Origin of the sequence: Micromonospora sp. NPDC048868 (assembly GCF_043198195.1) — a bacterium.
Taxonomy (GTDB): domain Bacteria; phylum Actinomycetota; class Actinomycetes; order Mycobacteriales; family Micromonosporaceae; genus Micromonospora; species Micromonospora reichwaldensis.
Window position 1 is genome coordinate 284,691 of record NZ_JBICUN010000006.1, and the last position, 54,229, is coordinate 338,919.

The 54,229-nt window shown below is 75.0% G+C and carries 57 protein-coding genes (2 of these 57 only partly in view); 35 read left to right on the forward strand and 22 right to left on the reverse strand.

Annotated elements, in window-relative coordinates; translation table 11 throughout:
• The 3 genes from ACGFNF_RS12560 to ACGFNF_RS12570 form a co-directional block, all read left to right on the forward strand.
• Positions 1–103, forward strand: the 3' end of a protein-coding gene (locus ACGFNF_RS12560) for an AAA family ATPase (RefSeq protein WP_357576529.1). The gene continues 1,223 nt to the left of window position 1, outside the view; 103 of the gene's 1,326 nt are visible here — the last part of the coding sequence; the start codon falls outside the window, past its left edge; it ends in the stop codon at positions 101–103.
• A gap of 123 nt (positions 104–226) precedes the next feature.
• Positions 227–1,603, forward strand: coding sequence for a M23 family metallopeptidase (locus tag ACGFNF_RS12565; protein ID WP_393167634.1), 1,377 nt, complete (start codon positions 227–229; stop codon positions 1,601–1,603).
• 230 nt (positions 1,604–1,833) lie between these two features.
• Positions 1,834–2,739, forward strand: a complete 906-nt coding sequence (locus tag ACGFNF_RS12570; RefSeq protein ID WP_393167636.1) for a hypothetical protein — start codon at positions 1,834–1,836, stop codon at positions 2,737–2,739.
• Between the two features lie 61 nt (positions 2,740–2,800).
• On the opposite strand, the gene ACGFNF_RS12575 is transcribed toward ACGFNF_RS12570, so the two are convergent.
• Complete coding sequence (locus ACGFNF_RS12575) at positions 2,801–3,700, reverse strand: cellulose binding domain-containing protein (protein ID WP_393167638.1); 900 nt, start codon at positions 3,698–3,700, stop codon at positions 2,801–2,803.
• Positions 3,701–3,902: 202 nt separating this feature from the next.
• Here ACGFNF_RS12575 and ACGFNF_RS12580 point away from each other — a divergent pair, with 202 nt between their 5' ends.
• The 6 genes from ACGFNF_RS12580 (at position 3,903) to ACGFNF_RS12605 (ending at position 10,740) form a co-directional block, all read left to right on the forward strand.
• On the forward strand, positions 3,903–4,589 hold the full coding sequence (locus ACGFNF_RS12580; RefSeq protein ID WP_393167640.1) for a hypothetical protein: 687 nt from the start codon (positions 3,903–3,905) through the stop codon (positions 4,587–4,589).
• A 16-nt stretch (positions 4,590–4,605) separates the two neighbouring features.
• Entirely contained in the window at positions 4,606–4,866 is a 261-nt protein-coding gene (locus ACGFNF_RS12585; protein WP_132233740.1) for a hypothetical protein, read from the forward strand.
• Complete coding sequence (locus ACGFNF_RS12590; protein WP_225852145.1) at positions 4,863–5,264, forward strand: hypothetical protein; 402 nt, start codon at positions 4,863–4,865, stop codon at positions 5,262–5,264. The genes ACGFNF_RS12585 and ACGFNF_RS12590 overlap by 4 nt, the downstream gene beginning before the upstream one ends.
• 130 nt (positions 5,265–5,394) lie before the next feature.
• Complete coding sequence (locus tag ACGFNF_RS12595) at positions 5,395–8,814, forward strand: AAA family ATPase (protein WP_393167643.1); 3,420 nt, start codon at positions 5,395–5,397, stop codon at positions 8,812–8,814.
• A 94-nt stretch (positions 8,815–8,908) separates the two neighbouring features.
• Positions 8,909–9,433 (forward strand): SigE family RNA polymerase sigma factor, encoded by a 525-nt coding sequence (locus ACGFNF_RS12600; protein ID WP_132233744.1) that lies wholly within the window; start codon positions 8,909–8,911, stop codon positions 9,431–9,433.
• Positions 9,430–10,740 carry a hypothetical protein gene (locus ACGFNF_RS12605; protein WP_393167645.1) on the forward strand — a complete coding sequence of 437 codons (1,311 nt, stop codon included), beginning with the start codon at positions 9,430–9,432 and terminating at the stop codon, positions 10,738–10,740. Before ACGFNF_RS12600 ends, ACGFNF_RS12605 begins: the two co-directional genes overlap by 4 nt.
• 60 nt (positions 10,741–10,800) lie before the next feature.
• Here ACGFNF_RS12605 and ACGFNF_RS12610 read toward each other — a convergent pair whose 3' ends face one another.
• The 4 genes from ACGFNF_RS12610 to ACGFNF_RS12625 form a co-directional block, all read right to left on the reverse strand.
• Positions 10,801–11,652: an ABC transporter permease gene (locus tag ACGFNF_RS12610; RefSeq protein WP_393167647.1), complete on the reverse strand. Its 852-nt coding sequence runs from the start codon at positions 11,650–11,652 to the stop codon at positions 10,801–10,803.
• A complete protein-coding gene (locus tag ACGFNF_RS12615; protein ID WP_393167649.1) occupies positions 11,649–12,659 on the reverse strand; it encodes an ATP-binding cassette domain-containing protein in 1,011 nt (336 codons plus the stop codon). The genes ACGFNF_RS12610 and ACGFNF_RS12615 overlap by 4 nt, the downstream gene beginning before the upstream one ends.
• A gap of 29 nt (positions 12,660–12,688) precedes the next feature.
• Positions 12,689–13,243 (reverse strand): NADPH-dependent FMN reductase, encoded by a 555-nt coding sequence (locus tag ACGFNF_RS12620; RefSeq protein ID WP_393167651.1) that lies wholly within the window; start codon positions 13,241–13,243, stop codon positions 12,689–12,691.
• Between the two features lie 304 nt (positions 13,244–13,547).
• On the reverse strand, positions 13,548–14,504 hold the full coding sequence (locus ACGFNF_RS12625) for a LysR family transcriptional regulator (protein ID WP_357576538.1): 957 nt from the start codon (positions 14,502–14,504) through the stop codon (positions 13,548–13,550).
• 413 nt (positions 14,505–14,917) lie between these two features.
• On the opposite strand from ACGFNF_RS12625, the gene ACGFNF_RS12630 reads away from it, so the two are divergent.
• On the forward strand, positions 14,918–15,832 hold the full coding sequence (locus ACGFNF_RS12630; protein ID WP_393167653.1) for a serine hydrolase: 915 nt from the start codon (positions 14,918–14,920) through the stop codon (positions 15,830–15,832).
• Between the two features lie 154 nt (positions 15,833–15,986).
• Entirely contained in the window at positions 15,987–16,991 is a 1,005-nt protein-coding gene (locus ACGFNF_RS12635) for an MBL fold metallo-hydrolase (protein WP_393167655.1), read from the forward strand.
• Positions 16,992–17,077: 86 nt separating this feature from the next.
• Here the strand turns inward: ACGFNF_RS12635 and ACGFNF_RS12640 are convergent, their stop codons facing one another.
• Complete coding sequence (locus ACGFNF_RS12640; RefSeq protein WP_393167657.1) at positions 17,078–17,620, reverse strand: DUF1697 domain-containing protein; 543 nt, start codon at positions 17,618–17,620, stop codon at positions 17,078–17,080.
• Between the two features lie 292 nt (positions 17,621–17,912).
• Between ACGFNF_RS12640 and ACGFNF_RS12645 the strand changes: the two genes are divergently transcribed.
• The gene (locus ACGFNF_RS12645) at positions 17,913–19,952 is read left to right on the forward strand and encodes an endo-1,4-beta-xylanase (RefSeq protein ID WP_393167659.1); all 2,040 of its coding nucleotides are present in this window, start codon (positions 17,913–17,915) and stop codon (positions 19,950–19,952) included.
• Between the two features lie 260 nt (positions 19,953–20,212).
• On the opposite strand, the gene ACGFNF_RS12650 is transcribed toward ACGFNF_RS12645, so the two are convergent.
• Positions 20,213–20,740 carry a hypothetical protein gene (locus tag ACGFNF_RS12650; RefSeq protein ID WP_393167661.1) on the reverse strand — a complete coding sequence of 176 codons (528 nt, stop codon included), beginning with the start codon at positions 20,738–20,740 and terminating at the stop codon, positions 20,213–20,215.
• Complete coding sequence (locus tag ACGFNF_RS12655; RefSeq protein ID WP_393167663.1) at positions 20,737–21,669, reverse strand: ParA family protein; 933 nt, start codon at positions 21,667–21,669, stop codon at positions 20,737–20,739. The genes ACGFNF_RS12650 and ACGFNF_RS12655 overlap by 4 nt, the downstream gene beginning before the upstream one ends.
• A 212-nt stretch (positions 21,670–21,881) precedes the next feature.
• Between ACGFNF_RS12655 and ACGFNF_RS12660 the strand changes: the two genes are divergently transcribed.
• From ACGFNF_RS12660 to ACGFNF_RS12680, 5 genes are read left to right on the forward strand one after another with little or no spacing between them, the layout of a single operon-like run.
• The gene (locus ACGFNF_RS12660) at positions 21,882–23,519 is read left to right on the forward strand and encodes an AAA family ATPase (protein ID WP_393167665.1); all 1,638 of its coding nucleotides are present in this window, start codon (positions 21,882–21,884) and stop codon (positions 23,517–23,519) included.
• Between the two features lie 32 nt (positions 23,520–23,551).
• The gene (locus ACGFNF_RS12665; protein WP_357580821.1) at positions 23,552–24,004 is read left to right on the forward strand and encodes a hypothetical protein; all 453 of its coding nucleotides are present in this window, start codon (positions 23,552–23,554) and stop codon (positions 24,002–24,004) included.
• Positions 24,004–24,216, forward strand: coding sequence for a DUF2997 domain-containing protein (locus ACGFNF_RS12670; protein ID WP_393167668.1), 213 nt, complete (start codon positions 24,004–24,006; stop codon positions 24,214–24,216). The genes ACGFNF_RS12665 and ACGFNF_RS12670 overlap by 1 nt, the downstream gene beginning before the upstream one ends.
• Positions 24,200–25,294 (forward strand): helix-hairpin-helix domain-containing protein, encoded by a 1,095-nt coding sequence (locus ACGFNF_RS12675; RefSeq protein WP_393167670.1) that lies wholly within the window; start codon positions 24,200–24,202, stop codon positions 25,292–25,294. The genes ACGFNF_RS12670 and ACGFNF_RS12675 overlap by 17 nt, the downstream gene beginning before the upstream one ends.
• Positions 25,287–25,970 carry a 4Fe-4S cluster-binding domain-containing protein gene (locus ACGFNF_RS12680; RefSeq protein WP_393167672.1) on the forward strand — a complete coding sequence of 228 codons (684 nt, stop codon included), beginning with the start codon at positions 25,287–25,289 and terminating at the stop codon, positions 25,968–25,970. The genes ACGFNF_RS12675 and ACGFNF_RS12680 overlap by 8 nt, the downstream gene beginning before the upstream one ends.
• A 49-nt stretch (positions 25,971–26,019) precedes the next feature.
• On the opposite strand, the gene ACGFNF_RS12685 is transcribed toward ACGFNF_RS12680, so the two are convergent.
• From ACGFNF_RS12685 to ACGFNF_RS12700, 4 genes are read right to left on the reverse strand one after another with little or no spacing between them, the layout of a single operon-like run.
• Positions 26,020–26,562, reverse strand: a complete 543-nt coding sequence (locus ACGFNF_RS12685; protein ID WP_357580817.1) for a heme-binding protein — start codon at positions 26,560–26,562, stop codon at positions 26,020–26,022.
• A gap of 39 nt (positions 26,563–26,601) precedes the next feature.
• Positions 26,602–27,345 (reverse strand): hypothetical protein, encoded by a 744-nt coding sequence (locus tag ACGFNF_RS12690; protein WP_357580816.1) that lies wholly within the window; start codon positions 27,343–27,345, stop codon positions 26,602–26,604.
• 2 nt (positions 27,346–27,347) lie between these two features.
• Positions 27,348–28,145 (reverse strand): ABC transporter permease, encoded by a 798-nt coding sequence (locus ACGFNF_RS12695; RefSeq protein WP_393167674.1) that lies wholly within the window; start codon positions 28,143–28,145, stop codon positions 27,348–27,350.
• Positions 28,142–29,038 (reverse strand): ATP-binding cassette domain-containing protein, encoded by an 897-nt coding sequence (locus ACGFNF_RS12700; protein ID WP_311412422.1) that lies wholly within the window; start codon positions 29,036–29,038, stop codon positions 28,142–28,144. Before ACGFNF_RS12700 ends, ACGFNF_RS12695 begins: the two co-directional genes overlap by 4 nt.
• 133 nt (positions 29,039–29,171) lie before the next feature.
• On the opposite strand from ACGFNF_RS12700, the gene ACGFNF_RS12705 reads away from it, so the two are divergent.
• From ACGFNF_RS12705 to ACGFNF_RS12715, 3 genes are all read left to right on the forward strand, one after another.
• Positions 29,172–30,425 (forward strand): histidine kinase, encoded by a 1,254-nt coding sequence (locus ACGFNF_RS12705; RefSeq protein WP_357580814.1) that lies wholly within the window; start codon positions 29,172–29,174, stop codon positions 30,423–30,425.
• The gene (locus ACGFNF_RS12710) at positions 30,404–31,114 is read left to right on the forward strand and encodes a response regulator transcription factor (protein ID WP_357580824.1); all 711 of its coding nucleotides are present in this window, start codon (positions 30,404–30,406) and stop codon (positions 31,112–31,114) included. The genes ACGFNF_RS12705 and ACGFNF_RS12710 overlap by 22 nt, the downstream gene beginning before the upstream one ends.
• Positions 31,115–31,213: 99 nt before the next feature.
• Positions 31,214–31,657 carry a hypothetical protein gene (locus ACGFNF_RS12715; RefSeq protein WP_393167677.1) on the forward strand — a complete coding sequence of 148 codons (444 nt, stop codon included), beginning with the start codon at positions 31,214–31,216 and terminating at the stop codon, positions 31,655–31,657.
• 71 nt (positions 31,658–31,728) lie between these two features.
• Here the strand turns inward: ACGFNF_RS12715 and ACGFNF_RS12720 are convergent, their stop codons facing one another.
• Positions 31,729–32,517 carry a D-Ala-D-Ala carboxypeptidase family metallohydrolase gene (locus tag ACGFNF_RS12720; RefSeq protein WP_357579702.1) on the reverse strand — a complete coding sequence of 263 codons (789 nt, stop codon included), beginning with the start codon at positions 32,515–32,517 and terminating at the stop codon, positions 31,729–31,731.
• 304 nt (positions 32,518–32,821) lie between these two features.
• Between ACGFNF_RS12720 and ACGFNF_RS12725 the strand changes: the two genes are divergently transcribed.
• Both ACGFNF_RS12725 and ACGFNF_RS12730 read left to right on the forward strand, forming a co-directional pair.
• Positions 32,822–33,463, forward strand: a complete 642-nt coding sequence (locus ACGFNF_RS12725; RefSeq protein WP_311412426.1) for a DUF6642 family protein — start codon at positions 32,822–32,824, stop codon at positions 33,461–33,463.
• Positions 33,464–33,567: 104 nt separating this feature from the next.
• Entirely contained in the window at positions 33,568–34,032 is a 465-nt protein-coding gene (locus tag ACGFNF_RS12730) for a PPOX class F420-dependent oxidoreductase (protein WP_393167679.1), read from the forward strand.
• Between the two features lie 37 nt (positions 34,033–34,069).
• Here ACGFNF_RS12730 and ACGFNF_RS12735 read toward each other — a convergent pair whose 3' ends face one another.
• Positions 34,070–34,711, reverse strand: a complete 642-nt coding sequence (locus ACGFNF_RS12735; protein ID WP_393167681.1) for an NAD(P)-dependent oxidoreductase — start codon at positions 34,709–34,711, stop codon at positions 34,070–34,072.
• Positions 34,712–34,891: 180 nt separating this feature from the next.
• On the opposite strand from ACGFNF_RS12735, the gene ACGFNF_RS12740 reads away from it, so the two are divergent.
• On the forward strand, positions 34,892–35,770 hold the full coding sequence (locus ACGFNF_RS12740) for a hypothetical protein (protein ID WP_393167683.1): 879 nt from the start codon (positions 34,892–34,894) through the stop codon (positions 35,768–35,770).
• 66 nt (positions 35,771–35,836) lie between these two features.
• On the opposite strand, the gene ACGFNF_RS12745 is transcribed toward ACGFNF_RS12740, so the two are convergent.
• Positions 35,837–37,069, reverse strand: coding sequence for a serine hydrolase domain-containing protein (locus ACGFNF_RS12745; protein ID WP_393167685.1), 1,233 nt, complete (start codon positions 37,067–37,069; stop codon positions 35,837–35,839).
• 79 nt (positions 37,070–37,148) lie between these two features.
• On the opposite strand from ACGFNF_RS12745, the gene ACGFNF_RS12750 reads away from it, so the two are divergent.
• From ACGFNF_RS12750 to ACGFNF_RS12770, 5 genes are all read left to right on the forward strand, one after another.
• Positions 37,149–37,742: a pentapeptide repeat-containing protein gene (locus ACGFNF_RS12750; protein ID WP_357579706.1), complete on the forward strand. Its 594-nt coding sequence runs from the start codon at positions 37,149–37,151 to the stop codon at positions 37,740–37,742.
• A 201-nt stretch (positions 37,743–37,943) separates the two neighbouring features.
• On the forward strand, positions 37,944–38,894 hold the full coding sequence (locus tag ACGFNF_RS12755; RefSeq protein WP_357579707.1) for a hypothetical protein: 951 nt from the start codon (positions 37,944–37,946) through the stop codon (positions 38,892–38,894).
• A 97-nt stretch (positions 38,895–38,991) separates the two neighbouring features.
• Positions 38,992–39,423, forward strand: a complete 432-nt coding sequence (locus ACGFNF_RS12760) for a nitroreductase family deazaflavin-dependent oxidoreductase (RefSeq protein WP_132233802.1) — start codon at positions 38,992–38,994, stop codon at positions 39,421–39,423.
• Positions 39,424–39,542: 119 nt separating this feature from the next.
• Positions 39,543–39,887 (forward strand): DUF1330 domain-containing protein, encoded by a 345-nt coding sequence (locus tag ACGFNF_RS12765; protein ID WP_357579708.1) that lies wholly within the window; start codon positions 39,543–39,545, stop codon positions 39,885–39,887.
• Between the two features lie 161 nt (positions 39,888–40,048).
• Positions 40,049–40,375, forward strand: a complete 327-nt coding sequence (locus ACGFNF_RS12770) for a hypothetical protein (protein ID WP_393167688.1) — start codon at positions 40,049–40,051, stop codon at positions 40,373–40,375.
• Positions 40,376–40,413: 38 nt separating this feature from the next.
• Here ACGFNF_RS12770 and dacB read toward each other — a convergent pair whose 3' ends face one another.
• The gene (gene dacB, locus ACGFNF_RS12775; RefSeq protein WP_393167690.1) at positions 40,414–41,997 is read right to left on the reverse strand and encodes a D-alanyl-D-alanine carboxypeptidase/D-alanyl-D-alanine-endopeptidase; all 1,584 of its coding nucleotides are present in this window, start codon (positions 41,995–41,997) and stop codon (positions 40,414–40,416) included.
• A 134-nt stretch (positions 41,998–42,131) separates the two neighbouring features.
• Here dacB and ACGFNF_RS12780 point away from each other — a divergent pair, with 134 nt between their 5' ends.
• Together ACGFNF_RS12780 and ACGFNF_RS12785 are read left to right on the forward strand one after the other, a co-directional pair.
• Positions 42,132–43,205, forward strand: coding sequence for an NAD(P)-binding domain-containing protein (locus ACGFNF_RS12780; protein WP_393167692.1), 1,074 nt, complete (start codon positions 42,132–42,134; stop codon positions 43,203–43,205).
• 181 nt (positions 43,206–43,386) lie between these two features.
• Complete coding sequence (locus ACGFNF_RS12785; protein ID WP_357579712.1) at positions 43,387–43,668, forward strand: adhesin; 282 nt, start codon at positions 43,387–43,389, stop codon at positions 43,666–43,668.
• Between the two features lie 43 nt (positions 43,669–43,711).
• On the opposite strand, the gene ACGFNF_RS12790 is transcribed toward ACGFNF_RS12785, so the two are convergent.
• From ACGFNF_RS12790 to ACGFNF_RS12805, 4 genes are all read right to left on the reverse strand, one after another.
• Positions 43,712–44,809 carry a hypothetical protein gene (locus tag ACGFNF_RS12790; RefSeq protein ID WP_393167694.1) on the reverse strand — a complete coding sequence of 366 codons (1,098 nt, stop codon included), beginning with the start codon at positions 44,807–44,809 and terminating at the stop codon, positions 43,712–43,714.
• 243 nt (positions 44,810–45,052) lie between these two features.
• Positions 45,053–45,616, reverse strand: coding sequence for a PepSY domain-containing protein (locus ACGFNF_RS12795; RefSeq protein WP_393167696.1), 564 nt, complete (start codon positions 45,614–45,616; stop codon positions 45,053–45,055).
• Positions 45,617–45,729: 113 nt separating this feature from the next.
• A complete protein-coding gene (locus ACGFNF_RS12800) occupies positions 45,730–47,007 on the reverse strand; it encodes an ATP-binding protein (RefSeq protein WP_393167698.1) in 1,278 nt (425 codons plus the stop codon).
• Positions 47,004–47,699 carry a response regulator transcription factor gene (locus ACGFNF_RS12805; RefSeq protein ID WP_151453606.1) on the reverse strand — a complete coding sequence of 232 codons (696 nt, stop codon included), beginning with the start codon at positions 47,697–47,699 and terminating at the stop codon, positions 47,004–47,006. Before ACGFNF_RS12805 ends, ACGFNF_RS12800 begins: the two co-directional genes overlap by 4 nt.
• 102 nt (positions 47,700–47,801) lie before the next feature.
• Between ACGFNF_RS12805 and ACGFNF_RS12810 the strand changes: the two genes are divergently transcribed.
• From ACGFNF_RS12810 to ACGFNF_RS12820, 3 genes are all read left to right on the forward strand, one after another.
• Entirely contained in the window at positions 47,802–48,287 is a 486-nt protein-coding gene (locus ACGFNF_RS12810) for a septum formation initiator (protein WP_357579716.1), read from the forward strand.
• Positions 48,288–48,530: 243 nt separating this feature from the next.
• A complete protein-coding gene (locus ACGFNF_RS12815) occupies positions 48,531–48,923 on the forward strand; it encodes a cupin domain-containing protein (protein ID WP_357579717.1) in 393 nt (130 codons plus the stop codon).
• Between the two features lie 45 nt (positions 48,924–48,968).
• Complete coding sequence (locus ACGFNF_RS12820; protein WP_393167701.1) at positions 48,969–50,765, forward strand: glycoside hydrolase family 15 protein; 1,797 nt, start codon at positions 48,969–48,971, stop codon at positions 50,763–50,765.
• 49 nt (positions 50,766–50,814) lie between these two features.
• Here the strand turns inward: ACGFNF_RS12820 and ACGFNF_RS12825 are convergent, their stop codons facing one another.
• Both ACGFNF_RS12825 and ACGFNF_RS12830 read right to left on the reverse strand, forming a co-directional pair.
• Positions 50,815–52,008 carry a threonine synthase gene (locus tag ACGFNF_RS12825; protein ID WP_151453609.1) on the reverse strand — a complete coding sequence of 398 codons (1,194 nt, stop codon included), beginning with the start codon at positions 52,006–52,008 and terminating at the stop codon, positions 50,815–50,817.
• A gap of 16 nt (positions 52,009–52,024) precedes the next feature.
• Positions 52,025–53,086: a DNA polymerase ligase N-terminal domain-containing protein gene (locus tag ACGFNF_RS12830; protein WP_393167703.1), complete on the reverse strand. Its 1,062-nt coding sequence runs from the start codon at positions 53,084–53,086 to the stop codon at positions 52,025–52,027.
• A 93-nt stretch (positions 53,087–53,179) separates the two neighbouring features.
• Here ACGFNF_RS12830 and ACGFNF_RS12835 point away from each other — a divergent pair, with 93 nt between their 5' ends.
• Positions 53,180–53,968 (forward strand): aldo/keto reductase, encoded by a 789-nt coding sequence (locus ACGFNF_RS12835; RefSeq protein WP_393167705.1) that lies wholly within the window; start codon positions 53,180–53,182, stop codon positions 53,966–53,968.
• A 189-nt stretch (positions 53,969–54,157) separates the two neighbouring features.
• Positions 54,158–54,229 carry the start of a hypothetical protein gene (locus ACGFNF_RS12840; RefSeq protein WP_165947736.1) on the forward strand. 93 nt of this gene lie beyond the right edge of the window, so the window shows 72 of its 165 coding nt (coding positions 1–72); it begins with the start codon at positions 54,158–54,160; the stop codon falls past the right edge of the window.

Sequence of the window (54,229 nt, forward strand, 5' to 3'; positions counted from 1 at the left end):
GACGGAGACCGTGCACCTCGACGTGCCGGTCAAGTTCCCGGACGGCTGGGAGGCGAACCAGACGATCCTCGCCCTGCTCGCCGGCACGACGGTGGCCGTCTGACCCGGCGCCCCGTCGCCGTCGGTACCGCCCGCCGGACGGAACCGTCCGCCCCCTCTCGCCGGATGGTGATGGCTGCCCTAACATCCATCAACATCAAATCCGGCTCCGGAGGGAACTTCCCCTATGACGGGTCTACCCGCCCGCGTCCTCACCTCGGCCCGCCTGGCACTCGCCGGCGTCGGCGCCGTGCTGCTCGCCATGGTGGGCGCCATCGCTGTCGTGGCCGCACCGGCCCAGGCCGCGGGCCCACGGCCGAACTTCCAGCTGCCGTTCCCCTGCGGCGAGACCTGGCGGATGGCCACCTACTACGGGCATGACGACTACGACATCGACATGACCTTCACCGGCGGCGCCAGCAACGGCCGGCCGATCCTCGCCTCGTACGCCGGCGCCGTCACGTTCGCCGGCTGGACCAGCGGCGGCGGCTGGTACGTGGTGATCGACCACGGCGGCGGCTGGCGGAGCAGCTACGCGCACATGATCGAGTCCCCGCCGGTGCGCGCCGGGCAGTGGGTGTCGACCGGCCAGCAGATCGGCCGGGTCGGCAGCACCGGGAACTCGACCGGCCCGCACCTGCACTACGAGCAGACGCGCGACGGCGTCAAGAGCGAGGCGTACTTCAACGGCGTGCCCTCCGGCATCACCTCCGACGGCAGCCCGAACACGGGACCGCTCTACATCTCCGGCGCCGTCTCGCCGGCCCGGAACATGACCAGCCAGAACTGCGGGCAGGTCAGCTCCAACCGCCAGGTGTACGAGTCCGGCAGCCACAGCGGCTGGCAGATGCTGCCGGTCAACAGCATCACCGGCTCGACCACCGCGTCGATGGTCATGGGCACCAACAAGCTGCTCTACACGGTCAACGACGGCCGGGTGTACGAGGCGGCCAGCGACACGGGCTGGCGCAACCTGTGGACCGGCATCTCGGGGGTCAGCAACAACGCGCTCGCCGTGATCCACGTCGACGGCGTCAAGTACATCTACACCGTGATCGGGGGCATGGTCCACGAGGCGGCGAGCAACAACGGCTGGCGCAACCTGAACACCGGCATCTCGGGGGTCAGCCCGAACGCGTTGGCCGCGATCAACTTCAACGGCGTGAAGATCATCTACACGGTGGCCGGGGGCACGGTCCACGAGGCGGCCAGCAACAACGGCTGGCGCAACCTCAACTCGGGCATCGCCGGGGTCAGCCCGAACGCGCTGGCCGCGATCAGTCACAACGGTGTGAAGATCGTCTACACGGTGGCCGGCGGCACGGTCCACGAGGCGGCCAGCAACAGCGGGTGGCGCAACCTGAACTCGGGCATCTCCGGGATCAGCCCCGACGCGCTGGCGGCGATGGACGTCAACGGCGTCAAGCACGTCTACACCGTGGCCGGGGGCATGGTCCACGAGGCGGCGAGCAACAACGGCTGGCGCAACCTCAACTCCGGCGTCCGCGGCACGACCGTCTCGGCGACGAGCCTCAACGGGGTGAAGATCCTCTACACCGCCTGACGGCGCGACCGGACCACGGCTCCGCCCGCCCGCCCGCCGGCGATCCCAGAAAGCCGGCGGGCGCGGCGGCCCGAGCGAGGGCGATCAGTCGACTACTTGACGTAGTCAGTTTCGGGATAATGCCTGGTCGTGCGACTACATAGCGTGAGCGCGTCAATCGCAGCGCCTCGTCGCGGTCGCACCCGACACCTGCGGGAGGTCACCGCCGAGGCGACAGACAGGAGAATTCCATGTCAGCTCAGGCAGCAGCCCGCCGACTCCGACCCCACGCGTTCACCCTCATCCTCAGCATCGCCGTGGCGGCCGGGGTGGTCGTCCCCGCAGCCCCCGCCTCGGCCGCAGTCCCCGGCCTCGTGCGGATCGCCGCGACGAGCGCCAACGACTCGACCGACTTCCGCAGCGTCACGGCGACCTGCCCGGTGGGCAAGGTTCTGACCGGGACGGGCTACGAGCTCAACGGGGCGACCGGCGAGGCGGTGGTCGACGACCTGCGCCCCAACGGCGGCCCGGCCGCCGCGCCGACCGCCGTCACCGTCGGGGCGTACGAGGCGGAGGCGTTCGCGGGCAACTGGTCCCTCACCGCGTACGCGATCTGCGCCAACCCCGTCGCCGGTCTGGTGCGGATCGCCGCGACGAGCGTCAGCGACTCGGCCGACTTCCGCAGCGTCACGGCGACCTGCCCGGTGGGCAAGGTGCTGACCGGGACGGGCCACGAGCTCAACGGCGTCACGGGCGAGGGCGTGGTCGACGACTTCCGCCCCAACGGCGGTCCGGCCGCCGCGCCGACCTCGGTCTTCGTGGGCGCGTACGAGGCCGACGCCTTCGCCGGCAACTGGTCCGCGACGGCGTACGCGATCTGCGCCAACCCCCTCGCCGGCCTGGTCCGCACCTCCGCGGTGAGCCCCAGTGACTCGAACGACTTCCACAGCGTCGCCGCGGCCTGCCCGCTCGGGAAGGTGCTGACCGGCGCCGGCTACGAGCTCAACGGCGTCACGGGCGAGGGCGTCGTCGACGACTTCCGCCCCAACGGCGGCCCGGCCGCCGCACCGGCCACCGCCACCGTCGGCGCGTACGAGGAGGACACGTTCACCGGCAACTGGACCAGCACCGCGTACGCCATCTGCGCGACGGCGTAGTCACCGGCGCCGGCCGGTGGTGCCGCCCCGACCCGGGGGTGGTGCCACCGGCCGGTGTTCGTCAGGCGAACGTGTCACCGAACTCGCGTACGCCGTCGACGTCCAGGGTGATCCGGCTGTTGTCGGTCCACTCGCCGGTGGCGGCGCGCCAGCTCGGGTCGTCGCGCTCGTCGATGTCGGTCCACCCGGGCCGGTGGTGGCGCAGCTGGATCGGCCCGGACGACGCGCCCGGGGCGAGGACGCCCCCGGTGAAGGTCAGCTCCACCCAGCCGGGGACCGGCGTGCCCGGCAGCGGGTACCGGGTCGGCGTCGGAGTGGGTGTCGGCGTCGGCGGGCCGCCGGGCGGCAGGGGCGGCGGGAAGTACGTCACGTCGCGGCGGATCCGGTCGCAGCCCAGCGCCGCCCAGTCGCAGTTCGGCACCAGCGAGGTGTCGCCGCCCTCGAAGGTCAGGTGGTAGCGCACGCGCACGGCGGTGAGGTCGAGCGGCCCGGTGCCGGTGTTGGTGACCCTCAGGACGTGCTGGATCTGGTTGTCCGTCGGCGACCAGTCGAGGTTGAGGTAGCTGACCTTGGCCCGCCCGTACGCCGTGCGGACCGGGGTGACGGGGGACGGGTCCGAGTAGCCGCCGAGGGTGTAGGCGCTGACGACGAGCCGGTACTCGCTGCCCGGCGCCAGGTTGGTCAGCGTCAGGGTGGTGGCGGTGGTGCTGCCGAGGCTCCGGTAGACGTACGGGCCCAGCCGCGCCCGCACCTCGTACGTGATCGGTTCCTCGCCGGCCGGCTCGCCCACCCAGGTCGAGGGCGTCCAGGAGAGGGTGAGGCGGTGGGGCTCGTCGACCACGACGACGGGGCTGCCGGGGGTGGTGAGCGCCGGGGTGTCGTCCGCCCGCGCGGCGCCGACGGCGAACGGGCTCAGCAGCGCAGCGAGGACGACGGCGAGGGTGACGCGACGGGCACGCATGGTGATGATGCTACGAGTGTCGATGGACGCTTATCAATCGTTAGGTGGCCGTCCGGCCGGCGGGGGCGCAGTGCACAGTGCGCGGGATTCCGCCGCCGTCGATCACCGGTTTTCATGTCGGTTCACCGATAGAGCGACGTCTCTCTTGATCTACGTCTGTCGATAGCGTGTCGTGGCAAAGGCCGTCCATGAAAGGCGGGCCATGAACGAATCCCATTCCCCACTTTCCCGGCGCCGGATCCTGCTCGGCGCCGCCGCGGCCTCGGCGGCCACAGTCGCCGGAGCCAGCGCCGCACACGCCGCGCCACCCGCCGGGGGAGCGCCCCCGGCAGGACCGGCCCGGCGTCCCGTCGCCCGGGACCGGATCGCCACCGCCCGGCTCGCCGGCGGACCGGCCCGCTTCCAGGCGGACTTCCACGAACGCCTCGACGCCTGGCTGGCCTTCTGGTCGGCCAACTCGCCCCGGATCTGGAGCACCCCGACGGAGGTCGAGGGCCAGGTCGGCGGCGACGGCGACGCGTTCACGCTGCACGCCATCCGGGTCACCCGTGACGACGAGACGCGGGACGCCTTCGCCGCCGGGCGTTCGGACGCCGCCCACCTGGCCACCCTCGCCAGCCTGCACCACCACTTCCCGTCGGTACGCGTCGAGGCGGGCGGTGCGCTGCGGGTGGCCGACGGCCCCGCCGGCTGGACCGGCTCGGCCGGACAGGTCGCGTTCGCGGCCACCGCCTGCCGGGAGCTGTGGGGGCTGCGCGCCGCCGACGCGACCGACTGGCGCGAGCACCTGAGCCGGGCCGGGCGCGGGGGCGACCCCACCTCCCGCTCCGGCTGGGCGGCATTCACCAGGGCGAGTCTGCGGCGCGGGCTGCGGACCGATTCGTACTGACCATCGGAGGTAGGACATGGCACGCAGTGAGTTCCGTTTCGTCGTCGACGGCGTCGACCTGACAGTCGAACAGCAGAGCCTGATCGCGAGCGAGATCCAGAAGGCGGGCCTCAACGCCCTCTCCACCGCCGGCAAGCGGCTGACCAACCCGCTCGCCGTCGGGCACGCCAACATCAAGCTCCGCCCCGAGTGGTACGGCCTCTGGGTCATCGACGGCCCGTTCGCCGAGGAGCTGGGCCAGAAGATCAACGACATCGGCTTCTGGATGCAGCGGTGACGGACACCGCCCACCGGCCGGACCCGCCGGAGCGGATGTGCCCGAGCACCCCCGCGGCCAACGCCACGGTGTTCCTCGGCATGATCACTCCGGCGGGGCGGGTCGCCTACGTGACGCCCCCGCTCCCCGCCGAGGTCGCCCTCGCCCAGGCCGGCACGGACACCCCGGTCGAGTCCCGGTACCGGCTGGCCGGCCCGTGCGTCACGTCGAAGTGCGGCTTCTGGACCGGCGCGCACTGCGGCCTCGGCGAACGGGTGGCGGCGTCGTTCCAGGAGGTCGCCGGTCCGGCGGAGGACGACCTGCCGCGCTGCGCGATCCGCCGGACCTGCCGGTGGTACGCGGAGCAGGGCCGGGCCGCCTGCGCCGCCTGCTCCCACGTGGTCACCGACGCCCGCTGAGCACCCGACCGCCCGCCTCCTCGTGGACGGGTCCGCCCACCGGGCGGACCCGCGCACACGGGCCGGGCGGCGGCGTCGCCGCGCGTAAAGGGCTCGCGATGTCCCACCGTTCCGCTACGGTCTGGGCGTCATGGATCCGCGGCACGACGGGGACGTCATCGGGCGGGAGCATCCCGCGGGTCTGCTGCGCGCCGAGATCGACCGGGTGACCACCAGCCACGGCGGTCTGGTCCTCGTCGCCGGGGAGCCCGGCATCGGCAAGACGACCCTGGTCACGGCGGCGGCCGGCGAGGCCCGCCGACGAGGCGCGCTGGTGCTCGGCGCGGCCTGCTGGGATTCCGACAGTGCCCCCGGCTACTGGCCCTGGGTGCAGGTGCTGCGTGGGCTGCGCCGCTCGACCGACGACTGGGCGTTGGCCCGGGAGTCGGCCGAGCCGGCCCTGGCGGCGCTGCTCGGCGAGGCGGCCGGCGGCACCGCCGGGGAGTCGGCGGACGGCGTCGCCGGGGCGGTCGACGGCGACGCCGGCGAGGCGGCCGGCCGACGGAGCGGTGACGACCGCGTCGACCAGGAGGAGTTCGCGCTGCACGACGCGGTGACCACCGCGCTGGTCGCGGTGTCCCAGCGCCGGCCGGTCGTGGTCGTGCTCGACGACCTGCACTGGGCCGATCCCGCCTCGATGCGGCTGCTGCGCTTCGCCGCCCAGCACACCTGGTTCGAGCGGCTGCTGCTCATCGGCACCTACCGCGACGCCGAGGTCGAGTCCCCCGAGCACCCGCTGCGCGGGCTGCTGATGCCGCTGGTGGCGAAGGCGACCACGCTCACCCTCACCGGCCTGTCCCGCGACGAGGTGGCCGCGCTGATGACCCGGGCGGCCGGCCGGGCGCCCGACGCCGACCTCCTCGACGAGGTGCACCGGCGCACCGGCGGCAACCCGTTCTTCGTGGAGCAGACCGCCCGGATCTGGCGTGCCGACGGCCGGATCGGCACGATCCCCCCGGGCGTACGGGAGGCGGTGCGGGGCCGCCTCGCCCAGTTGCCGGCGGCGGTCGTCGAGGCGCTCACCGTCGCCGCCGTGCTGGGCCGGGAGTTCCACCGTCCGGTCCTCGCCGCCTGCGCGGGCACCCCGGCGGCGCAGGCCGACCGGCTGCTCGACCGGGCGGTGACCGCCCGGCTCGTGGTGTCCCGTGGCGGCGGCCGGTTCGCCTTCGTCCACGACCTCGTGCGGGAGACCCTCTACGACGCGCTGCCCGACGACGACCGGCGCTCCCGGCACGCGGCGGTCGTCCGTGCCGTCGACGGCGCTCCGACGCTCGCCGAGCGGCTGATCCCCGCCGACCTGGCCCGGCACGCCCACCTGGCCGGCGCCCACCTCGACCCGTCCCGCGCCGCCGAGCTGCTGGTCGCCGCGGCCCGCGCCGCGGCCGGCCGGCTGGCCATCGACGAGTCGGTGGTCCACTTCCGCCGGGCGCTCGACGTCGCCGACGACCCGGCCCGACGCGTGAAGATCATGATCGAGCTGGGCGAGCTGCTGCACCACTCGGGCGCGGGCGACGAGGCCCGGCGGCTGCTCGCCGAGGCCACCACGCTGGCCGTGGCGGCCGACGATCCGGTGGTGCTGGCCCGGGTCGCCCTCGTCGTCCACCGCCGCCACGCCGACGGCCCCGGGCGGCTCGCCGATCCGGAGGACGTGCTGCGGGAGGCGTACCGGCGGTTGATCGGCGGATCCGCGGGCACCGTCCCGGTCGGCACGATGGTCACCGACCTGATCGCCGCCACGGAGTCCCTGGCCCGGCGGGGGCACGACGACGAGGCGCTCACCTTCAGCCTGTGGGCCCGCCACGACACCACCTGGGGGCTGGGCTCGGCCCGCGACCGGGCCGCGATCACCGCCGAGATCCGGGACGTGGCGCGCCGCGGTGGCGACCAGGAGACGACGCGCTGGGCGACCGCGCTGCGCTGGGTCGCCCTGCTGGAGCTGGGCGACCCCCGCTACCAGGACGAACTCGCCACCTTCGTCGCCGGCGCCCGCCAGGGCGACGCCCGGCACCGGGCCGCCGCCACGATGGACGACGCCATCATCGCGGCCTTCCGTGGCGACTTCGCCCGCTCCGACGAACTGGTCGGCGAGCTGACCGCCCTCAGCGAGTGGGAGCACTCCGACTTCGCCTTCATGGGCCACCACCTGCGCTGGTCCCGGCTGCACCTGCAGGGCCGGGCCGACGAGGCCGACGCCCTGCTCGACGAGCTGCCCTCGACCGGCTACCCCCATCCGGAACTCGTCCGGGGCATCACCGCGGCCGAGCGCGGCGACGCCGAGACGGCCCGACGGGTGGTCGCCGGCATCGAGTCCGCCGGCACGACGTACCCCGGATCGGTGTCGCCGCTGTGGCTGCGGCTGCGCGCCGGGGTCGCCGCCGTCAGTCGCGACCCCCGGCGCTGCGCCGAGGCCCGGGACGCGCTGCGACCGCACCGTGGGCAGTGGATGTCGGCGTTGTCCGGCTGCGACCTCAGCGGCCCCGTCGACCACTGGCTGGCCCTCGTCGACGCCGCCCAGGAACGCTGGGACGACGCGGTGACCGGCTTCTCCGCCGCCCGCGACTCCGCCGACCGGCTGGGCGCCCGCCCGTGGTCGGTCCTGGCCCGCGCCGCGCTGGCCGACGCGCTGACCGGGCGGGACCGTCCCGGCGACGCGGCTTCCGCCGCCGCGCTGCGCGCCACCACCGCCCGCGACGCCGACGACCTCGACATGCACTCGACGGCCCGCCGCCTGGCCGGCACGCCGTCGACGGGGACCGAGGCGTCGCCCGCCGGCCGGCCGGGGGTCGTCGCCGCGGTCGCCGGTCCGCGCCCGGCGTCGGCCGTCGCTCCGGCCGCCGGCCCAACTCCGGCGCGGGCCGTCACCGCCGGGCCGCCCGCCGCGCCGGCGGTGGGGACCGGGGCGCCCGCCGCGCAGGCGGTCGCCGCCGGGCCGCACCCGTCCGCCGTGGGGCGGCAGGCGGGCCAGGCGTACGGGTTCCGCCGCGACGGGCCGGTCTGGCAGCTCGCCTACGCCGGCGTGGTGGTGCACCTGCCCGACGCGAAGGGGCTGCGCGACCTGCACGTGCTGCTCAGCCGGCCGGGCGTCGACGTCCCGGCGGTCGAATTGCTCGACCCGGCCGCCGGGCCGGAACTCGTCGCGGCCCGCCGGATGGGCGGCGACCCGGTCCTCGACGACGAGGCCAAGGCCCGCTACCGGCGGCACCTGGAACGGCTCGACGACGAGATCGACCGGGCCGCCGAACGCGGCGACGAGCGGAGGTTGGCCGACCTCGACGCCGAGCGCGGCGCCCTGCTCGCCGAGCTGCGCGCCGCCGCCGGGCTGGCCGGCCGCAGCCGACGCCTGGGCGACGAGGCCGAGCGGGCCCGCAAGACGGTCACCGCCCGCATCCGGGACGCGCTGCGCAAGCTCGACCAGCGCCACCCGGGCCTCGCCGCCCACCTGCGCGACACCGTCTCCACGGGCAGCACCTGCCGCTACCTCCCGCCCGAGCCGCTGCCCTGGCGCCTCTAGCTCCCGGGCACCGGTCGCGCGTCGTCGGCGAGGGCCGGTAAACCCGGCAGCCCTCCGCGGTGTCTTGCTGACTGAGAGACCCGGGAGGGGCCAGATGCGAGAGGCGCATGCCACGGAGTTCGACGACTTCGTCCGTACCCGGTCGGTGGCGCTGTTGCGGGTGGCCTACCTGTTGACCGGCGACCGGCACGCGGCCGAGGACCTGCTCCAGGAGGTACTGGAGCAGATGTACGTGCGGTGGCGCCGGCTGCGCACCTCCCCGGAGGCGTACGCCAGGCGGGCCCTGGTGAACCGGTCGATCAACCGGTGGCGGTGGCGGTCCCGGCGGCCCGAGCAGGCGTTGGGCGACAACGACGGGGTCGCCCGGGACCACGCCGACGACATCGCGCTGCGCCAGGCGGTCGTCGCGGCGCTGCGTACCCTGCCGCCCCGGCAGCGCGCCGCCGTGGTGCTGCGCTACCTGGAGGACCTGTCGGTCGCCGAGGTCGCCGGGGCGCTGCGCTGCTCCGAGGGCACCGTGAAGAGCCACGCCTCCCGGGGCCTCGCCCACCTCCGGGTGGCGCTGGCCGGGTCGAGCCTCGTCCTGTCCGCCCCGACCCACACCGGGAGTGCGCGATGACCATCCAAGAGCGTGACGTGCGGGACGTCCTGCGTCGGGTGACCGATGACCTCGTCGGCCCGCCGACCCTGCTCGACGACGTGCGACGGGGTGGGCGTCGCCGGTTGCGGCGACGTCGCGCCGTCCTGGCCGCCGTGTGCGCGGCCGTGGTGGCGGTGCCCGTCGGCGGTGCGCTCCACCTCGCGGACGGCGGGGCCGCGGCGGAGGTCGCCTCGCCGCTGTTCGACAAACCCACCCGCGGCGATCTGGCCGGCGACGGCGGGTATCTGCGGCAGGTCCGGCAGGCGTGGCGGGACGGGACGGGGGACACCGGCACCGATGTCGAAGGCGATCCGCACGTGGTCTGGGCGGGAAACACGCCGGCCGGGCCCGCCGCCTACGTCGCGCAGCGGGCCACCGCCACCGGCGAGGTGTGGGAGCCGGCCGGTGAGCGGATGATCGGCTATGCCGCGTTCGTCGAGCCCACCGCCGACGGGCCGCGGGTCATGACGCGGGAGACCGTGACCGATGCCGGCACCTACGGCAGTTCGGTGGCCGTGCTGCTCGGATCGCGACGCGACGTGCTGGTCGTGCTCGACACCGGACACCCGGTCGAGTTCTCGCCGACGCTCCGGTACGCCGCCGACGGCCGGATCGAGCGCACCTTCCAGCCGGTGCAGTTCCGGGACGGGGCCGCCGTGCTGTCGGTGCCGCCGCAGCGCGACAGGGTGACCGTCGCCCTGGCCAGGAAGCCGGTCAGCGCGACGACCGCCGTCCACATCGCCAACGCGACCGACGTCCTCTTCGCCGACCGGAAGGCCAGTCCGCAGCCGCGGTCGGTCACCTACACGCTGCCCGGCGCGGATCGGGTGTGGGGTGACGCCCCCGCCGCGCACGTCGGCAGGGACGTCTTCGCGACGGACGCGCTGGCCGCCTATGTCGATCTCGGCGGCACCCACCGGGCTGGGGGCTCTCCCAGCCTGACCGTCTACGGGGCGGCCCCCGACGGACGGCAGTTGCTGCTGAAGACCATCCAGCACGACGACGATCCCACCCGCGCGATCGCCCTGCTCGCCCACGCCGGTGCGCCCCTCCAGCCGGTGGCCAGCGGATTCATCGACTGGAACGCGCCGCTGCCGGTGCGGCTGCGGCTGCCCGACGGGCAGGGTGTCCTCGTCGCCGCCGAGGGCGCGGCGCTGAGCTACCGGGTCGGCGCGGGGAAGTGGCACGACGCCGGTCGCGGCGCGGCGCTGCTACCCGCCGACGCCACCGAGGTACGCGTCACCGCTGCCGGCGGCACGGCCAGCACCGTCCGGGTCGACCCCTAGCCGGCCGCCGTACGACGACGGGCACCACCACCCGCGTGGCGGTGCCCGTCGTCGGCAGGATCAGCGGCGGTTGTAGCGGTACATGGTCAGCGTGCCGAAGACCACCAGGAAGCCGGCGGTCCACAGCAGCGTCCACATGATCGCCGACGCGTCCGAGGTTCCCGACATGACGGCGCGTACCGAGGCCACCAGCTGCGTGATCGGGTTGACCTTGACGAACGCCTGGAGCCAGCCCGGCATCGTTGCGGGCTCGACGAACACGTTGCTGAGGAACGTCAGCGGGAACAGCACCATCATGCTCGCGCCCATCACGGACTTCTCGCTGCGCAGGACGAGCCCGAAGAACGTCCAGACCCAGGAGAACGCGAACGAGAAGGCCACCAGCAGGCCGATCCCGGCCAGCACGCCGGGCAGCCCGCCGTCGGGCCGGAACCCCAGCACCAGCCCGACGCCGAGGATGACCACGGCCGCCAGCACGTACCGGAGCACGTCGCCGAAGATCATGCCGACCAGCGGGGCGGGCCGCCAGACCGACAGCGTCCGGAACCGGTCGAAGACGCCCTTCTCGATGTCGGTGTTCAGCCCGACGCCGGTGTACATGGTGATCATCACGACGCTCGTCACCATGATCCCGGGCAGGAAGAACTGCAGGTAGTCGCGCGGGCTGTCGGCGAGGGCGCCACCGAACAGGTACGTGAACATCAGCACCATGATGATCGGGAACGCCGTCACGTCGAAGAGCTGCTCCGGCACGTGCTTGATCTTCAGCAGCGCGCGCCAGCCGAACGTCAGCGACGCCGACAGCGCGCCGGGCCTGGGCGGTCGCGCGCCGGGCGCGAGGACGGTGGCGAGCGCCTCCGTCGAGGGTACGTAGACGGACGGGGCCCGCCCGGTCGTGGTGGCGTTAGTCATCGGGCTGCCTCCAGCTCATCGTCCCGCTCGTCGGCCGCGACGGCGGGGTGGTCGGTCAGGGCCAGGAAGACCTCGTCCAGGCTCGGCTGACCGAGGGAGAAGTCATCGACGACGATGCCGGCGCGGGCCAGGTCCCCGAGCGCGCGGGCCGCCTGCTCGCTGGCGTCGAGGTCGCTGCCGTCGCCGCCGACCCGCGCGGTCAGCGCGACCGGATCGGGTGCGAGCTGCACCGGCACGCCGAGCGCCGCCTGGAGCAGCTTCTCCGCCTCCGGCCGCCGCCCGGGGTCGCGCAGCCGCAGGTGGACGGTGCCGGAACCGACCGACGACTTCAGCTCGCCCGGGGTGCCCTCCGCGATCACCCGGCCGTGGTCCACCACCGCGATGCGGCCGGCGAGCTGGTCGGCCTCGTCCAGGTACTGCGTGGTCAGCAGCACCGTCGTGCCGTGTGCCACGACGGCCCGGACGATCTCCCACACCTGGTTGCGGCTGCGCGGGTCCAGCCCCGTCGTCGGCTCGTCGAGGAACAGCAGGTCGGGGGTGTTGAGGATGCTCGCCGCGATGTCGATGCGCCGCCGCATGCCGCCCGAGTACTTCTTGACCTGCCGGTCGGCCGCGTCGGTCAGGCCGAACGCGGCGAGCATGCCCTCCGCCCGTTCCCGGGCGGCCGGCTTGCGGTGCCCGAGCAGGCGGGCGAGGAGCATCAGGTTCTCCAGCCCCGTCAGGTCCTCGTCCACGGAGGCGTACTGGCCGGTCAGGCTCATCCGGGCGCGCACGGTGTTGGCCTCGGTGACGACGTCGTGCCCGAAGACGCGGGCCCGTCCGCCGTCGGGGCGCAGCAGCGTCGCCAGCACCCGTACCGCAGTGGTCTTGCCGGCGCCGTTCGGGCCGAGCAGCCCGTAGACCGTGCCGGCGGGGACCTGGAGATCCATGCCGGCGAGCGCCCGGGTGTCCCCGAACGACCGGGTCAGGCCCTCGGCCTCGATGGCCAGGCCGGTGGTGCGTGTCATGCTCCCTACCTTCCTCAGGTGTCACACGTTCAGGAGACGTACGGGCGCGCGGCGCGACCCTCGCGCAGGGCCAGGCCCCACCAGTGGAGCTGGTCGAGCAGGACGTCGGCCGCCCGCTCGCACCGGTCGGCCGTCGGGGGTGACGGCGCGCCGTCGAGCAGGTCGACACCGACGACGTCGCGCATCGTGACCGCGTGCAGTGCGGTGAAGACCGTGCGGAGCTGCTCGACCGCGTGCAGGCCGATGGAACCGCACCCGTACGACACGAAGCCGACCGGTTTGGCCTGCCACTCGTCGTACGCGTGGTCGATCGCCTGTTTCAACGAGCCCGGGAAGCTGTGGTTGTACTCGGGGGTGACCACGACGAACGCCTCCGCCCGCGCGACCTGCGCGACGAACGACCCGACCGCGGGAGTCGGCTCAGCCGGGCAGCTCGCGGGGAGGTCGTGGTCGGCGAGGTCGACGACAGTCACCGCCACCTCGTCGCGCCGCCGCGCCCGGTCGACGAACCAGCGGCCGATCCGGTCGCCCGCCCGCCCCTCCCGGGTGCTGCCGATGATCACGGCGAGGCGCAGTGGCGTCATGGCTCCCCCTCCCGGCTCCGGTTCCACCCGTCGGGCGCGAGACGGCGTCCAGCGCCCCGCCAGATCGGAACTGGCGGGGCGCGATGCCGGCGGCGGGTGCTGCCACGGGCGCCGGGGGAGGGGCGGTCCGGCGGGGTGACCGGGCGCGCCGGCGGGGTGACCGGGCGCGCCGGCGTGGCGGCGTCAGGCCGGGATGTAGTCGAAGGTGTCCGGGTTCGGGCCCTGCCGGCCGGCCTCGCCCCGGTCCAGGCCGGTGATCCGCTCGGCGTACCCCCCCCCCGATCGGGGGCCTTCCAACCGGTGGTCAGGCCGGCTCGTCGAAGAGCACCGGCCAGGGGCGGGGCGCCGGCCCGGGCGGCGGCGCCGGAGGCTCTGACCCGTCGGCCAGCACCTCCGCCGCGAGCTGCCCGAACATCGGCGCGGCCGGGTGCGCGGCCCGGCGCGGCCAGGCCGCCGAGGTGCGCCGGACCAGCGGCGACCCGGCGACCGGCCGCCAGGCGATCCTGGGCTCCCGGCGCGCCGTCGCGGCCGGCTCGACAGCGACCCCGCCGCCCGCCAGCACCAATCCGAAGAGGAACTCCGGGTTCCGCGCCGGGCGGACCCGCCCCGGCGTGAACCCGTGCCGGCGGCAGACCTCCAGCAGGTGGTCGTGCCAGCCGGGCGCGGTGGCCCGGGGCGCGGTCACCAGGTCCAGTCCGGCCAGCGCCGCCAACTCGACCTCCCGTCCCCGGGCCAGCGCCGAGGCGCGCGGCAACAGCACCCCCAGCGGTACGTCGACGGCGGCACCGAGACGCAGCCCGTCGTCGGTGACGGGATGATGCAGCAGGCCGACGTCCAGCCGCCCCTCGCTGAGCATCCGCTCCTGCTCGCCGCTGGTCAGCTCGTGCAGGTCCACGTCGAGCCCGGGGGCGCGCTCGGCCAGCCGGTCGAGCAGCTCGCGCAGGGTCACGGCGGGTGTCTCCGGCGGCACCCCCGCCCGGAGCACCCCCGACACGCCGTCGCGCACCTGCCGCATCAGGTTGCGCAGCCGGCCCTCCCCGGCCAACAGTTCCTCGGCCTCGCCGAGGAGCAACTGGCCGGCGGTGGTCAGCCGCACCTGCCGCCGGGACCGGTCGAACAGCTCGACCGCCAACTCCCGCTCCAGGCGCTGCACCGACTGGCTCAGCGGCGGCTGGGCCATGCCGAGCCGCTCGGCCGCCCGCCCGAAGTGCAGCTCGTCGGCGACCACCACGAAGTGCCGCAGGTGCCGGAGCAGGTCCACGGCCGGACCCTACGCCAGCGCCCACCCGCGCCCGCAACCGCGAACACGTCCGCGTCCACCGTCCGCGTCTACCGTCCGCGTCTACCGTCCGCGTCCGCAACCCCCGTCCGCCTCGGCCTCCGCCTCCGCCTCCGCCTCCGCCTCCGCCTCCGCCTCCGCGTCCGCGTCCGCGACCGCGACGCGGCGAGATCTTGGTACCGAAGCGCCCCTCGGGGGGCACTTTCCTACCAAGATCTGGCGCCGGGCGCCGGGCGCCGGGCGCCGGGCGTCGGGCGTCGGGCGTCGGGCGCCGAGCGTCGGGCGCCGAGCGCGGCGCCTCCTGCCCGACGTCGCCGAGCGCCGAGCGCTGGCGTCCAGAGGCCGGCGGGCGGCGGCCGGCGGCGGCCGGCCTGGCAGCGGCTACCGTGCGCAGTGTGGTGGCGGAGCGGATCGTGGAGATCTTCGAGCGGGCCGGGGTCACCGGCTGCCTGCACGTCGTCGACCTCGACGCGGTCGACGGCGGTGCGGGTACGGGGGAGTTCGACGGCCGGCGGGAGGTGGCGGTACGGGCGGACGAGCAGGTGGTGATCGCCTCGATCTTCAAGGTGCTGCTGGTGCTGGAGTTCGCCCGGCAGGTCGTCGCCGGCCAGCTCGACCCCCGGGAACGGGTCCTCGTCACCGCCGACGACCGGCTCGGCGGGTGGGGGATCGCCGGCTGCGCCGACGACGCCGAGGTGTCGCTGCGGGACCTGGCCTACTTCGCCATGTCGGTCAGCGACAACACCGCCGCCGACCTGCTGCTGCGCCGGGTCGGGGCGGACGTGCTGCCGATGCTCGCGGCCGAGCTGGGGCTGGCGCGTACCCGGATCGTCGGCGGCCCCCGGCAGCTGGTCGAGACGATGCTCGCCGACGTCGGCGCGCGTACGGAGGCGGACTTCGCCCGGATCTTTCCCACCCTGCCGCCCGAGCGGGTCCGCGCGATGCGGATGTTCGATCCCGCGCACACCACGTCGAGCACCGCCCGGGAGATCACCCGGCTGCTCGGCCTGATCTGGCGCGACGAGGCCGGTCCGCCCGAGGCGTGCGCGATGGTCCGGGGCTGGATGGCCCGGCAGCTCTTCTGGACCCGGCTGGCCGCCGGCTTCCCGCCGGGCGTGCGGGTGGCCGGCAAGACCGGCACCCTGCCGGGCCTGCACCTGGAGGCGGGCGTGGCCGAGTACCCGGACGGCGGGCGGTACGCCGTCGCCGTCTTCGTCCGCGCCACGCAGCTCGCCACCCGCCGCATCGACGTGGACCTGGCGATGGGGGAGGCGGCCCGGACGGCCGTCGAGGCCCTGCGTGCCGGCTGATCTTTCGGGCGCGAGGTGCTGCCGTCGACCCGGCTGAGCTGGCCCGATATGCCGGCGGGTATCGATCGTGTCGGCCGAGGATCTTGGACCGGGCCCGGGCCGAGCTGATTGGCTCGGCACCGACCGATCAACACCACGACGGGGAGAGTTCAGCATGCCCAACATCGACCGCCGCCGCTTCCTCCGCGACGCCGCCGCCAGCACCGCGCTGGTATCCGCCGGCGGGCTCGCCGGCGCCGCCCTGACCGGCCCGGCACACGCCGCGTCGCCGGCCGCCGCGCCGGTCGCCGCCGCGCCGGTCGCCGCCGCGCCGGCCGGCCGCCGCAGCGGCCCGGTCAGCTTCCGCTGGTGGGGTACGTCGGCCTGGCGCATCGACGTCGGCGACCGGACCGTCCTGGTCGACCCCTTCGTCAGCCGGATCGACACCGGGCTGTTCAAGGGCGCCTTCAACGAGGCCACCAAGCTGGAGGTCCGCGCCGACGTCGTCGACTCCCTGGTGGACCGGGCCGAGACGGTGCTCGTCACGCACACCCACTGGGACCACTACATGGACGTGCCGTACATCGTCGAGCGCACCGGCGCCCGGGCCTTCGGCACGCTGACCGCCTACCACCTCGGGCTCGCGTACGGGCTGCCGTCGGGGAAGCTCAGCCCGGTCCGCGGCGAAGAGATGCTGGACTTCGGCGCGTACACCGTGGAGGTCGTCAGCTCCCTGCACAGCCGCAACAAGTCGTACTCGATGGCCTTCCCGGGCGTACGGGTCAGCCAGCCGGCGAAGCCGGAGACCATCGCCGACCTGCCCGAGGGCGACACCCTCGCGTACCAGCTGCGGGTGCCCGGCGGCCCGTCGGTCTTCTTCATGGGCGCCAGCGACTTCGCCGAGCGGAACCTGACCGGGCTGGCCCCCGACGTGGCCATGCTGGCGCTGCCGAGCACCACGGTCACCGCCGACTACGCGGAACGGCTGCTCGACGCGCTGGACCGGCCGAAGGTCGTGGTGCCTGTGCACTTCGACAACTTCGAGACCGAGCTGCGCAACCCCGTGCCCATGGCGCCGACGGACCGCGAGCGGCTGGACGCGTTCGTCGCGGCCGTGCGCCGGGTCTCCCCGCGCAGCCGGGTGCTCGTGCCGGAATACCACACCGCGTACCACTTCTGAGCAACGGCACGACGGGCCGCGGGCGGCAGCCCCGGCCCGTCGTCGCGCCCCGGTCGGCCGGCGACGCGGGACCGGGCGCCGAGGGCTCAGCCCGTCGTCGACATGTCGGCCAGTGCCCGCACCGAGCGCCAGTTTCGGGTGGTCGCCACCAGGCCGAGCTTCTTCTCCAGGTGGTTGTTGGTGAACCTCGACCGGCCGTAGCCGCCGTCGGGATAGTGCAGGTAGACCTCGCGACCGGCGACCGAGAACGTCAGGTTCTCGCCGTCGGGCACGGTCAGGGCGGCCACGGCGGCCGGGTCGGGCGCGGTCGCGAGGAAGACCACCAGCAGCCGCGTGGGGTCGTCCTCCCGCCCGGCGTACGGGTTGCCGCCGGCCACCGCCGCCAGTTCCCGGCCGCTGCGCACCAGCACCGGCACCGTCAGCCCCAGCTCGTCGGCGATGGCCCGCTCGATGCCCCGCGCCAGCGCGTCGGCGTCGCGCACCGTGCTGCCGAAGACCACGTTCCCGCTCTGCAGGTACGTCTGCACGTCCTGGTGGCCGAGGTCGGTGACCAGCCGGCGCAGGTCGGCCATGGCGACCTTAGCGCCGCCGACGTTGACCCCGCGCAGCAACGCGACCCACCTGTCCACACGAACCTCCTCGACCCGCCGGTACGGGCCAGCCTAGGGCGTGGTCGACGTCGGTCGCGGCCGTCGTCGCCGGGGCGGGGCCCGATGCCCAGCACACCGCGCTGGAGTGCCGGGTCCGTGATCCGTACCATCGGTTCTCGACAGCGGCTCCCGGCAACGGGTGCCGCGAGCGGAGCGGGACCACGGACACCGGCATGCGGGCTCATGCCGGTCGACCGGCGTGCGACCGCCTCACGCGAGAAATCTCGCCCAGCGGTTCGCGCGTACCCATCCGTACCGGAAGGACACCGCCATGCGCGCTCCCTGGACGCGCCGTCACCGCCTTCTGCCGGGGCTGCTGGCCCTGGCCTGCCTCGCCACCGTCGCCGTGGCCGCCGCCGTTCCACTGACCAGCCCGCCCGCCCGCGCCGCCGACCCCGTCGTGGTGCTCGACGCCACGTTCGAGGACGGCACCACCCAGGGCTTCCGGCCCCGGGCCGGGGAGACCGTCGCGGTCAGCACCGCCGTCGCCCACGGCGGCACCCGCAGCCTGCTCACCTCCGGCCGCACCGCGAGTTGGCAGGGCCCCGCCCTCGACCTGCTCGACGAGATGGTCAAGGGCACCCGCTACACGCTGACGGTGTGGGTGCGGCTCGCCGCCGGCCAGTCGCCCGGCCAGGTCCGGCTCAGCGTGCAACGCGACTCTGGCGGCACCTCCGCCTACGACCAGGTGGTGGGCGACACCGCCGTCACCGCCGACGCCTGGGTCCGGCTCACCGGCACGTACGTGCTCGCGCACGACGTGGACGGGCTGTCGGCGTACGTGGAGACCGCCGGCGGCACCGCCGACCTGCACATCGACGACTTCACCATGGTGTACCAGCCGACCAAGCCGGTGCAGACCGACATCCCGGCACTGCGTGAGGTGCTGGCCGCCGACTTCCCGATCGGGGCGGCGATCGGCAACCGGCAGATCATCGGCGACCAGGCCACCCTGCTGCGCCGGCACTTCGACACGGTGACCCCGGGCAACGCGCTCAAGTGGGACGCCACCCAGCCGACCGAGGGCACCTTCCGGTGGGCCGACGCCGACGCGCAGGTCGGCTTCGCCACCGACAACGACCTGGCGGTACGCGGACACACCCTCGTCTGGCACCAGCAGACCCCGGCCTGGGTCTTCACCGACACCGACGGCACCCCGCTGACCTCGGACCCGGCCGACAAGGCCCTGCTGCTGTCCCGGCTGGAGGCGCACATCCGCGCGGTCGTCGGCCGCTACGGCGACGCGATCGGGGTCTGGGACGTCGCCAACGAGGTGATCGACGAGAACCAGTCCGACGGGCTGCGGCGCAGCCGCTGGCACGAGATCAGCGGGCTGGACTACCTGCGCACCGCGTTCCGGGTGGCCCGGGAGGTCGCGCCGACGGCCAAGCTCTACATCAACGACTACAACACGAACGTGCCGGCCAAGCGCGACAAGCTGCGCGACCTGGTGAGCCAGCTACGCGCCGAAGGGGTGCCGATCGACGGCGTCGGGCACCAGATGCACGTCAACGTCCAGTGGCCGTCGATCGCCGAGACCGAGGCGATGCTCCAGGCGTTCGTCCCGCTCGGGGTGGAGCAGCAGGTCACCGAGATGGACGTCAGCATCTACGTCGACAGCAGCGAGTCCTTCCCCACCCCGCCGGCCGACCGGCTGCTGACCCAGGCGTACCGCTACCGGGACCTGTTCGCCCTCTACCGCCGATACGCCGACGAGTTGACCTCGGTGACCCTGTGGGGGCTGGCGGACGACGACACCTGGCTGGACACCTTCCCGGTGGCCCGCAAGGACGCGCCGCTGCTCTTCGACACGGAACTCCAGGCCAAGTCGGCGTACTGGGGGATCGTCGACCCGACCCGGATCAACCCGACCCCGACGCCGACGGTCAGCCCGACGGTCTCGCCGACCGTTTCGCCCACGGTCACGCCGACCGTTTCGCCGACCGTCAGCCCGACCGTCTCGCCGACGGTCACGCCGACCACGGGGCCGGACGCCTGCCGGGCGACGTACACCGTCTCCAACCAGTGGCCGGGCGGCTTCCAGGCGAGCGTCAGGATCACCAACACCGGCGGGCGGGCGCACGACGGCTGGACGGTGCGCTGGCGGTTCCCGGACGGGCAGCGGATCAGCCAGCTCTGGAACGGCACGGTCCGGCAGGACGGCCCGGACGTGTCGGTCACCCCCACGTCCTGGAACTCCGCCCTGCCCGCCGGCGGGACGGTCGAGTTGGGCTTCCTCGCCGGTTGGTCCACGAGCAACGACCGCCCGGTCGGCTTCACCCTCGACGGACTGGCCTGCACGACCGGCTGAACCGCCGGCCTGTCGTGCCGCCACCCGACCTGCCCGCCTCCGGTCGGTGGCCGGCCGCCGTGCCAGCGAAACGGTGACCGTGCTGGTGGAAGGCCGTACCGGGGCGTCAGCGGCGGGCGATGGCCGGGCCGGGCAGGCCCGGCCATCGCCGTGCCCGGTGCCCGGACGGCGCGGCGGAGCCGCGCCGGGACCCCCGCGGATGCCGGCGACGCCGTCCGCTCCGGTCCGGCGTCAGAGCCGGCGGAAGGCGGGGTCCGGCGTCAGAGCCGGCGGATGGCGGCGGAGGCGAGGCGGAAGCCGATGGTGCGGTCGACGATGCGGGCGACCAGGTCCGCCTTCCGCAGCCCGGCGACGCCGCGCAACTCGAGGCTCGCGGCGAGCACCCGCAGGTCGCGGGCGGTCCAGCCGGAGAGGTACGCCGTACCGTCGTCGCGGCGGGACATGGACGCCAGCGCGGCCCGGGCCGCCACCGGGTCCGGCGCGGACGCCGCCCGCCGGGCTGACGGGCGCGCGGGGGCGCCGCCCCGGTCGGCGGATTCGGCGGCCGGATGCCCGGCGGGGGTGGTCCCGTCGGCGGATTCGGCGGCGGCGTGCCCGGCGGGACTGGGCCGGTCGGCGCGTGCGGTGGCCGGATGCCCGGCGGGGGTGGTTGCGGCGGGTGGGGCCGGGTCGACCGGCACCACCGCGAGCCGGGCCCGCCCCTCCGCCAGGGCGGCGAGGTCGGCGGCGGGCAGCCCCCGCAGCAGCGCGGTCACCAGGTCGGCGACGTCGCGGGTCGGGTCGGTCACGCCCCGGCCCGCTCGGGCTGGAGGTGGTCGAGGAACTCGGTGGCGAGCCGGCGCAGCTCGTCGCGGACCGCCGGGGTGGCGATCCGGTCGCGGAGCACCACTGGCACGCCGCGCGGGGTGTTCGTGGCGAACACGGTGACGTTCTCCCGGAGCGGGGTGGGGAAGACCGGCAGGCCGAGCGCCCGGACCTGGTCCATGTAGCCCTGGTGGGCGGCGATCGGCCGCTGCGCCATGAGCTGGATCATCGTGAACACCACGCCGGCCACGTCGGGGGCGACCTTGTGGTGCCGGCGGGTGGTGGCGAACCGGCGGGCGTCGGCGTTGTACTGGTCGACCAGTTCCCGGACGTTGCCGTACAGGTAGTCGATGCCCAGCGTGGACAGGTAGTCGGCCTTGGCCGGGATGAGCAGGTGGTCGCTGGCGATGATGGCCGACTGGGTGACCACGTTGAAGTTCGGCGGGCAGTCGATCAGCACCATGTCGTAGCCGCCGAGCGCGTCGTCGTGCAGCCCCTCGGCCAGGGAGCCGCGCACCCGGAACAGCTCGGCGTCGTACTCGTCGCCGTCGGCCACCGCCCGGGCCAGCGCCAAGTCGATGTCGACGAGCTGGAGGTGGGACGCGATCAGGTCGAGTCGGCCGGCGCCGCTGAGCCGTGCGTTGGCCGGGCCGGGGGAGACGACCAGCTCGCCCAGGGTCGTCGCGGGGGTGTCCCCGCGCAGGCCGTCGTACCAGCGCTTCACCGTCCGTCCGTCGCGCAGCCGGTCCCGCCAGTCGTCGGGGTCGTAGAAGCCGAAGGTGAGGCTGGCCTGCGGATCGAGGTCGATGAGCAGCACCTTCATCCCGCGGTTGGCCAGCTCGGCACCGAGGTTGGCGGTCACGGTGGTCTTGCCGACCCCGCCCTTGTAATTGATCACCGATACGACGTACACCGGCACCTCCCCAGACCGGGAACGGTAGCGGGCCGGCGGATCGGCGCGACACCCGCTCCGGCGGTCCGCCTTCACACGTGACCACACCGGCACCGTCCGCCTCGACGACCAGTGGGCGCCACCTCATGATCGACGCCGGAGTGGGCGGCGGGCGGGCTGTTAGAGTCTGCGCTGCTCGTCGGTGGGGTGGGAGGGGGGGCGACACGGTGGTGGTGCCGTTCCGTGACGCACTGTCGCAGATGCTCAAGGCGCGCTTCCCGGTCCTCTACGTCGAGTCGTCCGAGGAACAGCGGGTGGTCGCGGAGGTCTGCGCCGTCGCCCGGGACGCCACCCTCGTCCGTACGCCCCGGGCGGTGTGGACCTGGTCGCTGACGACGGGGCTCGTGCAGCCCGACGGCGTCGCCCGCAAGGGCACCACCGACCCGGACGACGCGCTGGCCGCGGTGCTGCGCCTCGACCACCCCAGCGTGCTGATCTTCAAGGACCTGCACCCGGCGCACGGCAGCAGCGACCGGCCGGGCACCCCCGGCGTGGTCCGCCGGCTGCGGGACGTGGTGGCGGCCTTCAAGGCCGGCCCGGTGCCGCGCACCCTCGTCCTGGTCTCGCCGGTGCTGCACATCCCGGTGGAGCTGGAGAAGGACGTGACGATCGTCGACTTCCCGCTGCCCACCGAGACGGAGATCCGGCGGGTGCTCGACGGCATGATCGCCGCCAACTCCGCCGGCGGTCGGATCCGGATCGCGCTGGACGACCTCGGCCGGGAACGGCTCGCCAAGGCGGCCCTCGGGCTCACCCTGCACGAGGCGGAGAACGCGTTCGCCCGCGCCATGGTCAACGACGGCGTGCTCGACGGCCGGGACCTCGCGGTCGTGCACGAGGAGAAGCGGCAGACCGTACGCAAGTCGGGGCTGCTGGAGTTCGTCGACGCCCCGGTCGACCTCGCCGACGTCGGCGGGCTGGAGAACCTGAAACGGTGGCTGGCCAAGCGGGACGGTTCCTGGCTGGCCGAGGCGGCGGCGTACGGGCTGCCCGCGCCCCGGGGCGTCCTGATCACCGGCGTGCCCGGCTGCGGCAAGTCGCTGACCGCGAAAGCGGTCGCCTCGGCCTGGGGCCTGCCGCTGCTGCAGCTGGACGTCGGCCGGGTCTTCGCCGGGCTCGTCGGGTCGAGTGAGCAGAACATGCGCACCGCCATCCGGACCGCCGAGGCGACCGCCCCCTGCGTGCTGTGGGTCGACGAGATCGAGAAGGGCTTCGTCGGCGGGGCCAACGACTCCGGCACCTCCGCCCGGGTCTTCGGCTCCTTCCTGACCTGGATGCAGGAGAAGTCCCGGCCCGTCTTCGTCATCGCGACCGCCAACGACTTCGAACGGCTGCCCCCGGAACTGCTCCGCAAGGGGCGCTTCGACGAGATCTTCTTCGTCGACCTGCCGACCCGCGCGGAGCGCGCGTCGATCTGGCGGGTCCACCTCGCCCGGCGGCTGCGCAACCCGGCCGTCGCCGGCGCCCTGACGCCCGACGACGCCCTGCTCGGCGAGCTGGCCGGGCTCAGCGAGGGCTACTCGGGGGCCGAGATCGAGCAGGCCGTCGTCGGCGGGCTCTTCGACGCCTTCGCCGAACGGCGTCCGCTGCGCCGCGACGACCTGGTCCGGGCCCTGGTCAGCATGGTGCCGCTCAGCGTCACCCAGGCGGAACGCATCGACGCCGTACGCTCCTGGGCCGACGCCCGCGCCGTCGCCGCCACCGCCGCCGAGGACTGGGACCTCGGCGGTCGTCCCGTCGGCCCGGGCGGCTCCCGCCCCGGCGGTCCGGGACAGCAACGGGGGCAGGGCGGGCGAGCGGTCGAGTTCTAGTCTGTGGGTCGAAACCGAGGGAGGGGGCCCCGATGAGCGTCTCACTGATACTCCTGCCGCTGGCCGTCGCCGCCGTCGCCGCGACGCACGCCGCGACCGCCGGACGGGACGGACAGGGGCGCGTCGTCTGCCAGGTGCAGACCCGGATGCGGGACGAGACGCTGCTCGTCGCCGCGCTGCGCGACACCGGCGCGGTGGTCACCACCGAACCGGACGCGATCATCGCGGACTGGGCCGACGTACGGGCCGGCTTCCGGCGCGGCGAGGACGGCATCTGGTCGGCGCACTTCACGGGCGAGGTCGACGAGCCGCGGGCCGTCGAGGCGGTCCGGGCCATCGACGCCGCGTACGGGCGGCAGGTCCAGGGGGCCGTGCTGGAGCGGCTGCGCGAGCAGGCCCCCGCCGCCGGGCTGCGGCTGGAGTCCGAACAGGTCACCGAGGACGCGAGCGTCCGCCTGGTGTTCGCCGTCGAGGGCAGGTCGTGATGGGCGAACAGCCGCGGATCGTGGTCACCGTGACCAGCGAGGGCGTCGTGAGCGCCGAGACCAGGGACGTGCTCGGCGACGGGTGCCTCGACTACATCGCCGTGCTGGAGGACCTGCTGGCGGCCCGGACGGTACGCAGCGCGTACACCGCCGACCGCGACCGCGCCGCCGTGCCCGAGCGGCAGGAGCAGCGCGATGTCGAACGCGCCTAGCCCCGGCTGGCCGCCCCCGGCCGTCCCCCGGCCGAGCGCGACGTGGCAGGTGTTGCAGAGCTGGTGGCTGTTGCTGCCCGTCCTCGGGTGCAGCTGCCTCGGCGGCTTCGGATTCATCTACGTGGGCCTGCGGGCCCAGCGCGCGGAGTGGTGGCTCCCCGGCATCTTCTACACCGTGGTGGGCTCGGCGGCGTTCCTCGTCGTCGGCGAGTCGGACCAGGAGAGCGCCCTCAGCGACTGGGCCGTCGGCGTGCTCCTGGCCGTGTGGGTCGCCAGCATCCTGCATGCGGCGCTGATCAATCCGGCGTGGCTGCGCTGGCTCACGGACCGCCGCGCCAGGTTCGCGGCGACGGCGTGGCCCGGCGGCGCGTACCCGCTGGCTCCGCTGCCCGGGGCGGCTCCCGCCGGCCCGATCCCCCATCCCTACCCGGGCATGTCCCCGACGTACCAGCCCGGCTCGACGGCGGCCTACCCGTCCCCGGCCTACCCGCCGGGGTACCCGCCCGCGTCGCCCGCGTATCCGCCGGGTTCGCCGGTGTACCCGCCGCCGGGGTCGTCGGCCTACCCGCCCGAGTCGTCCTACCCACCGGCATCGTCGTCCTATCCACCCGCGTCGTCGGCCTATCCGCCGGGGTCGCCGGCGTACCCGCCCACCTCTACGACGGGACATCCGCCCACGTCGACGGGGTATCCGCCGCTGGCGGCCGACCCGACGTTGGCCCCGGCGGTCGACCCCTTTCCCACCGGGCCGATCACGTCGCTTGCGTGGCAGCCGGACGCGCCGGCCCCGGGGCAGCCGGACGCGCCGGCCTCCGGGCCGCCGGCCGGACCGCCGGTCGACGTCAACGCGGCCGGGCCGGGCGACCTCGCGGCGCTGCCCGGCTTCGACCCGCAGCGCGCCCGGCAGGTGCTGGCCGAGCGGGAGCGGCGCGGGTCCTTCGGCAGCCTGGCCGAGTTCGCCGCCGCCGCCAACCTGGCCCCCCACGAGTACGCGCGCCTGCGCGACGCCGTGGAGTGCGTCCCGCCCGCCGGGCCGGCGCCCGACCGGCCGCCGCCCGGCCGGGTCCTCGATGTCTGACGACGGTCCGGGGCCGCGCCCGCCGGTGGGGGCGGAGACGGTGGCGGTGGCGCGGTTCCTGGCCGCCACCCGCGCCGAGGGCCCGGGCGAGCGGACCGCCGTCTGGGTGCAGGGCTGCGCCATCCGCTGCCCCGGCTGCTTCAACCCGCACCTGTGGAGCTTCCGGGGCGGCGAACGGGTCGCCCCCGCCGACCTGGTGCGCCGGGCGCTCGACGCCGGCACCGAGGGGCTGACCCTGCTGGGCGGCGAGCCCTTCGACCAGGCCGCCCCGCTGGCGGCCGTCGCCGCCGGGGTACGCGCCGCCGGGCGTTCGGTGATGACCTTCACCGGCTACACCCGGGCGCAGCTGCACCGGGCGGTCGACGCCGGCCGGGACGACGTCGCGGCGCTGCTGGCGGCGACCGACCTCCTCGTCGCCGGGCCGTTCCTGGCCGATCGGATCGACACCCGGCGGCCGTGGGTGGGTTCCACCAACCAGGAGTTCGTGCTGCTCGGCGACCGCTTCCCGGGGCTGCTCGACGAGGTGTCGCACAGCCCGGACCGGGTCGAGGTGACCGTGGACGCCGCCGGCCGGATCGCGGTGAACGGCTGGGCCGAGGTCGACGCCCTCGACGAACTGCTGGCGTCGGTGACCAGAGCCCGGTCCCGGCCCGCGGGCGTACCCCGACGGGGATAGCCGCGCCGGTCCGGCCGGGAGCGCCCCGTGCCGGGACGCGGCACCCGACTCACTCGGCGATCGGCAGCACGACCTCGTTGTGGCGCAGGAACCACGGCTTCCACGGCGGATCGAAGCGCGCGTACCGGACCGCGCCGGTGGGGCGCAGCCCGGCCGCGGTGACCGCCCGGCCCAGCGCGGTCGCCCGCCGGTCGAACGCCCGGGCCGTCCAGCGACCCGGGAAGCGCGTCGCGGCGGCGAGCTGTTCCGGGACCATCCGGGTGCGCACCCGGCGGTCCGCCGGCTCGGGCAGCGTGTCGGGGGTGAGGCCCGCCGGCATCACGAGCCACACCAGCCAGTGGCCAGGCCGGTCCCCCTCCTCCTGCACGAACGGGGCCGTCATCGCGATCGTCTGCGGGCCCGTCTCCCGGGCGGTCGCCCGCCGCGCGCGGTTGGCACCGCGCAGGTACGCGCCCAGCGGCCGGAAGGCGTCCCGGGCGGCCTGCTCGAACGCGCCCTCCGCCCGCACCTCGGCGACCAGGTGGGCCGGGTAGCGGCGCAGCTCGAAGCCGGGGTGCCGGGCCACCACCCGGTACGGCTGCTGCTCGGTCATCGCGCGCTCCCCGTGCCCCGGGCCCCGTCGGGAGCAACGCTACCGGCCCTCGACCTCCGGCTCAGCCGAAGTCGCGTCCTCCGACCGGGGGCGCGGGGCGGCGCGGGTCAGCCGCCAGTACTGCCGCCGGCCGTCGTCGCGGAGCACCACCCCGGTGCGGCCCAGTTCGCCGCGCAGCTCCCGGGCCTCGCCGCCCCGGTCGGCGTCGAGGGCCCGCTGCCGGGCCCGCAGCAGCGCGTCCGCGCCGGTCGGCAGCCCCGGCAGGCCCGGCACCCACCGCCGGTACGCGTCCCGGTGCGGGTCACCGTCGGTCCACGGCCAGCCGTGCGCGCGGAAGGCGTCGCGCAGCCGGTCGACGGCCAGGTCCGACCGCTCCCGGACCAGTTCCTCGTCGTCCGCGCCGAGCAGCACCAGGTCCTTGCCGTCGACGAAGACGGCGCGTACCGGTCGCCGCCCGACCTGCCGGTCCGTGCGGTCACGGCGCAGCCGGACCCGTTCGGCGTCGACGGTGACGGCGAGCCGTTCGGCGGTGCCGACGGCGGCGACCAGCAGGCCGCCCAGCGCGCCGACGGCCAGCCCGCCGATGCCGGCCTGCGGGTCCGGCAGCCGGGCGACCAGCTCGAACAGGTCCTGCGCGGGGGCCCAGGACAGCCCGGCGACCCACTCCGCGCCGGCGACGAGCAGCCACCCGGCGCCCGCGCCGAGTGCCGGGAACCCGCCCCAGAGGATCGCCAGTTCCGCCGCGCCGCCGTCGACGACGGTGGGCGCACCGTAGCCGTCCACCGTCAGGACACCTCGCGCCGCAGCGTGCGGACCAGCCCCGCGACCAGCGGCACGGCCAGCCAGACCAGCAGCGACACGGCGAACCGTCCCCACTGCCCGGCGGTCACGTCGGGCGTGAGCAGCGGCTCCATGGTCCGGCCCGTGTCCAGCCAGCCCGCCGGGCCGCGCAGCGGTCGGATCATCTCGCCGAGGATCGACCAGACGGTCGGCAGCAGCAGGTAGCCGACGATCGCCAGCGGGGTGTTGAGCAGCAGCAGGCCGAAGCCGGCCCCCATCAGCACGTTTGCCACCTGGAGCGCCACGGCGTGCAGCAGCAGGGCCCACTCCATGCGCCAGGTGCCGGCGCCGCCGGTGGCCCCGGCGACGAGCGTGCCGGCGGCGGCCACGCCGAGGCTCACCACCACCGACGCCAGGGCCGCCAGCACCATCGCGACCAGCTTCGCGACGTTCACCCGGCCCCGCCGCGGCACCAGGGCGAACGTGGTGAGCGCCGTGCGCTGCGACCACTCCCCGGTGATCGACAGGATGCCCAGCACGGGCAGCAGCAGGCCGATCGGCAGCATCGAGGGGAGGAAGAAGTTGGGGAAGGTCTGCGCGGCGTCGTCCGACCAGATCAACTGGACCACCACGAGGGCGGCGGCGAGCAGCCCGATGGTGATCAGCAGCCAGAGCCCGGCCCGGGTGTCGACGAGCTTGCGCAGCTCCACGCCGGTGAGCCGGAGCAGCGACGGCCGGCGTACGCCGGAATGGCGCTCGGGCGCGGTGGTGGCGGGCGGGCTGGCGGTGGTGGCGGTGGTCATCGGACGGCCTCCTGGGTCGACGCGCCGGCGGTCAGGGTGAGGAAGAGCTGTTCCAGGCCGCCGCTGCCGGCGGACCGCAGTTCGGTGAGGGCGACGCCGGCGTCGGCGGCGGCCTGCCCGACCGCCTCGGCGTCGGCGTGGACCAGCAGCCCCTCGGTGCCCTCGGTGGCCGCCAGCCCGGCCCGCTCCAACGCGCCGCGCAGCGCCCCGCCGTCGCGGGCCCGCACCAGCGTCCCGCCGCCGGCAAGCAACTCGGCCTTGTCGCCCTGGGCCACGATCCGGCCGCCCCCGATGACCACCAGCCGGTCCGCGACCGCCTCCACCTCGCGCAGCAGGTGGGAGGAGAGCAGCACGGTGCCGCCCCGGTCGGCGAAGTCGCGCAGCAGGCCGCGCATCCAGAAGATCCCCTCCGGGTCCAGGCCGTTGGCCGGCTCGTCGAGGATCAGCACCCGGGGGTCGCCCAGCAGCGCGTGCGCGAGGCCGAGCCGCTGCCGCATCCCCAACGAGTACGCCCGGAGGCGGCGCTTCGCCGCGACCTCGTTCAGCCCGACCAGGTCGAGCTTGGTGGCGACCTGCCGGCGGTCCACGCCCATGGTCGCCGCGGCCACGGTCAGCGCCTCCCGCCCGGTGCGCCCGGCGTGCTGGGCCGAGGCGTCCAGCAGCACGCCCACCTCCCGCCCGGGGTTGGGCAGTTCCCGGTACGGCCGGCCGCCGACCGTCGCGCCACCGCCGCTGGGCGGGGTGAGCCCGCAGATCATCCGCATGGTGGTGGACTTGCCGGCGCCGTTCGGTCCCAGGAAGCCGGTGACGGTGCCCGGCTCGCAACGGAACGACACGTCGTCGACGGCGGTGTGCCGCCCGTACCGTTTGGTGAGGTGTTCCACGCTGATCATGCCGGCCACGCTGCCGGAGCCACCCGGCCGCGCGCTGCGGCCGACGGTCTCGTCCGGCGGCTACCTTGGTCGACGCCAGGGTCTCGACTTTGGTAGCTGGTCGGTCCGCCGGGCGGCTGCCTAGCATGGTCGCGTGACCAGTGCCGCCGTACCGGAGCACCCCTGGCTGCTGCCGGGGGCGCTGAGCGTCGATCCGGCGGCGCGGGTGGGGCGGGGGCCGCGTCGCACCACCCGCGACTGGGTGGTGGACGGCCTCTGCTTCCTGCTCTCCCTCGGCTGGGTCCTGCTCGCCACGGCCGACGCGGCCTCGTCCGACCCGGAGTTCGCCACGCCGCTGCCGCAGCGCTGGATGGTCCCGGCCGACGCCCTGCTCGGGCTCGCCTGCTGCGCGCTGATCTGGCTGCGGCGCCGGTGGCCGGTGGGGCTCGCCGTCGCGACCGTGCCGCTGACCCTGTTCTCGATGGCGGCGGCGATCCCGCTGCTGATCATCTACTTCACCGTGGTGGTGCACCGGCGCACGGCCGTCGCGCTGGGATTGACCGCCGCCGGCCTGGTCACCAACTTCGCCTTCAGCTACCTGCGCCCGGACCCGCAGATGCCGTACTGGGCGACCACCGCCTGGGGGGTGGTGCTCAGCCTCTCCGTGCTGGCGTGGGGGATGTTCGTCCGGGCCCGGCGGCAGCTCGTCGTGTCGCTGCGCGAGCGCGCCGAGCGGGCCGAGGCGGAGCAGCAGTTGCGGGTGGCGCAGGCCCGGCACCTGGAGCGCACCCGGATCGCCCGCGAGATGCACGACGTGCTCGCACACCGGATCTCGCTGCTCAGCCTGCACGCCGGCGCGCTGGAGTTCCGGCCGGACGCGCCGCCGGAGGAGGTGGCGCGGGCGGCCGGGGTGATCCGGGGCAGCGCCCACGCCGCGTTGCAGGATCTGCGCGAGGTGATCGGGGTGCTCCGGGCGGAGACCACCGCCGAGGGGGATCCCGAGCGCCCACAGCCCACCCTGGGCGATCTGCCGGCGCTCGTCGAGGAGTCCCGGTCGGCCGGGGCGCGGATCGGCGTACGCGAGGTGGTCACCTCGGCGGAACGGGTGCCCGCGGCGGTGGGGCGCAGCGTCTACCGGATCGTGCAGGAGGGGCTCACCAACGCCCGCAAGCACGCCGCCGGCGCGACGGTCACCGTCGACGTGGCCGGCGCCCCCGGCGACGGGCTGACCGTGGAGATCCGCAACCGGTGGCCGGTCGGCGGCATCGCCGGCCCGGAGATCCCCGGCGCCGGCACCGGCCTGGTCGGCATCGCGGAGCGGGTCAGCCTGGCCGGCGGCCGGCTGGAGTACGGGCGGGACGACGCGGGCGACTTCCGGCTGGCCGCCTGGCTGCCGTGGCCGGCGTGAGCGGGCCGGGCCCCGACCCCGGCCGGCCGGTACGGGTGCTGCTCGTCGACGACGACGCGCTGGTGCGGGCCGGCCTGTCGATGATCCTCGGCGGGGTGCCGGACCTGCTCGTGGTCGGGGAGGCCGCCGACGGCAGCGAGGTGCCCGCCGCCGTGGCCACCTGCGCGCCGGACGTGGTGCTGATGGACATCCGGATGCCCCGGCTCGACGGTCTCGCGGCCACCGAGGCGCTGCGCGCGTCGCCCGACCCGCCCGAGGTGCTGGTGCTGACCACCTTCGACGCAGACGAGCAGGTGCTCCGGGCGTTGCGGGCCGGGGCCGGCGGCTTCCTGCTCAAGGACACCCCGCCGGCCGAGATCGTGCGGGCGGTGCGCCGGGTGGCGGCGGGCGAGGCGACGCTCTCCCCGGCGGTGACCCGCCGGCTGATCGACCACGTGACCGCGCCGGGCGCGGCGGGCGACCCCGACCCGCGTCGGGAGCGGGCGCTGCGGCAGCTCGCCGGGCTCAGCGACCGGGAGCGCGAGGTCGCGGTCGCGCTCGGGCAGGGCCGGACGAACGCCGAGATCGCCGCCGAGCTGTTCATGAGCGTCGCGACCGTCAAGGCGTACGTGTCGCGGCTGCTGGTGAAGCTGGGCCTGAACAACCGGGTCCAGGTGGCTCTGCTGGTGCACGACGCCGGCCTCGTCTGAGGCGCGATTGAACCTTCCGGGGGCGGGGGCCGTACCAGTCGCCGAGGATGCGGTGCGGCGGGTCAGCCGCACCGCTGCCGGAGCCGCGGGAGGCCTGCCGTGCGGGTTGGTGAGCAGTCGACGGATCCCATCGACCAGATCCTGGGCGAGGTGCCGGTGCCGGCGCCCCTGACCCCCGAGGACGTCCGGCTCGCGGTCCGGGCGGTGGTGGTGCACGCCGCCGAGGAGTGGCCGGCCGGGCCGCTGTGCCGCAACGACGGCGCGACGTACCCCTGCCGGCTGCACCGCTGGGGCCGGCGGGTGCTGACGCGGCACGGGCTCAACGAGCGGCAGATCGACGCCCTGGTGCGGCACGGCAACCCCTTCGTGCACGTGCCGTTCCCGTTCACGGTGACCGGCCCCGCGCCGGCCAGCCGCGCACCACGTGCCACCGGCGGGCACCCGGGCGGCCCGCGCGCGGTCGCGCCCGGCGTACGTCCCGCCGGCCCCGCCCGGCCGGTGGCTCCCCCCGCCACCACGCCGCGCTGGCCCCGGGCGAGCTGAGCGGGTACACGACGCCGGCCCGGTGCGCGGGGTGGCACCCGCGCCCGGGCCGGCGTCGTCGTTGGGCCGGCTCAGTCGCGGCCGGCGCCGATGCCGCAGTCCGGCGCGGACCAGCTGGTGGTGTTCGGGGTGTCGTCGCTGTTGTTCTCCCGCCGCGAGTCCACGTGCACGTGGTCGTCGTGGTCCGGGTAACCGGGACCGTAGATCCCGCTGAAGCCCCGGTTGCGGGCGTCGCGGGCGATCTGGCACAGCGAGCTGGTGCGCGACACCACGTCGGCGGCGTTGCCGTAGAGGTGCTGGCTGTCGGACGCCCCGCCGACCTGGTCGTTGCAGGTGCGGCTGCGGAAACCGCTGCTGACGAGGAGGGGCTTGTCGCCGAGGCTGCGCCGCAGCGCCTCCAGCTTCCACATCGTGCGCAGCGCGTTCTGCCGGGTCTGCGCGGCGGAGAGCGGACCACCGCTCCAGCCCCCGCGACCGCAGCCGTCGTCCATCTCGCTGTAGCTGAAGTGCCGTGGCGTGCAGTCGTCGTCCTGGAGGTCGTAGAGCTTGCCGTACGTCTGCGGTCCGGCGATGCCGTCGGCGCGCAGCCCGTACGCGGCCTGGAACCGCTTGACCGCGGCGGCGGTCTTCGGTCCGTAGCGGCCGTCGTTCTCCACGATGTCCCGGTTGCCGGCCCACCCGGCGACCCGGATCTGCAACTGGCGGACGTCGTCGCCGGAGCGCCCCTGGTAGAGGTTGCGCTTCCACGTGTAGCAGCCGTCGGCGTGGGCCGCTGGCGCGGCGGCCACCGTGGCGACAGCGGCTGCCGGCAACGCCAGGGCGAATGCGACAGCGGCCCGTTTCAGGGTGTTAACGCGCACAGAAGTCCTCCCGATAGGAGTGGGAATGGGGTGGCATCCGGGACATCGGCCTGCCCGTCCCGCATTTCCACAGTGGCAGGCCGACGGGTGGTTCGCGGCGATTAACAAGAATTGTCCTCACGATTCGCCGTTGCTGAGCGTTGCCTGGGCATTACGCGAATTGCGAATCGCCCATTGATCGGCAACAGGCCACAGGAAAGCGCGAACGGCGCGCAAAGCCGCAGGTCGGCACGCGCCGGGTGATGTTCTCCCGCCGGCCCGACCCGGTAACGTCAGCGCCGGCGGGACCGGGGGAGGGGGCGGCATGGCACGCGGTGGCGTCTTCTGCATCGAGGGCCAGTGGCACCGCGACCTCAACGAGCGCGGCTCCGTCCTGCCCACCCTCGAACTGCTCGAACGGCTCGGAAAGATCCGTTTCATCCACAAGGACGCGGCCACCCGCGACGAACTCTTCTACTTCGTCGACCGCTGGCTGCTCAAGCAGTACGCCGACCACCGGGTCGGCTTCTTCGCCATGCACGGCGAGCCGAGCCGGCTCTGCCTCACCGACTGGGAATCGGTGGCGCTCGCCGACGTCGCCGAGCTGATGGCGGGCCGCTGCGAGGGCCGGCGGCTCTATTTCGGCAGCTGTTCGGTGCTGCGCGCCTCCGACGCGGTGCTGCGGGACTTCCTCGACGCCACCGGAGCGGCCCTGATCTGCGGGTACACCCGGGAGGTGGACTGGGTCGAGTCGGCCGCCTTCGAGACCGTCCTGCTCGACGTGCTGGCCAACGGGCAGCGCCACAACGCCGCCGAGCTGCGGATGGGCTCCGCGCACTGGGCGCCCCTCGCCTCGTACCTCGGCTTCCGGGTGATCTACGCCAACGGCCGCGCCTGGCGGCCCTCGGTCCGCCCCCGGGTGCCGGCCCAGCCCGCCGCCGGCCGCGCCGCCCCGCGACCCCGCTGAGGCCGCCGCGCCGCGATCCGGCCGCCGCGCGATCCGCGGTGTGCGTCGGGCCCGTTCCCTCCGGTGCGGTCGCCGGGCGACGGAAGCCCTGGTAGGAACGAACGATGGCACGCAGCATCGCGACGAACACCCGGGTCGACCGGGCCGGGCTGACCGAGTTCCTCCGGCCGCGGCACCGGGTGGTGCTCATGACCACCCGCGCCGACGGTCGGCCGCAGTCGTCCCCGGTGTCCGCCGGGGTGGACGACGAGGGCCGGTTGGTGATCTCCACCTATCCCGAGCGGGCCAAGGTCGCCAACATCCGCCGCGACCCACGGGTGTCGGCGTGCGTGCTCTCCGACGACTGGAACGGCCCGTGGGTGCAGCTCGACGGCACCGCCGAGGTGCTGGACCTGCCGGCGGCGCTGGAGCCGCTCGTGGGGTACTTCCGCTGCATCTCGGGCGAGCACCCGGACTGGGACGAGTATCGGGCGGCGATGGTCCGGCAGGGCAAGTCGCTGATCCGGGTCACCATCGACGCCTGGGGCCCGATCGCCACCGGCGGCTTCCCCGCCCGCCTCGCCGACTGACCCGCGCCCACGGCACCGCCGGCCGCCCCCGCGCCGCTCAGTACGCGGCGGTGAACCGGGCGTTCTCGTGGCGCGGCTGTTCGATCTCGTCCACGATCGCCACCGCCAGGTCCTCGTAGCTGAGCACCGAGCGGCCCTCGTGGTCGGTCACCGGCTGGTCGCCGCCGGTGCGGTAGTGCCCGGTGCGCTCACCCGGGTGGAACTCCAGCGGCGGCGGCGAGACGTACGTCCAGGTCACCCCGTCGGCCGAGGAGCGGTAGAAGTCGAGGGCCTCGGCCTGCCCCCGCGCCGATTCGCGGTACTCCTCGGGGAAGTCCGGCTCGTCGAGGAAGCGGGTGCCCTTCGGGGTGAGCAGGGTCGACCCGCCGCCCACGTGGATGATCCGGGGCGCGGCCGGCATGCCACGCAGCGCGCCGACCAGGTTCCGCGCCGCGTTGAGCCAGAGGTCGTGTTCGCCGCCGCCGATCGCCACCACCATGGCGTCCGTGTCGGGTGCCAGTTCCCGTACGCTCCGCTCGCTGGTGGCGTCCCCGGTGACCACCGTGACCGCCGGCGGCAGGTACGAGGTGGCCTCCGGCCGGCGTACCGCCGCGGTGACCCGGTGCCCCCGGCCGACCGCCTCGGCGGCGATCCGCGACCCCGCGGTGCCACCCGCGCCGAACACGACGATGTTGCTCATACCGCCTCCCGCCAGGCCCGTCCGGCCCGCCGGACGTGGCTCGTCTCCAGGCTATTGACCGGCGACATCGCGCGCTGGCGGACCGGAGATCCCACGCGGCGCAACCGCCCCTTGCGTCGTCGCACGCTTCGGGGTGCACTGGTGTCGGACCGTGACCGCTGAAGGGCGGGGGTGGGCGCGATGACGGAGGAACGTGACGCGTCCGCCGGGACGCCCGGGCCCCCGGAGGCGTCGACGGAACCGGCGCAGGAGCCGAGGGCGCGCCGCTCCGATCGGGTGCGGGCACTGGTGCGCCGGCTCTCGCCCGCCGGGCCGCCCGCCGGCCGCTGGTTCGCCGGGGTCCTCGCGGCCGTCGTCACGGCGATGCTGACCGCCTGGCTCCTCGCCTGGGGACTCCTTCCCGGCACGCCCCCGCCGCCCCCGCCCGACCCCGACGCGCTGCCGTTCACGGTCGCGGTCCGCGTCGGCCACGAGGCGTCGGACGGCTGGGTGGTCGCGCCGCCGCTGGCGGAGGTCCCCGCCCGACCGGCCTGGGCGGGCGACTGGTCGCGGTGGGCCCGGGAGGCCGCCGGGACGCCCGCCTCCCGGCAGTACGTCTACTTCACGGTCCAGGGGGTCGACGAGGCGCAGGTGACCCTCACCGACCTGCGGGTGCGGGTGATGACGCGGCGCCCCGCCCTGCGGGGCGTGTTCACCGCTCCGGGCGGAGGCGGCCCGACCGCCTACCGCTGGGTGGAGGCGAACCTGGACGAGGACCCTCCGGTGCTCACCGCCGGCCTGTTCGACGAGGGCGGGGCGAGCCTCCCCGAACACGAGCGCAAAGAGATCCGCTTCCCGTACCGGGTGTCCCTGACCGATGCCGAGACCTTCCTCGTCATCGGCCACACGGTCGACTGCGACTGCGACTGGACGGTCGAGGTGGACTGGGCGTCGCGGGGACGCACCGGCACCGTCACGGTCGACGACGCGGGGCGTCCCTTCCGGGTCACCGGCACGGCCGGGGTGCAGACGGAGTGCTGGACGTACCCCGACGGGATGGAGGAGTGCCGGCGGCGGTGACCCGGCGACCGGGGGCGGACCGGCACCGCGCCGCCGTCCCCCTCGCCGGCCGGGCCTGGAGCCGGCTCAGTCGACCAGGGCGGAGTAGACGAGCTGCCGCAGCTGCGGCCGGATCGGGTAGGTGCTCGACGGCATGAGCTGGGTGAAGAACAGGGCCGTGACCTCCTCGGCCGGGTCGACCCAGAAGGCCGTGCTCGCCACGCCGCCCCAGTAGTACTCGCCGGGGCTGCTCGGCACCCGGCTCGGTACGGGGTCGTCGACCACGGCGAAGCCGAGCCCGAAGCCGATCCCGTCGAGGGTGGTCTCGGCGAAGCCACCGGCGGAGAGGGTCTCCAGGTCCTGCCCGCCGGGCAGGTGGTTGCGGGTCATGAAGCGCACCGTGCGCGGTCCCAGCAGGCGTGCCCCGTCCAGCTCGCCGCCGCGCAGCAGCATCTGGGTGAACCGGTGGTAGTCGGCGGCGCTGGAGATCAGGCCGCCGCCGCCGGAGAGCAGCAGCGGCTTCTCGTACGCCAGGGCGCCCAGCTTGTCGTAGCGGAACGCGCGGCCGGTGCGCGGGTCGGGCGCGTAGAGGGCGGCGAGCCGGTCGGCGGTGTCGCCCTCGGCCCACCAGTGCGTGTCGGTCATGCCCAGCGGGCGGAAGATCCGGTCGGCGAAGAAGGCGTCCAGGCTCTGCCCGGAGACCACCTCCACGAGCCGGCCGAGCACGTCGGTGGCGACCGAGTAGCCCCACGCGGTGCCGGGCTGGAACAGCAGCGGCAGCTCGCCGAACGCCTGGCAGGCCGTCGCCAGGTCGACGTCCGCCGGCGGGTACAGGTCGTAGCCGGCGGCCCGGTAGATGCCGTCGACCACCGAGGTCTGCATGAAGCCGTACGTCAGGCCGGCGGTGTGGGTGAGCAGGTGCCACACCCGGATCGGCTCGACCGCCGGCACCGTGAAGGGCTTGAGCGCCGAGCCCTTGGAGTAGACCCGCAGGTCCGCGAACTCGGGCAGCCACCGGCTGATCTCGTCGGTCAGCTCGAAGCGGCCCTCCTCCCACAGGATCATCGCGGCGACGGAGGTGACGGGCTTGGTCATCGAGTAGATGCGCCAGAGCGTGTCCGCCTCGACGGGCCTGCCCGCCTCCGCGTCGCGCAGCCCGTACGTCGACGAGTGGGCGATCTCGCCGCGCCGCGTGACCAGCACCTGCCAGCCGGCGAGGCGACCGTCGTCGACGTACCTGCCGAAGTGCTCGTCGATGCGCGCCAACCGCGCCGGGTCGAAGCCGATCTGGTCCGGGTCGATGCTGCGTGCCACACTCACGTCGCCGAAACTACTAGCCGGTACGCCCCGCCGGAAGGGGCTGCCCGCCGTTGTCCCACCCCCTCGATAGCCTGGCCCGATGCCCGAGCTGACCGAGGACGAGACCTTCCGCAACGAGGACTGGTACGCCGAGGAGCTGGTGGACCGGCACTTCGTCCGCTGCACGTTCTTCGACGTCGACCTGTCCGAGGCGGTGAGCCGGGGCGCGGTCTTCGACAGCTGCACCTTCGGCAACACGCGCTTCAACTCCTCCCGGCACACCGACTCGGCCTTCACCCGTTGCACCTTCCAGCGGTGCAACCTGTTCGAGGCGGAGTTCACCGGCTGCAAGCTCGTGGGCAGCACCTTCGCCCAGTGCGACCTGCGGCCGCTGACGGTCGCCGGCGGCGACTGGTCGTTCGTCGCGCTGCCCGGCGCCGACCTGCGCGGGGTCCGCCTCACCGACGTGCGGATGCGCGAGGCGGACCTGACCGGGGCCAACCTGACCGGGGCGACGGTGACCGGCGTCGACCTCTCCGCCGCGCAGCTGCACCGCTGCCGGCTGACCGGGGCCGACCTGCGCGGCAGCGACCTCACCGCGCTCGACCCGACGGCGGTGGAGCGGGCCGGCGCGATCGTCGACGCCACGCAGGCCATGGTGATCGCGCAGGCGCTGGGCTTCGAGATCCGCTGAGGCAGCCGACCCGGGCGTCCGGATCGCCTGCCGGGCCGGCGGCACCGCCCCGAGACCACCGTCCTGATCGATGTCCGCTACCGTCCGGTGACGAACTGGACACGCCCGTCCGTCCGGCGCGACGGACGAGGCGGTGCGGGCGCGGGCCGCCCAGAACGGACGGCCGCGTCCGGCCGGGGCCGGTGGGGGAGTGGAGGGCCGGTGGCGGAGGAAGACCTCACCCGACAGCACATCCGGCCGTCGCGGTACGGCGACCCGGCAGCCCCGCCCGGGACCCGGCATCCGCCCCTTCCGCAGGCCGGGCACACCCGCACCGGCCTGCGGCGGCTGGCCCGGGCACGGCAGCGCCGCCGGTGGGCCGTCGAGGGGATCGCCGTGGTCGCCTGCCTGGTCGCCCTCGTGTCGTACCTGACCGCCGGCGACCCCGAGCCGGGCGGGGAGACCGCCGGCGACGTACCGGCGGACGCCGGCCGGCCGAGCGGCTTCCCCGGGGTGGAGGGACGCGACCTGGACGCCGGTCTGGTCTCGCCCGGGCTGCGGCCCCGGCAGCGTCCGCCGAGCCCGTCCCCGACGCCACCGAAGCCGTCGACGTCGGCGCCGCCGGTGCGGGCGGTGCTCGCCGCCAGCATGGCCGAGGCGCCGGGCGAGGTCGACCTGACCACTGTGGGCCGCCGCGACTGGGTCCACTGGGGCCTGCGCGGCGCGGAGTCGACGGTCCGCAAGCGCGGCGGCTCCGGCGAGATCCGCGACGAGGGCGGCACCGGCCGGCGGGGCGGCTGGGACGACAACCAGGAGAGCTTCAGCTGGCGCGACGGCAGCCCGGTGACGTCGGCGAGCGGCTCGCCGCACGGGGTCTACCGGTGCGGCGCCGGCAGCGGCTTCACGCTCGCGGTGGCCGCCGACGGCCAGGCGCGCACCGTCCGGCTGTACGGCGGGGTGTGGATGGCCCGGGGCCGGCTGGATGCCCGACTCTCCGTCGGCGGTCCGAGCCGGACCCTGCGGATCGAGGACCGGCACACCAGCCGGTCCACCGAGTTCACCATCCGGTTCCAGGCGCCGAAGGGCAGTCGGCTGGTGCTGACCTGGACGGTGGAGCAGGCGTTCAGCGACGACTGCGGCAACGTCGGCGTCCAGGCGGTCGCGCTGCGCTGACGCGGTGCCCGGGCGGCTCCGTTCGCCCGGCGACCGGCCGCCGCCCGGAGTAGCGTGATCGCGACGACCGGGTGCGCGAGGGCGAACGGGAGGGCCGATGGGCGAGCAGGTGCTGGACAGCCCGCAGGGCTGGGTGGCCGACCACATCCGGCGGTACGTCGAGACCGGCGGCGCCGAGGGGCACGAGTGGCAGCCCGGGGTCTTCACGCTGCTGCTGACCACCCGGGGCCGGCGCAGCGGGAAGCTGCGGCGCACCGCGCTGATCTACGGGCGCGACGGCGACGCCTACCTGGTCGTCGCCTCGCAGGGCGGCGACCCGAAGCACCCGGCCTGGTACCTCAACCTGCTCGACGAGCCGCTGGTCGAGGTGCAGGTGGGCGCCGAGCGGTTCACCGCGCGGGCGCGTACCGCGACGGCGGGGGAGAAGCCGCGCATGTGGTCCACGATGGCCGCCATCTGGCCGGCGTACGACGAGTATCAGGAGAAGACCGACCGGGAGATCCCCGTCGTCGTGCTCGACCGCGTCTGAGCGGGGCGGGCCGCCACCGTCGTTACCCCACGGGTAATCGACGCCGGGCACGCGCCGGCGGGAGACTCGGCGTACCGCCCCGGTCGTCCGGCCGGGCGGACCGGTTCCCGGGAGGCACCATGCCCGCGTTCGCGCTCGCCCACCTCTACGACACCCCGGCCCACGAGGACATCCTCACCTACATCGAGCGGATCCAGGCCACGCTGGACCCGTTCGGCGGCCGGTTCCGGGTGCACGGCGCCGAGGTGGAGGTCAGGGAGGGCGACTGGCCGGGCACCGTGGTCATCATCGAGTTCCCCGACCTGGACCGGGCCCGGGCCTGGTACGACTCGCCGGCGTACCAGGAGATCCTGCCGCTGCGCACCCGGCACATCCCGGGCGCGACGCTGATCGTCGACGGCGTCGCCCCCGACTACGACCCCCGCCGGACGGCCGCCCGGCTGCGGGCGCGGGCGGCCGGCTGACCGGCGGCTCCGCCCCGGTGGCGGTCCCGCCCGGACCGCCGTCCGGTGCCGGCGGGCGGGCCCGTGTCCACCCTGCGGGACAGTTTGTCCGTCGCGCCGCGTCGCGCCTGTCGTAACTTTCTGCTGTCCATCTCCGACCATCCCTTGTGGAGGCCACACCGATGAGCAGCGTCACCGCCCGCACCGTCCGTCCGACCGCCCCCCGGGCCGCCGGGGAGCCGTCCGGGGAGGTGCTCCGGGACATCCCGCTGCCGCCGTACGTGACCGTCGAGGACGCCCAGTTCGCCGTGCGGGCGGTCGTGGTGCACGCGCCCCGGACCTGGTCCGGCGGGACGGTCTGCCGCAACGACGCCAGCCCGCACCCGTGCCGGCTGCACCGCTGGGGCGCCCGGGTGCTGGCGCAGCGCGGCCTGCGTCCCGCCGAGATCGCCGCACTGATCGAGCGCGGCGACCCGGCCGCCGAGCTGCCGCACCGCCCCGGCGCCTGAGTGCCGGCGGGGCCCCCGCACCGGGCCCCGCCGGCCGGTCAGCAGGCGTTCGGCTTGACCCAGGCGCACTCCAGGCCCTCCGGGACCCGGGGGGTGTCGGGCGCCGTCGGGGCCGCGACCCGCGCGCCGGTCACGCCCCTGCCCGTGTACGAGGCCAGGGCGATCGCGATCTGGTCTTCGAGCGTCTTGACGGAGGAGGCCAGGTAGTTGTTGAGCAGGATCGAGAACGCCAGCACCCGCCCGTCGGCGTCGGTGACGTAGCCGGAGAGGCCGGAGACGCCGGTCAGGCTGCCGGTCTTGGCGTGCACGTTGCCCGCCGCCGCCGTGCCCCGCATCCGGCTGCGCAGCGTGCCGCCGACGAACCGGTCCGCCTCGCCGGCGACCGGCAGGGCCGCGTACCAGGTGTCGAACCAGGGCTCGTCGCGTACGGCGGTGAGCAGGTCCACGAACTCGTCGGCGGGGATCAGGTTGCGCCGGGAGAGCCCGGAGCCGTCGCGCTGGCGTAGCGTGCCGGTGTCCATCCCGGCGTCGGCGACGTACTCGCTGATCGCGGTCAGCCCGGCCGACCAGGTGCCGGAGCCGGAGAGCACCCGGCCGATCTCCTTGGTCAGCACCTCGGCGTGCCCGTTGTTGGACAGCTTGAGGAACGGCACCATCAGTTGGGCCAGGGGCATCGAGCGGTGCCGCGCCACCTCGGCCGCGCCCTCCGGGGTGGCCTGGCCGAGCACCGTCCGGCCGAGCACCCGTACGCCGTGCCGACGCAGCGCCGACCGGAAGACGTCCGCGGCGTAGCCGGTGGGCTCCCAGACGCTGACCCAGTCGTTCGCCGGCGCGGCACCGAGCGCGATCTGCCCGGTCACCACGACCGTGTTGCTGCCGTGCGCGCGCTCGAAGGAGACAGACGTCTCCCCGCCCGCGACCGTCTCGGCCCGGTTGTCGATCTTCAGGTACCGGGTGGCCGGGGTGGTGGTGACGACCGGACGCGCGCCGGCGGTCGCGCCCGGGGCGGCGTGGACGATGACGGTGCCCGCGTCGTAGTCGGTGTCCGGTGCCACGGTCAGGGCGGAGACCTGAGCGGCGTAGTAGTACGGCTCGTCGTCCCAGGTCCAGTCGGGGCCGAGGCGGGTGCTGTCGTAGCGGGTGTCGTCGGCCACCAGGTTGCCGGTGACCACCCGGACGCCCGCGGCGGCGACCCGCGCGGCCAGCGCGTCGTAGTCGGCGGCGAGCATGGTCGGGTCGCCGCCGCCGCGCAGGTAGAGGTTGCCGGAGACCAGGCCCGCCCGGCGGGCGCCGCTGGTCCGCACCTCGGTGCTGAAGTGGTGGCCCGGCCCGAGCAGTTCCAGCGCCGCCGCCGAGGTCAGCAGCTTGGTGTTGGAGGCGGGTACCAGGCGGCGGTCGCCGTTGCGGTGGTAGACCGTCTCTCCGGTGGTCGCGTCCTTGACCACCACCGAGGCCTGCGCCCCGGTCAGCCGGCTGTCGGCGAGGATCGCGTCGATGGTGGCGTTCAGCCGGGTCGCCGCGGGGGTCGGGGACTCGGCGGTGGCGGTGGGCGCGCCCGCCGTGGCCGCGGCGGCGACGAGTGCCGCCAGCGCGAGCGTCCGGGGGAAGAGACGACGATGCATGGGGTGATGCTGCCATGCAGGTATCTGCCAGAAAAGGGCGTCGATGGAAAGAAATTTTCCGTGGGCCCGGCGGCTGTGACCGGCGAGACGCTCCCGGCGGGCAGCCGGGCGGGCCCGCCCGTGTTGTAACCGGCATGGACGAGCGCTCCGTCGACGTGCTGGTGACCGGGGCCGGGCAGGCCGGCCTCTCCGCCGGCCACCACCTGGTCCGCGCCGGGTTCGCCCCCGGGGACGGCTTCGTGATCCTCGACGGGGGCGACGGGCCGGGCGGGGCGTGGCGGCACCGCTGGCCCACGCTGCGGCTCGACCGGGTGCACGGCTTCCACGACCTGCCCGGCCTGCCCTTCCCGGTGGCCGGGCCCGACCGGCCGGCGGCCGAGGTGGTCAGCGCCTACTTCGCCGCGTACGAGCGCGAGTTCGACCTGCCGGTGCGGCGGCCCGTGCGGGTCCGGGAGGTGCGCGACCGGGCCGACGGCCGGCTCGCCGTGCACACCGACCACGGCTCCTGGACCACCCGTGCCCTGGTCAACGCCACCGGCACCTGGACCCGACCGTTCTGGCCGCACTACCCCGGCCGGTCGACCTTCCGGGGCCGGCAGGTGCACACGGCCGACTACCGGGGACCGGCGGAGTTCGCCGGCCGGCGGGTCGTGGTGGTGGGCGGCGGAACGTCGGCCGTCCAGTTGCTCGCCGAGGTCTCCACCGTGGCCGCCGGCACCACCTGGGTGACCCGGCGCCCGCCCGACTTCCGCGACGAGGAGTTCACCCCCGAACGCGGGCGCGCGGCGGTGGCCCTGGTCGACGCGGCGGTACGCGCGGGCCGCCCGCCGGACAGCGTGGTCGGGGTGACCGGGCTGCCGCTCACGCCGGAACTGCGCCGGCTGCGCGAGCGCGGCGTGCTCGACCGGTTACCCGTCTTCGACCGGATCACGCCGGACGGGGTGGCCTGGGACGACGGGCGGTTCGTGCCCGCCGACGTGATCCTGTGGTGCACCGGTTTCCGGGCCGCGCTGGACCATCTCGCGCCGCTGCGCCTGCGCGCGCCGGGCGGCGGTATCACGATGGACGGCACCCGGGTGGTCGCCGACGAGCGGATTCACCTGATCGGGTACGGCCCCTCCGCGAGCACGATCGGCGCCAACCGGGCGGGCCGCGCGGCGGCACGCGAGATCCGGGCCCGGTTCGCCCCGGCCCGCGCCGCGGACTGACCCCGCTCTATTTGACGGATGCCCCGGCAGGGGGCACCGTAGGCCGTGGAGGGGCCCTGAGCTGCCCCGAAGCGCGACGGCGATGTGCGTGTCGCCCTTCCATCGCCTCCCACGTGTGCTCGCCCGCGGGCCGATCCCCGGTCCCGCACCGCGAATCCGAGAATCCACGAGGAGTTCCGCCATGCTCACCATGACCGACAACGCCGTGCTGGTCATCCGAGACCTCGCCAACCAGCAGGACGTCGCCGAGGACGGCGGAGTGCGGATCGCCGCCGACACCGACGCGGGTTCGCTCACCGTCGAACTGGTCGCCGAACCGACCGAGGGCGACCACGTGGTCGACAACCAGGGCGCCCGCATCTTCCTGGACTCCGACGCCGCCGAGCTGCTCGGCGACGCGTCGGTGGACGCGAGCGTCGACGACGAGGGCATCGTGCAGTTCGGGTTCACCGAGAAGCAGTGACGGCCGGGCGCCGCCTCCCCATCGGTGCCCGGCGGGGAGGCGCTCAGCCGGCCCGGCGGGTCTCCCCGTTGCGGTGCGGCCGGGCGGGACGGCCCCGCTCCGGCGGCGCCTGACCGGACCGCCACGGCCGGGACGCCCGCCCCCGCTGCGGCAGCGCGGCCAGCACGTGCGCCAGGTGGTGCGAGGTGCTCCACGCCGCCCAGTTGCTGGCGGACCCGGCGCCGGCGCCCCGGCGGGCCCGCCGCAGGATCTCGTGGTCGCCCCAGGAGAAGGCCGCGCCCGTGGCCGGCCAGTGCGGCGCCGAGACCACGGTGCGGCACAGGTCCGCGAACCGGTCGTCGCCGCGTCCGCCCCGCCGCGACCAGCGGTACACCCACCAGGCGCCGTCGGTGGTGTAGCGGACGGTGGGCAGCCGGTCTCCCGCCTGGTCGGCACCGGGCACCGCGGAGCCGACGCCGTAGTCGCCGTACCCGACGCCGAGGTCGGCCAGCCGCTGCCAGAGCTGCCAGTCCCAACGGTCGACGCGCACCGGTTCGTCGGTGGGCAGGGCGGACACCGCCGGGGGCATCCCGCCCGCCGCCACGCTCACGGAGCACCAGGCGTGCCGGCGGGCCCACTCCGACAACCGGCGGACCCGGGGTTCGGCCACCCGTACGTCGGCCCGGCAGCACACGTCGCCCGCGTCGAGGAGCAGGTCGCACTGCTCGGGCACCAGGCCGGTGAGCCGCCAGATCCGCTCCGCCGCCGCCGTGGCCGCGTCCGGGCCGGCGCGATCGTGCCCGACCCGCAGCCGGACGACCGCCCGCTGGGCGTGGGCCCGGGCCGCGGCACCGTGCGCCACCAGGCGCCGGTCACTGTCCGCGAGCCCGATCACCGGCACCAGCGGTACGCCCCAGCGGACCAGTTCGGCCTCCGGGGCGTCGGGCAGGCCGGTGACGTCGACGGCCGTGAGCAGCCCGTCGGGCAGCCGACGGAGCACGTCAATCGTGAACTGGTCGAGGACGGACACCTGGAGGACCGGGGCGAGCAGGGGGGCGACGACGTCGTCGAGATGACCGAGCGCCTCCAGCTCACCCCGCCGGTTGGCGAGGATGGGGCGGTAGACCGGTTCCGCCGCCCGGCCCTCGTGGGCGGGCACCATACCCCAATGTAGCCAGACATCGGTGTCGGTCACAGGGCCGACCGGCCCGTCCCGCCCGCCGGGGCGGGCGGCATCCGGCGGCGACGACAACCCGCCGGAGGGCGCCGGGTCACCGTCGTCGCTTCCTGGGCCGGGCCCGCCCACCGCGCCCACGCGTCGAGCCGGCGGCACAGATCACCGCCGCGCAGCCCGCGACGACGCCGCCGCCCCGCAGTGCGGGACGGCGGCGCTACCGGCGACGGGTCAGTCGTCGTCGCCGTCGTCATCCGAGTCGTCGTCGTCCGAGTCGTCGTCGTCATCGTCATCGTCGCGGTCATCGTCGTCGTCATCGTCGTCGTCGACCGGCTCCTGCTCGGCCTTGACCACCGTGCCGTCGCCCCGGTCGACGTCGATCTCGTGCTCGGTCTGCCCGGCCACGATCTCGACGCTCCACACGGCCCGGCCGTCCTCGTCCTCGCGCTCGACCTCGACGATCTTGCCGCCGCCCGCCCGGGCCAGTGCGATCTCGCCGGCCCGCTGCTCGCTCACCGCGTCGTCGCCGGTGGCCGGCGCACCACTGCCCGACGGGGAGCCGGGCGCCGCCGGGGTGCCGCTGGTGGTCGGCGCGCCGCTCGTCGCCGGGGCGCTGCTCCCGGTGCCGCTCGGGGTGCCCGGCGTGGCCGGGGTCGTCGGGGCGGTGGTGGCGGCGGCCAGGGTGGTCGCCCGGGCCGCGCCGTTGTCGGCCGCCGCGACGCCGAAGGTCGCGCCGGTCACGACGAGCACGGCCGCGCCTCCGAGCGACGCCAGCATCAGGGACTTGCGCTTCATCTCGTTCACCCTTCCTCGGTTGCTGGTTCCCAGGATCGCGCCCGCCCGGATAGCGCCACGCTGCCCGAACGCTAAGGCCGGGTTAAGCCTGTCCGGGCGCGACCGGAGGAGGGTCAGGACGGGGGCGGGCCCAGTTCGAGGCGTACCTCGGCGCCCCCGGAGGGCGCGGTGTGCAGGGTGAGGCGGCCACCGCTGGACTGGGCGGCGCGGCCGGCGATGTCCAGGCCCAGGCCGGTCGAGCCGGCGGTGCTCGCGCCCCGGCCGATCGTGCCGGGCGGCATCCCCGGACCCTCGTCCGCCACGACCAGCGCCGCCCGGCCCGACTCCTCCGCCGTCAGCCGGACGGCGAACGCGGTGCCGTCCGGGGTGTGTGCGAAGACGTTGCCGAGCAGGGCGTCCACCGCCGCCGCCAGCTCGTCGGCGGGCACACCCACCGGCAGCGGTCCCGGCGCCAGGTCGAGCGTCACGGCCCGCCCGGTGTCCTCGGCCAGCACCGACCAGAACGCCACCCGCTCGGCCACCACGGCCGCCGCGTCGGCGCTGGCCGCCCCGGCCGTCGGCACCCGCCACCGGGCCTGTCGGATCAGGCCCGTGACCGCCCGCTCCAGGCCGTCCACGGCCGCGGTCACCCGGGCGGCGTCCTCCGGATCGCGCAGCGCCTCGGCCTCCAGGCGGAGCGCCGTCAGCGGGGTACGCAGGCGGTGCGAGAGGTCCGCGACCTCCTCCCGCTCCTGCACCAGCAGCACCTGGATCCGGCCGGCGAGGTGGTTGAGGGCGCCGGCGACCTCGCGCAGCTCGCGCGGCCCGGCGGGCGTGACGCGCGCGGCCAGCTCCGCGTTCGCCAGCCGGTGCGACACCGCCGAGAGTTCACCGATCGGCCGGACCAGGGTGCGCGCCAGCCGGTCGGCGACGGCCAGCCCGATCAGCACCAGCAGCACGCCGAGCAGGGCCAGGACCAGCCAGGACCGGGTCACCCCGGCGGTCAGCTCGGCGGGCGGGACCACCGTACGGATCACGCCGGTGCCGTCCGGGCGCCCCTGCACGGCGATCACCACCTCCCGCCCCCGCCCGGACTCGGCGGTGAGGCTCTGCCCCCGTTCCGCCAGCGCCACGGCGGCCGTACGGGGGGCCGGGGCGCCGAGCACTGTGCCGTCGGGCAGGAACACCGTGACCGGCCGCGCGGACTCAGTGGCCAGCTGGTCGACGGTCAGCCGGATCGTCGCGGTGTCGGCGGTGCCGACGACGGTGACGAGGCTCTGCGCGTCGGCCGTGGCCCGCACGGTGGCCCGGTCCGCCGCGACCGTACGCACCAGCAGCGCCAGCGGCACCAGGAAGGCGACCAGGGTGAGCACGCTGACCGCGGCGACCAGCAGCGCCAGCCGGGCCCTCATCCGGCGCTCCCCGGCGCTTCGAGCCGGACCCCGACGCCCCGGACGGTGTGCAGGTAGCGGGGCGCCTGCGCGCTCTCCCCGAGCTTGCGCCGCAGCCAGGACAGGTGCACGTCCACGGTCTTGTCGGCGCCGCCGTACGGGACCCGCCACACCTCGGCGAGCAGCTCCCGCTTGGTGACCACCTGGCCGGGCCGGCCCGCGAGGTGGTGCAGCAGGTCGAACTCGCGCGGGGTCAGCTCGACGGGCGCGCCGTCCAGGGTGACCTGCCGCGACCGCGGGTCGACCCGCAGCCCGCCCACCACCAGCGCCGGGTCCTCCTCCGGGGCGGACCCGCTCCCGCGCCGGAGGACCGCCCGGATCCGCGCGTCGAGCTGCGCGGCCGTGAACGGCTTCACCACGTAGTCGTCCGCCCCGGCGTCGAGCACCCCGACGATCTCGGTCTCGTCGTCGCGGGCGGTGGCGACGATCACCGGTACGGCGCTGACCGCGCGGAGCATCCGCAGCAGCTCGCGGCCGTCCAGATCGGGCAGTCCCAGGTCGAGCACCACCAGGTCGGGCCGGTCGTCCAGCGCGTCGCGCAGGCCGGTCATCGCCGTCGAGGCGGCGGCCACCGCGTGCCCCCGCTCGCGCAGTGCCCGCAGCAGCGGCGTACGGATCGTCAGGTCGTCCTCGATGAGCAGCAGGCGGGCCACAGGTGGCAGGCTAGCCGCCACGCGGCGGGCCGGCCCGGACGTTAACCCTCCCTTAGCCTCGTCCGGTGCTCGTCCCAACCTCGGATCGGTCAGACTCGGGGAATGCGCCGCCGTTCGTTCCTCGCCGTCGCCGGGTGGCTGGCCACCGCCGCCCTCGCCACCCTGATCGGGGTGGCCGCGATCCGGTGGGTGGGGGAGAGCATCGCCGGTACCCCGGGCGGGGTGCTCAGCCAGGAGGAGATCGAGCGTGCCCTGGCCTCGCCCAGGCCCACCGTCCCCGGGGCCGGCGGCCCGTCGTCCCCGACGGCGGGCGGGACCGGCGGACCGCCGTCGCCGGGAGCGCCGGGCTCGACCCCGGCGGGAGCACGTCGGGCCTTCGCCACGACGGGTGGCAGCGCGGTGGTCGAGTGCGGGCCGGGCGGGGTACGGCTGGTCTCCTGGACGCCCGCGCCGGGCTACCGGGTCTCGGACGCGGAGCCGGGGCCGGACGACGACGTGGAGGTCGCCTTCGCCGGCCCGTCCGGGGAGTTCGAGCTGAAGCTGCGCTGCGTGGGGCTGGAGCCGGTGTCGGTCGAGGACGACGACTGAGCCGGACACGAGCGCGCGGCGCCGTTCGGATCCAGTGGATCGGAACGTCGCCGCGCTCTGGCCGTCTCCCACCACCGCAGCCGTACGGCGGTACGCCGGCGGGGACCTGGCTCGACCGGCCATCGTGCGCCGGCTACTCCCTCGATCCCCGTCCATCAGGGATCGAAACCCCCGAGGAGTGGCGAATTCCACCATCTGCGAGTCCCGGCGTGGCGTCGGGCCGCAGCGGGTATGTGCGTGGGCATGGAGCATTTCACTATCGCGACCGTCGCCGAGAAGAGCCCGGACTTCCGGCGGGTGCTGTGGACCGGTGCGCACACCCAGCTGGTGATCATGACGATTCCGCCGGGTGGCGAGATCGGCGAGGAGGTCCACGAGGACATCGACCAGATCCTGACCTTCGTCAGCGGTACGGGCGAGGCGCAGGTGGCGGGGGAGAAGCGCGAGGTCGTGCAGGGCGACCTGGTGGTGGTGCCGGCCGGCACGAAGCACAACTTCGTCAACACCGGCCCCAACCCGCTGGTGCTCTACACGGTCTACGGTCCGCCCGAGCACGCCGACCAGGCGGTGCACCGGACCAAGGAGGAGGCCGACGCGGCCGAGGCCGCCGGCGAGGACGAGCCGCCCACCTCCTGACCGTCGGTGCCGCCTGAGGCGGCCGCAACGGGGTACCCGCAGCGGGTGGACCAACTGGCGATCTCCGACTACGGGTTCCTCTCCGACTGCCGTTCGGGCGCCCTGGTCGGTCGGGACGGCTCGATCGACTGGTGGTGCCCGGACCGGTTCGACTCCCCGTCGGTCTTCGGTCGTGTGCTCGACCCGGAGGCCGGGCACTTCCGGCTGGCGCCCACCGCCGCCGGGCTTCCCGGGCACCGGGTGGAGCGGGCGTACGTGGCCGACACGCTGGTGCTGCGCACCGTGCACCACACGCCGGAGGGGAGCGTCGCGGTCACCGACGCGCTCGCCGCCGAGTTCGGTGCCCGTGGCCACCAACTGGGGATGAACTCCCCGGCGGTGCTGCTACGGGTCGTGGAGGGACTGGCCGGGCGGGTGCGGATGTCGCTCGACTTCCGCCCCCGCCCGGAGTACGGCCTGCTCACCCCGTACCTGCACGGGCAGCCCGACGGCGGGGTGCTGGCCGCGGCCGGCCCGGCGGTGCTGGCCCTGCACACCGGCGGGGTGCCGCCGCACGTCGACCGGGACCGGGTCCGGCAGGAGTTCGAGGTCTCCGCCGGGCAGGTGGTCGGCTTCGACGTGGCGTACGGGCAGGCGTACGGGACGGTGCCGGCCCGGCTGGAGCCGGTGGCCGCGCTCGCCGAGACGGTGCAGGCCTGGCAGGCCTACCGCGAGTCGCACCACTACGACGGCCGCTACCGGGAGCAGGTCCGGCACAGCGCGACCGTGCTCACCGGCCTCACGTACGCCCGCAGTGGCGCGGTGGCCGCGGCCCTGACCACGTCGCTGCCGGAGCGGATCGGCGGCGACCGCAACTACGACTACCGGTACTCGTGGCTGCGCGACTTCGCCATGACGCTGCGCGCCCTCTGGGTGGCCGCCTGCCCGTCCGAGGCGTCCCGGCTCTTCGCCTGGGCGGCCCGCTCGATCGGCCGGGTCGGCACCGACCCCGTGCCCGTGCTCTTCGGCCTGGAGGGGGAGCGCGACGTCTCCGAGCACGAGTGCGCCCACCTGCGCGGCTACGGCGGCAGCCTGCCGGTGCGGGTCGGCAACGACGCCTGGCGGCAGCGCCAGCTCGACGTGCCGGGCGAGGTGCTCTCGGCGGTCTGGCAGCTGCGCGACCACCTCGGGGAGTCGTTCGACACGGAACTGCGCGAGATGGTGCTCGGCCTGGCCGAGCAGGTCGCCGCCACCTGGCACCTGCCCGACCGGGGCATCTGGGAGACCCGGGACACCGAACGGCACTACCTCACGTCGAAGGTGCTCTGCTGGGTGGCGCTGGACCGGGCGGTGCGGCTCGCGCCCCGGCTCGGCGACCGGGCCGACGCCCGGCGGTGGGCGCGGATCCGCGACGAGATCCGCACCGCCGTGCTGCGCGACGGCTGGCACGAGCGGACCGGCGCGTACGGCGGCGCGTTCGGCTCGCCGGAGCTGGACGCCTCCGTGCTGCTGCTGCCGCTGGTGGGCTTCCTGCCGGCGACCGACCCGCGGATGCGCGCGACCATCGAGGCCGTCGAGCGCGGGCTGGGCGCCGGGGACGGACTCGTCCGCCGCTGGGACACCGACCCGGCGGGCTTCCTGCCCTGCTCGTTCTGGCTGGTGGAGTGCCTGGTCCTGGCCGGTGAGCAGGGCCGGGCCGAGGCGCTCTTCGAGCGGCTGCTCGGGCACGCCAACGACATCGGCCTGTTCAGCGAGCAGATCGACCCGCGTACCGGCGCGCAGGTCGGCAACACCCCGCAGGCGTTGTCGCACATCGGCCTGGTCAGCGCCGCCTGGCGGCTGACCGACCCCACCACGGACTGACCGCGGGCTCAGGAAGGGCCCCCACCGGAAGGGGTCCCTTCCTGACACGTCAGGCGGGGAGCACCGGCACGTCGGTGACGTCCACCGTCTCCGGGTACTTCACGCCGGCCCCGGTGTTGAGCACCACCACGCGTTCGCCGGCCCGGATCCAGCCGCCGGCGCGCAGGTGCCGGGCGGCGGTCAGGCAGGCGGCCCCCTCAGGGCAGAGCAGCAGCCCTTCGCGGGCGGCGAAGTCCCGCAGGTCGGCCAGGATCTCGGCGTCGTCCACGGCGATCGCGGTGCCGGCGCTGGCGCGCAGCGCGTCGAGGATCAGCTCGTCGCCGAGCGGGGCCGGCACGGTGATGCCGAACGCCACGGTGTGCGCGTCGGCCCAGGGGCGCGCCCGCTGCTCACCGGCGGCGAAGGCGCGGACGATCGGCGCACAGCCCGTCGACTGCACCGCGACCAGGCGGGGCAGCTTGTCCTCGATCCAGCCCAGCTCGCGCAGCTCGTGCAGCGCCTTGTGGATGCCGATCAGGCCGACCCCGCCGCCGGTCGGATAGATGATCACGTCCGGCACCTGCCAGCCGAGCTGCTCGACGATCTCGTACCCCATCGTCTTCTTGCCCTCGAGCCGGTACGGCTCCCGCAGCGTGCCGGCGTCGAAGATCGCGCCGCCGGAGCCGGCGACCAGCCCCGCGACGTGCCGCCCGGCGTCGCCGATCAGCCCGTCGACCAGGCGTAGGTCGGCCCCGGCGGCCACGCACTCGCGCCGGCAGATGGCCGGCGCGTCCAGCGGCATGACGATTGTCGCGCCCAGCCCGGCCCGCGCGGCGTAGGTGGCCCAGGCCGCGCCCGCGTTGCCGTTGGTGGGCATGGCGATGCGCGTGACGCCCAGCTCGCGGGCCCGGCTGACGCCCACCGCCGCGCCGCGCGCCTTGAACGAGCCGGTGGGGGTCAGCCCCTCGTCCTTGACCAGCAGGTCCGCGATGCCGATCTCCGCGCCGTAGGTCGGGGTGCGCAGCAGCGGCGTCCAGCCCTCGCCCAGCGTGGTCTCGTGCCGGGGGTCGGCCACCGGCAGCAGCTCGCGGTAGCGCCACAGGTCGGCCGGGCGCAGGGGGAACCGTTCCGGGGTGAGCACCTTCGCCACCGCCGCCAGGTCGTAGCGGGCCAGCAGCGGGGATCCGCAGTCGCAGAGGTTTGTCAGCTTGGCGGCGTCGTGCTCCCGCCCGCAGCGCGGGCACTCCAGGTGCGTCAGGTACACGATGCTCCTCGCCGTCTCAGCTCGTGTCTCGGCTCGCGTCGATGCTCAGCCAGCGCCGGCTGCGCCCGCCCGGCTCGTAGACCGAGTCCAGGCGCTTCGCCACCACCCCGGGCAGCCCCTGCTCCCGGCCGGTCCGCAGCGCCTCCCGGCCGGCACCGGGGAACCACGGCGGAGTCTGCCAGTGCGGGCCGGCGAGCGCCAGGCCGTCGAGCAGCTCCCGGCGCTGCGCGTACGGCAGGTCGAGGCTGGTCACGCCCTCCATCCAGAGCAGATCGAAGATCAGGTACTGGGCGTCGGGGGTCCGGCGTCCGCCGCGCGCCGGCCGCACCCGGCCGGCCCGGTCGATGCGCACCAGGACGCCGTCCAGCACGGCCTCCGTGGGCGCCAGCTCCTCGGCCAGCTCCCGCAGCCAGGGGTACGTCCCGGAGACGTCCTCGTCGTCCTCCGCGAGCAGCCGCAGCCGCCCACCAGAGACGTACGCGACCGCGCGCACCCCGTCCCAGCGCAGCTCGTAGCCCCACTCCGGCTCGTCCGCCGGCAGCTTCGCCGCCCGGGTGGGGTGCATCGGGCGGACCAGCTCCGGCATGCTCGTCCAGCCCTCCGGCGGCGGGTCGGTGCGCCGGACCATCCAGTCCCGCCTGCTCCTGCCGCCGGTGGCGAAGAGGACGTACCGCCCGGAGGTGCGCTCGCCGTCCAGCACGACGATCACCTCGTCGGCGCGCCACTTCTCGCAGTGGTAGGTGCCCCGGTCGTGGACGGTCATCCGTCCGCCGCCGTACTCGCCGGCCGGGATCTCGCCGTGGAAGTCGAGGTATTCCATCGGGTGGTCCTCGGTGTGCACGGCGAGGTGGTTGCGGCCGGTGTCGCGGGGCAGCCCGCGCGGCACCGCCCAGGAGGCCAGCACCCCCTCGTGCTCCAGGCGCAGGTCCCAGTGCAGGCTGCGGGCGTGGTGCTGCTGGATGACGAACCGGGCCGTGCCGTCGGCGGGCCGTTTCCTCCCCGGGGGGCGCTTCGGCACCGGCTCCGGGGTGCGCGCCGCGTCCCGTCTGCGCCGGTACTCCTCCAGCGGGTCAGCCACATCCGCATTCTCCGGCAATCCGCGCCGGCCCGCCGGCCGCCCGGGTGTCCGGTCGCCCGGGCATGTCGTGGGTCATCACGGGTAGACCGCGGCATGGACCACGAGGACCAGCCCACCGTTGCGCTCCCGGGCGAGGTGCGGATGCCCCTGCTCGGCTTCGGCACCTGGCAGGCCACCGGCCAGGCCGGGTACGACGCGGTGCTCGCCGCGCTCGACGCCGGCTACCGCCACGTCGACACCGCCACGATGTACGGCAACGAGGAGGAGGTCGGCCGGGCGGTCCAGGAGAGCGGGCTGCGCCGCGAGGACGTCTTCGTCACCACCAAGCTGCCGCCGGACCGGGTCGGACGGGAGCGGGAGACGCTCGAGGCGAGCCTGACCGCGCTCGGCACCGACCACGTCGACCTGTGGCTGATCCACTGGCCGCCGGAGAATCCGGCGGACAACATCCCCGTCTGGCGGGAGCTGCTCGCCGCCCGGGACGAGGGGCTCGCGCGCGCGGTGGGGGTGAGCAACTACGGCACCGGCCAGCTCGACGAGCTGATCCAGGCGACCGAGGAGAACCCGGCGGTCAACCAGATCCGGTGGAGCCCCTCGTTGTACGACCGGCAGCGGCACAAGGAGCACCGGGACCGGGGAGTGGTGCTGGAGGGTTACAGCCCGTTCAAGACCAGCGACCTCGCCCATCCGGTGCTGACCCGCATCGCCGCCGCGCACGACGTCTCCCCGGCCCAGGTGGTGCTCCGCTGGCACGTCGACCACGAGATCGTGGTCATCCCCAAGTCGGTGACCCCGGAGCGGATCCGCGTCAACGCCGACATCTTCCACTTCTCGCTGACCGCCGAGGAGATGCGCGACATCGACGCCCTCGGCAACCCCTGACGAACCCCTTCCGGCCACCTGCGACGGTGGCCCGTTCCGGGTGCCGGACCCGGACCGGAGTTGCCAAATTCCTTCAGCCTGAATAGGGGCGATGAAGGGTATCGACATAGATGCTCGTGACGATATACCGTGCGCGTCACCAGTTCATCGATGAGTCGGAACCCCTCCGCCCTTGTCTGAAGGAGCGCCATGAACGCGTCACGACCCGCCCGCCTCCCCCGACGCGGGGTGCTGGGCATGTCGGCCCTGGTGGCCACCGCG

What these genes read in the sequence shown, in the direction of transcription:
- ACGFNF_RS12615 (WP_393167649.1), bottom strand. Translation starts at nt 12,659, where the DNA reads ATGACACGCACCACCGGCCTGGCCATCGAGGCCGAGGGCCTGACCCGG.
- ACGFNF_RS12685 (WP_357580817.1), bottom strand. Translation starts at nt 26,562, where the DNA reads ATGACCGAGCAGCAGCCGTACCGGGTGGTGGCCCGGCACCCCGGCTTC.
- ACGFNF_RS12735 (WP_393167681.1), bottom strand. Translation starts at nt 34,711, where the DNA reads ATGAGCAACATCGTCGTGTTCGGCGCGGGTGGCACCGCGGGGTCGCGG.
- ACGFNF_RS12725 (WP_311412426.1), top strand. Translation starts at nt 32,822, where the DNA reads ATGGCACGCGGTGGCGTCTTCTGCATCGAGGGCCAGTGGCACCGCGAC.
- ACGFNF_RS12610 (WP_393167647.1), bottom strand. Translation starts at nt 11,652, where the DNA reads ATGACTAACGCCACCACGACCGGGCGGGCCCCGTCCGTCTACGTACCC.
- ACGFNF_RS12785 (WP_357579712.1), top strand. Translation starts at nt 43,387, where the DNA reads ATGCTCACCATGACCGACAACGCCGTGCTGGTCATCCGAGACCTCGCC.
- ACGFNF_RS12565 (WP_393167634.1), top strand. Translation starts at nt 227, where the DNA reads ATGACGGGTCTACCCGCCCGCGTCCTCACCTCGGCCCGCCTGGCACTC.
- ACGFNF_RS12670 (WP_393167668.1), top strand. Translation starts at nt 24,004, where the DNA reads ATGGGCGAACAGCCGCGGATCGTGGTCACCGTGACCAGCGAGGGCGTC.
- ACGFNF_RS12740 (WP_393167683.1), top strand. Translation starts at nt 34,892, where the DNA reads ATGACGGAGGAACGTGACGCGTCCGCCGGGACGCCCGGGCCCCCGGAG.
- ACGFNF_RS12765 (WP_357579708.1), top strand. Translation starts at nt 39,543, where the DNA reads ATGCCCGCGTTCGCGCTCGCCCACCTCTACGACACCCCGGCCCACGAG.
- ACGFNF_RS12600 (WP_132233744.1), top strand. Translation starts at nt 8,909, where the DNA reads ATGCGAGAGGCGCATGCCACGGAGTTCGACGACTTCGTCCGTACCCGG.
- ACGFNF_RS12675 (WP_393167670.1), top strand. Translation starts at nt 24,200, where the DNA reads ATGTCGAACGCGCCTAGCCCCGGCTGGCCGCCCCCGGCCGTCCCCCGG.
- ACGFNF_RS12620 (WP_393167651.1), bottom strand. Translation starts at nt 13,243, where the DNA reads ATGACGCCACTGCGCCTCGCCGTGATCATCGGCAGCACCCGGGAGGGG.
- ACGFNF_RS12795 (WP_393167696.1), bottom strand. Translation starts at nt 45,616, where the DNA reads ATGAAGCGCAAGTCCCTGATGCTGGCGTCGCTCGGAGGCGCGGCCGTG.
- ACGFNF_RS12605 (WP_393167645.1), top strand. Translation starts at nt 9,430, where the DNA reads ATGACCATCCAAGAGCGTGACGTGCGGGACGTCCTGCGTCGGGTGACC.
- ACGFNF_RS12800 (WP_393167698.1), bottom strand. Translation starts at nt 47,007, where the DNA reads ATGAGGGCCCGGCTGGCGCTGCTGGTCGCCGCGGTCAGCGTGCTCACC.
- ACGFNF_RS12575 (WP_393167638.1), bottom strand. Translation starts at nt 3,700, where the DNA reads ATGCGTGCCCGTCGCGTCACCCTCGCCGTCGTCCTCGCTGCGCTGCTG.
- ACGFNF_RS12810 (WP_357579716.1), top strand. Translation starts at nt 47,802, where the DNA reads ATGCGCCGCCGTTCGTTCCTCGCCGTCGCCGGGTGGCTGGCCACCGCC.
- ACGFNF_RS12760 (WP_132233802.1), top strand. Translation starts at nt 38,992, where the DNA reads ATGGGCGAGCAGGTGCTGGACAGCCCGCAGGGCTGGGTGGCCGACCAC.
- ACGFNF_RS12770 (WP_393167688.1), top strand. Translation starts at nt 40,049, where the DNA reads ATGAGCAGCGTCACCGCCCGCACCGTCCGTCCGACCGCCCCCCGGGCC.
- ACGFNF_RS12580 (WP_393167640.1), top strand. Translation starts at nt 3,903, where the DNA reads ATGAACGAATCCCATTCCCCACTTTCCCGGCGCCGGATCCTGCTCGGC.
- ACGFNF_RS12570 (WP_393167636.1), top strand. Translation starts at nt 1,834, where the DNA reads ATGTCAGCTCAGGCAGCAGCCCGCCGACTCCGACCCCACGCGTTCACC.
- ACGFNF_RS12730 (WP_393167679.1), top strand. Translation starts at nt 33,568, where the DNA reads ATGGCACGCAGCATCGCGACGAACACCCGGGTCGACCGGGCCGGGCTG.
- ACGFNF_RS12585 (WP_132233740.1), top strand. Translation starts at nt 4,606, where the DNA reads ATGGCACGCAGTGAGTTCCGTTTCGTCGTCGACGGCGTCGACCTGACA.
- ACGFNF_RS12835 (WP_393167705.1), top strand. Translation starts at nt 53,180, where the DNA reads ATGGACCACGAGGACCAGCCCACCGTTGCGCTCCCGGGCGAGGTGCGG.
- dacB (WP_393167690.1), bottom strand. Translation starts at nt 41,997, where the DNA reads ATGCATCGTCGTCTCTTCCCCCGGACGCTCGCGCTGGCGGCACTCGTC.
- ACGFNF_RS12700 (WP_311412422.1), bottom strand. Translation starts at nt 29,038, where the DNA reads ATGATCAGCGTGGAACACCTCACCAAACGGTACGGGCGGCACACCGCC.
- ACGFNF_RS12680 (WP_393167672.1), top strand. Translation starts at nt 25,287, where the DNA reads ATGTCTGACGACGGTCCGGGGCCGCGCCCGCCGGTGGGGGCGGAGACG.
- ACGFNF_RS12665 (WP_357580821.1), top strand. Translation starts at nt 23,552, where the DNA reads ATGAGCGTCTCACTGATACTCCTGCCGCTGGCCGTCGCCGCCGTCGCC.
- ACGFNF_RS12695 (WP_393167674.1), bottom strand. Translation starts at nt 28,145, where the DNA reads ATGACCACCGCCACCACCGCCAGCCCGCCCGCCACCACCGCGCCCGAG.
- ACGFNF_RS12815 (WP_357579717.1), top strand. Translation starts at nt 48,531, where the DNA reads ATGGAGCATTTCACTATCGCGACCGTCGCCGAGAAGAGCCCGGACTTC.
- ACGFNF_RS12645 (WP_393167659.1), top strand. Translation starts at nt 17,913, where the DNA reads ATGCGCGCTCCCTGGACGCGCCGTCACCGCCTTCTGCCGGGGCTGCTG.
- ACGFNF_RS12750 (WP_357579706.1), top strand. Translation starts at nt 37,149, where the DNA reads ATGCCCGAGCTGACCGAGGACGAGACCTTCCGCAACGAGGACTGGTAC.
- ACGFNF_RS12595 (WP_393167643.1), top strand. Translation starts at nt 5,395, where the DNA reads ATGGATCCGCGGCACGACGGGGACGTCATCGGGCGGGAGCATCCCGCG.
- ACGFNF_RS12790 (WP_393167694.1), bottom strand. Translation starts at nt 44,809, where the DNA reads ATGGTGCCCGCCCACGAGGGCCGGGCGGCGGAACCGGTCTACCGCCCC.
- ACGFNF_RS12635 (WP_393167655.1), top strand. Translation starts at nt 15,987, where the DNA reads ATGCCCAACATCGACCGCCGCCGCTTCCTCCGCGACGCCGCCGCCAGC.
- ACGFNF_RS12780 (WP_393167692.1), top strand. Translation starts at nt 42,132, where the DNA reads ATGGACGAGCGCTCCGTCGACGTGCTGGTGACCGGGGCCGGGCAGGCC.